Raw genomic sequence first — 57,671 nt, 5'->3', positions numbered from 1 at the left:
CCATGATTATTTATATTTCCTTTCTTGTCAAGGTTTGACCAATTTGAATGCAAATAGTTTAATCTGTCTCGTTCAAAAAATCCTCAATTTTTTTAGAAGCCCAATGATATGAGGCTTTTAGCGCTCCAACCGACGTTCCGGTGATCTCCGAGATCTCATCATAGGGCAAATCTTCAAAATATTTCAGGTTAAATACCAATCTTTGCTTTTCCGGTAATTTTAATATTGCCTTCTGTAATTTAAGCTGAATGGCATCACCGCTCACTTCCGGGTCGGCTTCAAGTTTTTCACTCAGTTCATTCTCTACGTCATAGATGGGAATGAAATATTTCCGTCGCTTCTTATTCAGGAAGTTAATGGCCTCGTTGCTGGCAACCCGATAAAGCCAGGTATAGAGCTTGGCATCGCCCCTGAAATTTTCCAGTGCTGTCCATGCCTTGATAAATACATCCTGGGTAATGTCGTTAGCATCGTCATGATCCACCACCATTTTCCGCACCAGCCAATATACTTTTTGCTGGTACTTTCGCACCAGCTGATTGAAAGCGTTCCTCCGCGTTTCGGGATTTTCAAAAAGGGATAATAATTCTTCGTCGGACATTTAATCAGTGTTAACCTGATCGCTATTTACAGGAATTCTGCGTGACCAATAATTGTACCTGAGCCCGAAGTCAACGCCGGTCAATAATAGTTTATTTTTTGGTACAGGGCAAATAAAAAGAGCCCAGCCCCAGCAAAAACCAGGTTTTGCAAAGGGCTGGGTCCGGTTCCGTCGACTTAAGCCGACGGGCAGGGGATAATATGATGATTATTTCCTTGCGATAGCGCGTTTTGCGGCTTCCACAATATGCTTAGCATCCAATCCGTATTTTTGAAGGAGCTGCGCTGGGGTTCCGCTTTCGCCAAAGCTGTCGTTTACCGCTACGTATTCCTGCGGAACGAGTTTGTTTTTAACCAAAACCTGCGCCACGCTGTCGCCCAAACCGCCAATGCGGTTGTGCTCCTCAGCGGTTACCACACAACCTGTTTTTTCAACAGATTTCAGGATCGCTTCTTCATCGAGCGGCTTAATGGTGTGGATATTGATGATTTCCGCATTGATACCCTCTGCTTCGAGGATTTCGCCAGCCTGAATCGCTTCCCATACCATGTGGCCGGTTGCGATGATGCTCACATCGGTTCCTTCGTTCACCATCCATGCTTTACCAATCTCAAATTTCTGATCCGCATCCGTGAAAATCGGAATTACAGGACGACCAAAACGAAGGTAAACTGGTCCGTCATACTCCGCGATAGCAATCGTAGCCGCTTTGGTCTGGTTGTAGTCGCACGGGTTGATAACGGTCATGCCCGGAAGCATTTTCATCATACCGATATCTTCCAGGATCTGGTGAGTAGCACCATCTTCTCCCAAAGTAAGACCTGCGTGTGATGCACAGATTTTTACATTCTTATTGGAATACGCAACGCTCTGACGGATCTGGTCATAAACACGGCCCGTTGCGAAGTTCGCAAAAGTAGTTGCGAAAGGAATTTTACCGCCGATCGTCAGACCAGCCGAAACACCGATCATATTCGCTTCGGAAATACCACATTGAACAAAACGCTCTGGGTTCTCCTTGATAAATGCTTCTAGTTTCAGCGATCCAACCAAGTCGGCGCAAAGCGCTACTACATTAGGATTCTGCTGGCCCAGCACTTGCATCCCGGCACCGAAGCCGGAACGTGTATCTTTCTTCTCAGTGAAAGTGTATTTTTTCATTGTCGTTTCAATTAATAATCTCCCAAAGTTTCTTCCAACTGAGCAAGCGCAGCAGCCAACTGTTCGTCGTTAGGCGCTACACCGTGCCATTTGTGGCTTCCCATCATGAAATCCACTCCGTAACCCATACCGGTATGGAGCAAAATCATGATCGGACGGCCATGTCCGAGACGGCCTTTTGCTTCGTACAATCCTTTTACGATCGCGGCCATGTCGTTACCTTCTTCGATAGAGATTACTTCCCAGCCAAATGCTTCATATTTCTTGCCCAGGTCGCGGTTGTTCATCACCTTCAATGTAGGGCCGTCGATTTGCTGGCCGTTCAGGTCTATGAATGCGATCAGGTTGTCGACCTCGTGGTGGGGTGCGAAAGTCGCTGCTTCCCAAACCTGGCCTTCCTGCTGCTCGCCGTCGCCCATCAGCACGTATACCGTTGATTTATCGTTGTTCAGTTTCTTTGCCAATGCAGCGCCGATAGCCACCGACATGCCCTGGCCCAGTGAACCGGAAGCTATCCGGATACCTTCGAGGTGCTCGTGCGTGGTAGGGTGTCCTTGCAGGCGGGAATCCAGTTTACGGAAAGTACCCAGTTCCGACACAGGGAAATAACCCTTGCGGGCCAGTACGCTGTACCAAACGGGGGAAATATGGCCGTTCGAGAGGAAGAAAAGGTCCTCGTCCTTACCGTCCATATCGAATACAACCTTGCCATCCTGCTCTTTCAGCTTCATACGCTCGAAATACAGTGCTACCAACAAATCGGTGCAACCAAGGGAACCTCCCGGGTGACCCGACTGACAAGCATGTACCATGCGTACAATGTCCCTGCGAACCTGGGAAGCAACTTTTTCTAATTGTTCAATTTCCATTTTTGTTTATTTTCTATTGGACTGTCCTTGATACCGTTACCCGAACGCTGGGACGATTTAGGCGGCGTAAATGTCCTGCTATTCGGAATGTTAAAATGACTGATTATTATTCAGTTTTTCCAAGAATTTGATCAGTGTGTTTTGATGATTCCACTTTGGAAATAATCTCTTCGATGATCCCTTTTTTGTTGATGACGAAAGTTGTGCGAAGTACACCCATGTAAGTGCGTCCGAACGTTGTTTTCTCTCCCCACACGCCGTACGCCTCTATCATTTTATGATCTGTATCGGCTAGCAAAGAGAAAGGAAGGTCATGCTTTTTAATAAACCGCTGGTGCGATTTCTCGCTGTCGGGGCTCACTCCGAACACCTTATAACCCTTTTTCAGGAGCGATCCGTAGTTATCGCGGATATTGCACGCCTGATTGGTGCACGTGGGTGTATTGTCTTTGGGATAAAAGTACAAAACGACTTTTTCTCCTTTTAAATCCGACAGTTTTACTTCTTTTCCATCTTGATCTTTTACTGAAAATTGGGGTGCGGGGTCACCGACTTGTAGTCCCATAAGCTATCTTTACGTTTTCTGGTTTTCTTATGGATAACAACCGGGTCCACCAATTCTGTTCGCAAGATAGTACTATTTCCCGCCCTATCTGTTACCTCTAATGCGAGTTCTCCATCAAAATCCTCGTTTTCACCAAGTTTCTCGGACCAGATATAGCCTTTTTTGAAATCATAATTCAGCAACACCCATTCGCCGTTCACCAATGCCTTGAAATTGGCGATGCCCGACATGCCATCGCCTATATAACCACGTATATTTCGCTTGCTATGCTCGATCAGGCGCACTCTCGGTGGCACAGTATCGGCCTGGATCACGAAAGTTCCCAGCTCGCGGGTGTCGAAACGGATCATGTCGCCGTCCCATTTCCCGCCCAAAAAGCGGTAATCGCCGTTCAGGTAACGGTACACATAAGTACGGGATTTGTCTTCTGGCACATTTTCAGGCGTAAATGTCACGTGGATATAGTCGTTCAATGCCGTCCCACGGTTGTTGATGGTTAATGCGTTAAAATTGCGCTGGCCCATCAGGAAAAGGGTGTCAAACAAGCTGGTATTATCAAAATCCACCGACCATTTGGCCTCTTTGAAGGAAGCGGCGATGCCCGGCAGAATTTGGCTTCTCAGAAAGGTTTTCACCGTGGTAGGGCCGATTTTGACGGAATCAGGCATCTGTTTTCTCAAATCAGTAAGAAAAACAGCGGACTCGCCCGCGTACAAATCTGGTTGTTTCTTTTCTTCCCTTCCCTGAATATAGAACGTTGCAAACGGCTCCTGGCTACGATAATATTTGGCCCGTACGATCAGTGTATTTTCCTGTACTTCGGTTTGCACATATTCCGGGTTCACTTCGGTATTGAAAATGGGCAGCGTTGGGCTCTGCGGCTCACCTTTGATCGTAAATGCCAGTTCAGAAAAATTCTCAAAAGAATCCGAAATCCTGACCGTCACTGCGTGGCTCAACGTATCGGTGATATTGAGCTTCCCGTTGATTGAATTTGTCTTAAACAAGTTGAAATTGTTCCCATCGGGAACGTAGCATTTCAGGAAGCGCTGACCCGTCGCCTGCTCAGTTTCGTAATCGATGAGGTTGTTATAGTCTCGGGTCGAAGCATTGGGGAAAACTTCTATATTATATGAAAACACTTCCTGCCCGTCCATTTTGATCTCAATGCATTGCAGACCGTAGCGGAAACCGGTACCGGTCATCTGGTCGTGCGCGACCAGATCCAGCCCGATAATGCCTGTGGCAGAAACGGGCGTGATTAGCTGCCAGGTACCATCTTTGAGTTTTACAGGTGTATAGACTTTCCGGTCGAACTGTCCATTTACTCTTCCGTTAATATCCAGCGGCCGAATCGCTAAATTGACAAACTTCGGCGGTGTAACATCTTTGATTTCATTAAAACCAAAATACAATGGGTTCAGATAGTTATCCTTCGAATCCCGCACCTCGAAATGCAAATGCGGCCCCGCAGAGCCTCCGGTGTTGCCCGATAGCGCGATCATGTCACCTTTTTTGAAGGTAAACTGCCCGGCTTCAGGGAACAAGTCTATCTCGAATGTCTGCTTTTTATATTGCTCCTGCCGCACCCAGGTGGCGAGAGGATCGTTAAATTTCAGCAAATGGCCATAAACCGTGGTCTGCCCGTTCGGGTGACGCAGATAAATGACGTTGCCATAGCCCGTCCGCTGAACGGCCACTTTATACACATAACCCTCAGCCGCCGCGTAAACGGGTAAACCTTCTCGCTGCTGCGTGCGGATATCGAGCCCGGCGTGGAAGTGGTTGCTCCGCAAATCGCCCAGGCCACCTGCCAGCGAATTGGGCAAACCCGGACGGATCGGAAATTGGTAATAGCCCTTGGGATAAGATTGTTTTTGGGCATAAGAAACCTGTACAACACCTGCCAATCCCAATATGAAAAGCCCTGAACGGGCAAATGCCCGAAAATAATGACGCATGAAAAAAGTGTATGAGTGGCCGGTACAGCAACCGGGTGATTTGAAGAGTACTGTCTTTACCTAACGAACAATTCGAGCATCTTCTTGCCCTCAATGGACGCCGTCAGCTTATCGCCGATCGCCACGGGGCCTACGCCTTTAGGTGTTCCGGTGAAGATCAGGTCACCCTTTTTCAGCATAAAAAACCTGGAGACGAATGCAATGAGGTAGTTGATGCGGTAGATCATCATCGAGGAATTCCCGTTTTGGCGGGTCTCATCGTTCACGTCCAATGTGAAATTGATATCCTGAATATCGGCAAAGTCCGCCACAGGCACAAATTCGGAGACAGGCGCCGAACCGTTGAATGCTTTCGCCAGCTCCCACGGCAGCCCCTTTGCTTTCAGCTCCGATTGCAGGTCACGCGCCGTGAAATCAATCCCGATGCCGATTTCATCATAATATTTATGGGCAAAACGCTCCTCGATATTCTTGCCAACACGGTTGATCTTTACAACCAACTCTACTTCGTAATGAACATCTTTTGAAAAATCAGGGTAGAAAAAAGGCTCCCCGAGGCGGATTTGTGCAGTTTCAGGTTTCAGAAATATAACCGGGGAATCGGGTGTCTGGTTGTTCAGTTCAGCGATATGCTCTGCGTAATTCCGGCCTACACAAATAATTTTCATCGGGGGTCAAATGCTTGTTAAAAGGAATGAACATCAGCAACAAAGCTACTTACAAAGCCGCGAGCCTCACAATATTTGTCACAATTTTTCGGTCGTAATGCAGTTAAACTACTATCGTACCATTGCTGCGACCGATTTGGCGAACGTCTCCTTCGCCGATAGGACAAAGCCGGCGTCCCGTCGGCATAAGCAGTTTGCAAAACATTTAATCGCTATTTTTGAAAAAGTAATCAGGCCAATTCGCTTACGCATGAAAAAGTACCTTTCCCAATCCCTTTCCCGTACCATTTTCACCCTCCTGATCACGACATTGCTATTTTCCTGCGACACGCTTCGAAAAACGCCCGAAAGAAACACTTCCTCACGCGGAGCGTCGCGCGGCAAATCGTCGCCCAGCCGCAGGCCCGTGTCCAAAGCACCGGCACGCAAGCCCGCACCCGCAAGAAACTCTACACCCAATTACACACGCCCCGGCTCGACCAATACCGCCAACACACCGCAGGTGGTCCAAATCGCCCGCACGTACACCGGCACTCCGTATCGCTCCGGCGGAAATGACAAGAGCGGCATCGATTGCTCGGGGCTCATATGCCAGGTCTATTCCGAAATGGGCGTAAAGGTCCCTCGCATTTCCTGGCAACAATCCGAATTCGGGCAGGAAGTCGGCAAGTTAGCCGACATCAAACCCGGCGACTGGCTGTTCTTTGTACCCGAAGCTGGCAAGGAAGGTTATGTCTCGCATGCAGGCATTGTTACTGATGTGCGCAGTCGTGAAGAGATTATATTCATCCACGCATCTACCTCCCGTGGCGTCCGCGAAGACAATCTGTTCTCGACCTATTTTAAGGGAAGGTTCGTCAAAGCCATGCGTCCATTCTGACCGTTCAAGAAGTGATCATTTAAAAACAGGAAAGTCGTAGGGGTAGCGCGGATTCTGATTGTCCTTTTCGAAATTTACAATCATAACTCAATTTCCTCTCCGCAACATGCAAGACCCCATTGCTCCCCCGCCGACATTCGGCGACCGGACTTTCATCATGCAGGGCAGTCCCGGCATACCCATTTACATTTACGCTACCGTTTTTTCATCGTTCTGCGTCATTACCGGGCTTATCTGGGACATTTGCTGGCATTTAAGCATCGGGCGTGACGGTCTGCTTTCACCTCCACACCTGGTCATTTATCTGGGGGCCGTGGTGTCCGGGTTGTTTTCGGGTTTTGAAATTTTGAGGAAAACATTCCGGGGAACCGATGCCGAAAAGATGGCTAGTGTCAAGATCTGGGGCTTTTTTTATAGCTCGCTCGGCTCACTGTTTTGTGTTTGGGGTGCGTTGATGATGCTTACCTCCGCCCCTTTCGATGACTGGTGGCATAATACCTATGGCTTGGACGTAACGATCCTCTCGCCCCCTCATACCGTACTGATCCTGGGCATTATCGGCATTCAGTTTGGTGCAATGATCAGCGTCATCGCGGTCAAAAACCAGATGAAATTGTCTGCCGACTTTGGCAACAGTAGCGCATTGGACAAAAGCCTTTTCTGGCTATTCGCATTGTCGGCAGGATTTTTGTTGACGATCTGGTTTACGTTGTTATCCGAAGAATTGGGCAGGATGCGCATGCACCGGTCCAGTTTCTATATTTTTTCCGGAGTTGCATTTCCCCTGTTACTCATGGCAGTCGGCAAAGCCGTTTCGCATAAATGGGCCATTACCGCCGCTACGGGCGTGTACACCGTATTGATGGCAGGGACGCTCTGGATTATTCCGCTCTTCCCCGCAGAACCAAAACTGGGCCCGATACTCAACCATATCACCCATTACCAGGGATTTCATTTTCCGTTGCTTCTCATTGTCCCGGCTTACGTAACCGACATCCTTCGTTACCGATATGCGCATTGGAATGACTGGAAGCTTACCCTATTGCTCGGCAGCGCATTTCTGGTAGCGTTTTTTATAGTTCAATGGTTTTTCGGAGGATTTCTGATGGAATCGCCTTATGCCCGAAACTGGTTCTTTGGCAGTCATTACTGGTATTTTGGGAATGACCCCAACTGGGAATACCGTTACAAATACGGCCCCTGGATGATCGAAGAAATGCCGGAACTGCTTAAAGGGCTTGGCATTGCATTGGTATCAACACTAATCTCAACCCGCATCGGATTGGCGTGGGGTAACTGGATGCACAAAATTCAACGATGAAAAAATATCTGTACCTCATACTTTTTTTGCTGCAAGGCAGCGTTTCGTATGCTCATGTAGGCAGCGCTGGCGTGCAAATGCAGGCGCAGGCCGGCGCGTACAAAGTGCTCGTAAGCGTTACACCACCCGATGTTATTCCGGGCACAGCACAAGTTTCTGTTTTTATTCAATACGGCGAGGCCCGGAAAGTATCGGTACGCCCAATCTATTTCTACTCCGGCAGTAAGGGGGCTCCTACTGCGGACGCGCTTTTACCCGTTGCAGGCCAGAAAGGCCAGTTTCAGGGAACGGTATGGCTGATGGAATGGGGTTCATCCAGTGCGCAGATCAGCATCGAAGGGATACAGGGCGACGCAGAGTTGATCATTCCGATCGTAGCCGTTTCAACCGCCGAGCGCGATATGCCGACAGGCCTTGGGATCGGCCTGAGCATTTTCGGATTACTGTTATTTTTGCTCATGATCACCACCATCGGTGCCAGTGTGAGTGATGGGTTGTTGAAGCCCGGCCAGGCGCTCTCAGCCGCTCAGAAATGGAAGCGATGGATCAATATGGGGATTGCCACCGTGGTTTGTTCCCTTATTTTATATGGTGGCAGCAGTTGGTGGGATAGCTGGGCAGCGGAGTATAAACAATGGTTATATAAGCCCCTTTCAGCCAAAACAGCGGTTGTCGAGACAGATTCTCAACGGGTATTTCAATTAAAGATAGACACTACCAATTGGGATGGTCGCGCAAAGGGGAGCATGCTAAGCACCCTGATCCCCGATCACGGGAAATTGATGCATACGTTTCTCGTACGTATTCCCGGGCTCGATGCATTCGCACATGTTCATCCCGATCGTAAAGACAGCCTTACTTTCCAAGCCGCGCTTCCCGATTTACCTGCCGGAAAATACCTCGTGTACTCAGATATCGTACAATATTCCGGTTTTGCTGAAACAATTGTGGATACATTGGTAATCAACCTGCCTAAGCAATCATCAAAAAGGGCGACAACATGGTCTGAGGAGGACAGCTTTATCATTACCGACCCGCTCGATACACCCGGCAAAGTTCCGATGGGCGAGAACGTGGTGATTTGCGGGAAGCCTGGCACCAAAACGGTCTTTAAGGACGGCTCCTATGCCATTTGGGAAGGCAAGCCCGACAAACCACTGGAAGCCGGCAAACCCTATGAACTCAATTTTGAGATCTACAATCCCGATAACAGCCCCTGTTTTCCAGAGCCGTATCTGGGTATGCTGGGACATGCCGTAGTGATGCGTTCCGACGGTTCAGTTTACATTCACCTGCACCCGAGCGGATCTTATTCCATGGCGGCAGAGCAGTCATTTGAGAGCCGTATCTCAGATACGGCGCATGTTGCCAAATGGCCGAAACCGGCTGTTTTCCGCGATAGCATTGACCGGCACCTGGCCAAACTCAAAGCGATGCCGACCGTCGACCGAGAAATATTCCTGATGAAGGAAATGGGGATGTTCAATGCGGCAGCAGGGGGCATGACGGGCATGGAACACGGTACGCGCATCACTTTCCCCTATTCTTTCCCCAAAGGCGGCCAATACAGGATATTCCTTCAAATCAAAAGAAACGATAAAGTACTGACCGGCGCGTTTGATATCAAGGTCACCGATCCTGTTACATTATAGCATTTTAAAAGAGCGCAGCGATCTTTTCGTAGGAAAGGTCGCTGTAATCTTCGATATAAAGGTTACACGGTGGCAATTCCTCACGCGTATGAGAACTTAGTACGCCCACCACACGCATTCCGGCATTTAATGCGGCCGATACGCCGGAAAAAGAATCTTCAAACACGACACATTGCCCGGGCTCAACGCCGAGATTCCACGCGGACGTGAGGTATACCTCGGGATCGGGCTTGTGTTTTTTCACATCCTCGCTCGCCAGCACGGAGCCGAGCATTTCACGGATCGGCACTTTACCTACGATGAGATCAAGGTTTGCACGAGGGGCAGATGTGGCTACGCCCAATACGGCATCATTTGCTTTCAAATCTTGCATAAACGCTACAATTCCCTTGATAGGCTCTACATGGGGTTCATACAGTCCCCGGAACAAACTTTCCTTTTCATCTTCCATCTGTAACAACTCGTCGCCTTCGATCACACGTTGCAAAAAATGGCTTAGAATGTAACTATTGCTTTTGCCATACATATGCTGGGCAAATTCCTCTTCGGTAGGTGACAAATTTCTTTTGGAAAAAAACTCCCGGAATGCTCGTGAATGGTAAGGATTGGTGTGGCAAATCACGCCATCCATGTCAAAAATGACTGCTATTTTTTCTTTCATAGCGCAAAGTTAGCCACGGGAAGACCTTCCTGGAAATGAAATATGGTTCATATTCCATTAAATTTACCAGCATTGCCTCGCATTATTTACTTAAAACTTCCTTAAATTCAACGTTATAATATACTTCCAACCACATACCCTAGTAATATCTGATTATTAATTGCAGTTTATGAATGAATTAGAACGAGCTGGTAACGGAGTCAACGGCCAGTCGCTTTCGAAGCCCAAGACACTCACTTCCCTGGAAGTGTATGATCAGTACGGGGCAATGGCTTATGGCATCATTCTACAAATTTTGCCCCAGATACATCTGGCACAGGAAGTTCTGGTAAGCGTGTTTTCCTCTGCTCAATTGCAGTCTTGTAACAGTTATCCCTTTACGTTTGCCGCTTGTGTGATCAAACTGGCAAGGGCTAAGGCGGTTGAAGCAAAACGCAAGCTGACCGCTCTTGCACCGATCGGGGCTGAATATCCAAATGGCGACATTTCTCCGCAAAGTATCTTTGATCTCGCTTTCCGTCAAGGCTTTACACCCGAAGAAGTCGCAGACAAGTTGAACATATCGAAATCCGAAGTTCTGCGTTCTTTTCATGAATTTTTCAAATCCTATCGCAACGCCTAAACGTAACACACATTGAGCAAGCAGGAATTTATTGAAAGTGGTATTCTCGAATCTCATTTAATGGGGCTTACCAACGAGGAAGAGCGGGAACAGGTCGCGGAAATGATGCTGTCGGACAGTGAATTGTCTGAGTATGTGAATGTACTGGAAGAAGATATCAAACGCTATTTTATAGAAGGTGCCGTACCGCCCCCGGAAGCTGTAAGGGAAATTATCTTGTTGAGAAGTATCCGGGAGAAAAAAGGGCGTAGCAGCTACGATTCCGGAGAGGTTGTTGATGAGAAACAATATCTGAATGTAGAAGTCAACGACACCCACATGAAAGTGCATAAGCTGTGGCGTCCTGCATTTATCGCCGTTTTCATTCTTTCCAAAATTTTCCTGATTGCCGGTCTGTATTTCTATTTTAAATCGGTAAGCCAGCAGGAAGAACTTGAAAAAATTAAGACAGAAATGCGACTAAAAGATAAATAGGACATTGACCTGTACACACAAAAGCCGGCGGACCTAGCGATCCGACCGGCTTTTTCATTGGATGGTGGCAGCTATTTCAGGAAAGCGCGGAGCATCCATGCCATTTTTTCGTGCTCTCTCAGCAAACCAGTCACATAGTCGCTGGACCCAAGATCTTTATAAGTATCGGCAAATTCAGGAACGAGGGTACGTAGAATCCGGATGATCGTTTCGTGGTCGTTCAGCAGATTTTGTAATTGGGCCTTTTCATCGGTGGTATATTCCGGTTCCAGCAGATCGGTGAGTTTGAGGATATCTACCAATCGTGCCTCCGAATAGTGGCCGATCGCGCGAATACGTTCTGCGATATCGTCCATAATCACCTGCAACTGTTCATACTGTCCCTCAAACAACTTGTGCAGTTCAAAGAAATTCATCCCACCGATATTCCAGTGATAGTTACGGGTTTTGGTGTAAAGCACAAACTCGTTTGCAAGCAGCTTATTCAATTGATAAGCTACGGCCTGGGTATGCTCATCCGATATTCCGATGTTTGTTTTCATGCGTTCAAAAGTGTTTGATATTGTTGATTCTGATTGCTTGCATAGGTAACCAAAGCTAATCGGTAAAAAGTTGCCCCGCAATGCCAAAAAATGGGATTCTAATGACATTTTTTACCGCAGGAAAATTGCTGCCCGATAGATGGTGACCAATGCTGCGTTCTTCCGTATAGGTACGAAAGAAATGTTATATTTGTTAACGTGCTTTTTACATGACCGATCGCGAACGAATCAGTAATCTTGAAGAGATGATAACTTAGAAAAATCTCCCGCGACATTCATGCCCTTGAAGGCCTGGTATACATACTCGGAATTGAAATCGACTCGATCAAAAACAAATTATTCAACCAATAACACGCCCGAATACACTTATTATGTCCCCTTTCCGCGTAGGCCAAGGCTACGATGTTCATCAGTTGGTAGAAGGCCGGCCTTTCTGGCTTGGCGGTATTTTAATCCCCCATACACATGGTGCCAAAGGGCATTCCGACGCCGACGTGGTCTGCCATGTCATGTGCGACGCGCTCCTGGGTGCGGCCAATCTTCGCAATATCGGCTACCATTTTTCCGACAAAGACCCGCAATGGAAGGGCGTCGACAGTAAGATCCTTCTTGCGAAAGTGTTGGAAATGATCCGTGAAAAAGGATATGAAGTCGGGAATGTCGATGTGACGGTGGTGTTACAGAACCCGAAATTGAACCCGCACATTCCGGCTATGAAAAGTTGCCTGGCGGAAGTTACTGCCATTTCAGAAGATGATATTTCCATTAAGGCTACCACCTCCGAGCACCTGGGATTTGTGGGAAGAGAGGAAGGGATAGCCGCGCATTGCGTGGCCTTAATATACAAACCCGGGGCGTTTCCGGGTAATGCTTAGTCAACGATCCTGTAAAATGAATTAGATCCGCATGAAAAAAGTATTACTGCTCCTCTCCCTTTCCGTTGGTGTAACATTCAACGCGTGTGCGCAGCAACAATCCGCTCCGCTAACAGAACAACCACTAGGCTTTGAAGAATATGACCCGATCTCCACATTGAAGGTGGATGAGCATCCTTTAAAAAAAGCCAAATTCCCTTTTATCGATGTCCATAACCACCAATATCAGATGCCTACCCAGGACCTGAAAGCGCTGGTCAGTCAAATGGACGCGTTGAATATGGGTATTATGGTCAATCTCAGCGGTAGGGGCTGGTCGCAGGAATGGTCGGAAGGAACGGCTACTTTAAAGGGTTCCCTTGAAAACGTCGCGAAAAACGAACCAAAACGGATAGCGGTATTTACCAACTTGCAATTCAAAGGATTTGGCGAAAAAGACTGGTCGGCAAAGGCCGTGAAGCAACTGGAAGACGATGTGAAAATGGGGGCCAAAGGTTTGAAAATCTATAAAAGCCTTGGTTTTAGCGGCATCAAAGATGATAAGGGCAACCGCGTACCGGTGAGTGACCCGCGATTACAGCCTGTTTGGCAGAAATGCGGCGAATTAGGCATTCCCGTACTGATCCACACCGCCGATGTACCCTCCTTCTGGGACCCGATGGACCGTTACAATGAACGCTGGCTGGAACTGAAAACACACCCGGGACGAAAACGCGGCCTCAACGATCCGATCCCATTCGATTCATTGATAGCCGAACAGCACCATATTTTCAAAATGAACCCGAAAACGACGTTTATCAATGCGCATATGGGTTGGTACCCCAACAATCTCAGAAAACTCGACAGCCTGATGACCGCTTTCCCGAATATGTACGTGGAAATAGGCGCGGTGATTGCCGAATTGGGCCGTCAGCCACGTACCGCGAAGCAGTTTTTTGACAAATACCAGGACCGTGTCCTATTTGGAAAAGACAGCTGGGTGCCGGCAGAATATGCCACCTATTTCAGGGTGCTGGAAACGGAAGACGAATATTTCCCTTACCACAAAAAATACCATGCATTCTGGCGCATGTACGGGATGGGCCTTTCAGACGACGTCCTGAAAAAACTGTATTACAAGAATGCACTGAAAATCATTCCAGGACTCGACAAAAGCCTATTCCCGAACTAATCACTTCATTTAAATGCCTTGGCTTCCCGAACTACCGACCGGTATTCGGCTTTGTCAAGGCATTTCTTATAATATTCCTTGGCTTTTGCTTTGTTGCCTGCGCGCATGGAAATCCGTGCAAGACCTGCATATGCAAACGCATGATATTCCTTCGTGTACTGGTCGTCGTGCGGTGTTTTCAAAGCCAGCAAATATTCCTTCTGAGCGGCGGCGTCATTTTTCCTGTATTTTTCCTCCAAAATACCCTGAAATGTCCGCCAGGCAGCGGGGTAAAAACCAGCATTCTGTTTACGAAGCAGTTGGACTCCCTCATGGGCCTGATCATATTTCGCCGATAACAGTTGCGCTTCCACGTGCTTCATCAGGTAGATAGGATTGCGCGGATACAATTCGACCAGCTTTTCCATATAAACCACCGCCTTTTCCGGCTTGGCCTCGTATTTAAGGTAAATATGGGATATATAGTAGCAAGACTCCGCTTTGGTAATGGTACCCACCTTCGTAGCCGTATCTATCTGTTTCAAACCCAACGCCTTGTCACCATTCTTAAAGAAAACCAGTAATGGCTTCACAATCGGATGCTCCTCTGGGTACACTTCCACATAATAATTATACATGCCCGATGTGAAGTAGAACTCCGGGTTCTTGTTCAGCAACTTGAAGCCTTCCACAAAGGCATTATACGCCTTCTTCCCCTCTCCCGCCGCATTCATCATCTCACCGCGATAATTATAAATCATGGCCATATATCCTCTTGCCACCATCGTGTAAAATACCGCTTCCGGATCCAGGCTGTTTTTGCCGTAGCGCTTGGTGATCGCTTCGAGGCATTGATCAAGCTTTTGAATGTATTCTTTCGATTTGGTGGGATTATCCTTGATTGGCAGGTACTTCCAGTAGAGAATGAATGAGTCCAGAATGTAAGAAACAGGATGATTGGGGTATTTCTTTTCGACCTGATCGATGATTTGTACAGCCTCGTCAAACTCGTAATTGTATATTTTGTCGAGACTGCTCTGGATGTTTTTTAAGGATGCAGGATCATTGAGTATTTGCGCATCGGCCTGGAATGAGCAGAGTTCGAACAGAACCCATAGGCACAGGGAACGAAGTGTAATTTGCATGGCTTTCGACTCAAATTGGTTTGGTGGTGTCCCAGCTGAACAGTAGCTTTGTTTATAACCCATAATTGAATCCGGTGGTTTCGGTCACCGGTTTTATTTTGGCTAAAAAGTACACATTCAACTTCCTTTTTTGATCATATGATTCGCTATAAGCAGTTTACATTGGGTAACGGCCTTCGGGTATTCGTCCACGAAGATTTCTCGACACCCATGGCTGCGGTAAATATCCTTTATAATGTAGGCTCGCGGGATGAGGATGAAGAACGTACCGGTTTCGCGCATTTGTTCGAGCACCTGATGTTTGGAGGTTCCAAAAATATCCCGAGCTACGACATACCGGTACAGAATGTGGGCGGTGAAAACAATGCTTTCACCTCCCCGGATATCACCAATTACTATATAACATTACCTGCTGAAAACGTAGAAACTGCATTCTGGCTGGAATCGGACCGGATGCTGAGCCTGTCTTTCGATCCCAATGTGCTTGAAGTGCAGCGTAAAGTGGTGATTGAAGAATTCAAACAAAGATATCTCAACCAACCTTACGGCGATTTGTGGCTGAAACTGCGACCGCTTGCTTATAAAACCCATCCCTACCGCTGGGCGACAATCGGAAAGGACATCGGCCACATCGAGCGCGCCACGATGGACGATGTGCAGGATTTCTTTTTCCGCTTTTACCGGCCCAATAATGCGGTAATGGTGGTGGCAGGCGCTGTAACATTTGAAAAAGTACAGGAATTGGCCGAGAAATGGTTTGGCAATATTCCCGCTGGTACGGCTTATATCCGCGATCTCCCCACAGAACCGTCACAAACAGAAGCAAGGTACCTGGAAACTTCCGCTGCTGTTCCGCTCAATTCGCTGATTAAGGCGTTCCACATGCCGGGCCGGTACGATGAAAGCTTTTATGCCGGAGACCTGCTCAGTGACATTCTCGGAAGAGGCAAATCATCCCGTTTGTATCAGAAACTGCTGAAAGAGCGTGCATTGTTCAACAGCATCAGTGCGAATATCATTTCGTCACTGGATCCGGGCTTGATCATGGTGAGAGGTAACCTCAACCCCGGCGTTACATTGGAAGAAGCCGATCAGGCCGTTAACGAAGTTTTACAGGAATTGGCCGAATCCGGCGCGACGGAAGAGGAAGTGACAAAAGTGAAAAATCAATCGGAAGCCTCCCTGGCATTTTCAGAGGTGGAACTCCTCAACAGGGCTATGAACCTCGCATTTGCGGCGAACGCAGGCAATGTGGAATGGGCCAATGCTGACGCAGACATCATTCGCTCGCTCACACCGAAAGATATTCATCATGCAGCTCGGACAATTCTCAGACCTGAGAATGCCTCGACGATCTATTACAGGACCGAAGGAAAATAAATCAGCCTTAAAGCAAAAATCGCCCTGCCGGACCATTACCGACAGAGCGATTCTTTATATCTGTTAAAAAAACTTACTCTTCCGGCAGGAATGTGAGGTAACTGAAATTCTGCTCGTTGAAGAGCTCTATCGCGATTCCCTGCAACTCTGCGGCGGTAATTTGCTCGATTTCGGCAAAGATTTCAGGCAGAGAATCGACCTTCCCGGTGTCGAGGATGCTTTTGGCCATCATGAGCATAAAACTCATATTGCTTTCTTCCGACATCGCGAGCTGGCCCATAAGCTGCACCTTGGTCTGGTGTAATTGCAATGTCGACAAAGGCACTTCCCGTATTCGCTTCAGTTCCTTGTGGATCAATGCAATGCTTTTGTTAAGCTGCTTTTTCTCGGTTCCAAAGAATATCCCCATAAAACCAGTGTCGAGGTAAGGCGTGTAATTAGCTTCGATTGAATACACAAATCCGTATTTCTCCCGCAACGAAAGATTGAATCTTGAATTCATTCCCGGCCCCCCGAGCAAGTTTACGAGCATGAAAAACGGTAAACGGCGCTCATCGACTAATGAATAAGCCGGCTGACCCATTGCGCATTGCGCCTGCTGGATCTGCCGCTCGCGCTCCTGGTGAACAGGTATATAAATGATCGGCGCATTCCGCTCCCGGCTGGTTTTCTTGTGTGGCACCGTTCCCAGGTATTTCTCGGCAATACGGATAACCTTCGAAAATGGCAACCGGCTTACCGACGACACCACAATGCGTTCGGTGTCTATATTGTGGTTAATAAACTCATACAATTGCTCCCTGCCAAATGAATTGACCGTTTCGGCTGTTCCCAGGATATTGTTACCAAGGGAATGATCAGGAAAAATAAGCTGGTCAAAATCATCCTGAATAGCATCCTCCGGAGAATCAACATACATTGACATTTCTTCCAGGATCACATTCCGCTCCCGCTCAATCTGTTTGTCGGGAAATACCGAATGAAAAGTAATATCTGCGAGCAGATCCATCGCTTTGTCGAAATGGTCGTCGAGTACCGAGGCGTGGAAGCAGATTTTCTCTTTGGTAGTATAGGCATTCAGCTCGCCCCCAACGTTTTCAAGCCGGTTGATAACATGGTAGGAACTTCTTTTCTCGGTCCCTTTAAATGCCATGTGCTCCCAAAAGTGCGCGAGGCCTTGCTGGTGCTGCAATTCATCGCGGCTGCCTATATCCAGCATAATGCCACAGTGCGCTATCTGCGTGTAAGGTACCTGCTTGTGAGCAATGCGGATCCCATTGGCCAGCGTATGTGTCTGATATTCTTCGGCGGTTGAAAGGGAGGTTGCTTTGGGGTTGCCCCGTTTGCGGACATTGTTTCTCTTCATTCCTTTTAAACACAAAATAGCCACCAATAATTTTCGGTGGTATGCGCAAAAATACGGACTTTTGCCCGTAAACCCTTGCAGTCCCACGTTATGCGCATCGGATTTGACGCCAAAAGAGCGTTTGCCAATAAAACAGGTCTAGGAAATTACAGCCGCTTCGTGCTGGATGCTTTAATAGAGCACGGGCCCGGCCACGAATATCTGGCTTTCACGCCTAAAAACAACCGAAACCTTTTCGATGGATTCCCTACCGGATCAATACATTACCCGCAAAATTTTGTTGATCAAAAGCTTTCCGCCTACTGGCGCTACGCCCGCATTACCAGACAACTCCGGGAAGAAAACGTCGATCTGTATCACGGCCTGAGCAATGAAATTCCGCAAGGATTGGAGCAAGCAGGAATCCGATCGGTCGTTACCATCCACGACCTTATTTTTGAACGCTTGCCCCATCTCTTCAAACCCATCGATCGCGCCATTTACCGGCACAAGTTCAAATCTGCCTGCAATCGGGCCGATTCCGTAGTGGCAGTCAGTGACCAGACGCGGCGTGATTTGATCGAGCTATATCGTGTGGATGACTCTAAGATCAAGGTCATTTATCAGGATTGCAATCCGGTATTTCAAAAGCTGGTTACAGCCGAGGAAAAGACACGAGTTTGTGCTAAAAACGGCATTACCGGGCCGTTTGTCCTTTGTGTGGGCACGTTAGAAGAGCGTAAAAATCAACACAGACTGGTAGAAGCATTCTCGCAGCTTGAAAACCATGATTTTACGTTAGTATTGGTGGGAAAACTAACCGCCTATGCGAAGAAAATCACGGAAACTGCCAGTCGTTTAAAGCTGGAAAATCGGGTGAAGTTGCTGCATAATGTATCGACAACCGATTTGCCCGCATTATACCAGTCGGCCGAGGTATTTGCTTACATATCTATTTACGAAGGTTTCGGTATCCCGATCGTGGAAGCATTGCATAGCGGTACCCCCGTGCTGGCAGCAAAGGGTTCATGCCTGGAAGAGGCCGGCGGGCCCGGCGGCCTTTATGCAGACCCCTATCAAACAGAAAACATCAGCGAACAGCTGCAAAAGCTGGTCACTGATGTTCCTCTTCGGAATGCGTTATCGGAAGCTGGCAGGTTACATGTTCAACAATTTTCAGGAAAACAGATTGCCGGTCAACTGGTTCAGCTTTATAAAAGCCTTATTTAATCACTTTTCACGGTATTGTTCGATAATGCGGTACAATGCTTTTTGTTTTTCAAGATCAGGGAAAAAGTCAAAAAGCTGTTCGTGACCGTCGTAGTCGAGCGTCAAGCCGATTTCAAGGTTTACTAATGCTTCCCGGTATTGCCCGGCATGGATTTGATATACAGCCATTCGATAATACAGATCCGCTTCTTCGGCCATTTCATCGATCGCTGCCTGCAAAAGGTCACAAGCACGAGCGTAATTTCCTTGCTCAAATAGCACATAAGACCATTTCAGCCAGATATCAGGGTTCGATGGCTCAATTTCAGCTGCTTTTTCAAACGCTTCAAATGCTGACACCACATTACCAACTTTAAATTCTGTTTCCGCTAATGCCAGCCAGTAATCGGGGTTTAATTCTGTGATCTGAATTGCCTTTCTCAGGAAACCAACTGCTTCATACCAGCGTCCTAGCTCACTGAAACAGATTCCGAGCCCATACCAGCCATCATCCCACTGACTATCCAACTTAACGGTCTGCCGGTAATATTTGATTGCCGTTTCAAACTCGCCGAGCTTCTCATAACAAGTACCCAGACAGCAACAGGTTTCCGGCTGGTCGCCTTCGAGCTCGATGGCCCGCAGATATTGCACTTTGGCATCTTCGTACTTTTCCAGGTTCATGTAAGAATTACCCAACTGGAAAAATGCCGAAGCGAAATCATCCTTGATCAGCGTCGCATATTCATAGGCATGCACAGCATCCTCGTGCCGTTCCAGCTTGCTAAATGCGATGCCGAGATTGTACCAGGCATGATGCGAAAACGGGTCACGGTCGACGAGTTCATTATAATATCCCAAATGGCTTTCCAGCTGACCTACCAGATCCAGGCAGTGGGCTAATTCGTAAAGCGCATTTTCATTGTTCAGATTGTTGCGAAGCGACCGTTTATAGTATTTGATCGCGTCTTCGTATTTACCCCAGTTCTGGTAGGTCTGGCCGATCTGGAAATAGATCTCATCCCGGTCTTCTACCCTGTTGAGCAAATTTTCTAGAATTTCGATCGCCTCTTCATATTCTCCCATCATATTAGCTACTGCCACTTGCATGAAAGAAATTTCAATATCGCCGGGGTGGAAGAGCGAGGCGCGTTCGAGTATTTCGAGGGCCAATTCGTGCTCGCCGCGATTGGCGTGCAGCTGCACCATGCTTAGCAGCAGGTCGAGCGAATAAGGGTAATCCGAAAGCCCCATCTCACAAGCTTTGAAAGCCTTCTCCCAATCGCCCCTTTCAATGTAATGTACTGTAACCTTTTCGTAAGTATCCAAATCAAAAAACACCGGCTCGCTGGTTTTCAGCATTCTCTCGAACCTGAGTAGTGTCTCCTTCATATAATCCTTCCTTTCACCGAAATTTTTCTCCATCATACGAACCGCTAGGTTAGAATCGAGGGCAAACGCACCACTATTAATGAAAGAAAGTTATAAAATAATTCCCCGGATTTCAAATCCTCCCGAGCAAACTTTCACTAATGCGCGACACCGTTTCCTCAACAGACTGAAATTGAAAATCTAATGCGTTTCTAATTTTTGCATTGTCGTAAGTGATCTTGCGCGCAGCCGATTGTGCCGTTTCCTTCGTTATCAACGGCTTTGTACCCAGTAACCAGGTCCGTACGGCCTCAATGCGCCAGATCACTCCCGCCAATCCCGGCCCAACCTTGAAAGAAGGTCTTTTCCGGCCCATCTTGTCCGCTATCATATTGAACAAATTATGATAGGAAATGCTCCCTGCATTCAACAAGAAACGCTCGCCGGCAATTTCGGAGCCGGCTAAACGGTATACGATTTCCGCCACATCCTTTACATCCACTACATTGGCGATACCACCGGTATAAAAAGGCTTTTCTCTATATACGTACTTAAAAATCTGCGTGCTGCTCTTCTCCCAGTCGCCCTCGCCGAGTACTAACGTAGGGTTCACGATAACAGCGTTGAGGCCCTCGGCAATGCCACGCCACACTTCCAGCTCTGCCAAATGTTTCGTTTTGGCATATTCTGAATTTTCGGGAGAATCTTCCCAACGCTGGTCCTCGTTCAGTACCACTGCTGCTTCTGCTGCCTGCTTGCGTGGGTCGGGACGACCGATGGCAGCAATACTGCTCACATGCACCAATTTTCGGCCCCGGTATTTAAGGCAGACGTTCACGACGTTCGCCGTACCTTCCGCATTTACCTTATACATCATTTTCCGGTCGCGTGGCACGAACGACACCACTGCTGCGGTGTGAACCACACAATCCACCTGCTCAATCGCTTTCTCGAGCGATAGAATATCCAGGATATCACCTTCCACCCAACTCAGCTTCGGATGTTCAGCGGCGAGCAGGCGCTTATCCGCGCCCGGTCGTACTAAGGCAAACACTTCATGATTTTCCGACAGGAATTTAAGGGCTACTGCACTGCCTACCAAACCCGTCGCACCTGTAATGAGAACTTTCATGTAAGTGGAACAAATTGTTTGGGTCAAAGTTCGTAGTAAAAAAGTAGTTTGTCACACCATTGCAAGCCTTTTTACTAATTTTACACTCCGGCCGTACCGGGGGGCCGTTACGCTCCAACGATTGAACCATATTCAAATCCCTGAATTCAAATGCCGATTTCAAATCCCAAAAGATATACCGTTACTGCCGCGCTGATCTACGCCAACGGACCGATCCACATCGGCCATTTAGCGGGTTGTTATGTCCCTGCGGATATATATGTTCGCTATTTGCGCTCCTCTGGCAAGGAGGTGGCATTTATCAGCGGCACCGACGAGCATGGTGTCCCTATCACTATCCGCGCCAAAAAGGAAGGCCTGACGCCGCAACAGGTGGTCGACAAATACTACGAGCAGATCGACACGTCATTCAAGTCCCTGGGTATTTCATTCGATATTTATTCAAGGACGAGTAAGCCGATACATCACGAAACATCCCGCGAGATTTTTAGGGATTTGTATGATAAAAAGGTGTTTATCGAAGAAATCACCGAGCAGTATTACGACGAAACCGCACAGCAGTTCTTAGCCGACCGTTACATCGTCGGCACCTGCCCGGTTTGCGCAAACCCGAATGCATACGGGGACCAATGCGAGCGTTGCGGGTCCACTTTGAGCCCTCTCGAATTGAAAGACCCGCGCTCGACATTATCAGGGGCAAAGCCTGTCCTGAAAGCGACCAAGAACTGGTATCTCCCGCTTGACAAAATGCAGCCGGATATCGAGGCGTACGTCAATGGCCACCCTGAATGGAAAACCAACGTTTTCGGACAATGTCAATCGTGGTTGAAAGATGGCCTCAAACCCCGCGCTATGACCCGCGACCTCGATTGGGGCATTAAGGTGCCTGTGGAAGACACCGACGGCAAGGTATTGTACGTCTGGTTCGAAGCGCCGATCGGTTATATTTCGGCGACTAAGGACTGGTTGATCCAGAAAAACGGCAATGAGGAAGGCTGGCAGAAATGGTGGCAACCCGCCAAAGACGCTTCTGAGGGTGAAACCAAGCTTGTCCATTTTATAGGAAAAGACAATATTGTTTTCCATTGTATCATCTTCCCCGCGATGCTGATGGCCGAAGGAAATTACATCCTCGCGGATAATGTGCCCGCTAACGAGTTCATGAACCTCGAAGGCGATAAAATATCGACATCCCGCAACTGGGCGGTGTGGTTGCATGAATACCTAGAAGAACTGCCCGACAAGCAGGATGTTTTGCGTTACGTGCTTACCGCGAACGCGCCCGAAACCAAGGACAGCGAATTCACGTGGAAAGATTTCCAGACCCGCAACAACAGCGAGCTTGTAGGCATTTACGGAAATTTCATCAACCGCGCCGTGGTGCTTACACAGAAGTTTTGCGAAGGTAAAGTACCTCTAAGAGGTGAATTGCAAGATATTGACCATGCGGCGCTCACTGAACTGGCTGCTTTCCCCGGAAGGATTGCCGAATCCATGGAAAATTATCGTTTCCGTGAAGCATTGTCCCTGATTATGGACCTCGCGAGAACCGGAAACAAATACCTGGCCGACACACAGCCATGGCACGCGATCAAAACCGACCCGGCGCGCGTTAACACGATCCTCAACGTCGCATTACAGATTTCCGCGACGCTTTCCATCGTTTCAGAACCAGTACTTCCATTTACCTCTGCCAAAATCCAGGAACAATTGGGTCTGACCGGTAAAAACTGGCAAGACGCCGGCAATGCTGATTTGCTCGTACCCGGACAGCTTGTTTCGGAAGGAAAACTGTTGTTTGAGAAAATAGAAGATCAGACTATCGAAAAACAGGTCCAAAAACTGCACGACGCGAAACGCCGCAATGAACTCGATGGAAAAACAGTTGCTCCTGTGAAATCCGAAATACAATATGATGATTTCGCCAAAATGGATATTAGGGTTGCTACTATCCTCGAAGCCGAAAATGTTCCCAAAAGCAAGAAACTGCTGAAATTGCTGATCGATATTGGCGCTGAGCAACGTACTGTTCTGAGCGGCATCTCGGAGCATTTTAAAGCAGAGGACGTGATCGGCAAAAAAGTATTGTACCTCGCCAACCTCGCGCCAAGAAAGATGATGGGAATGGAAAGCCACGGAATGATCCTGATGGCCGAAGACCGCGACGGCGGCCTTGCGTTTGTGCAGCCAGGCAAAGATGTCTGGAATGGAGGAACCGTCAATTAAACTCGCCCACCGGGCCCTGCATAGCGCAAGAGAGCCATTGCAGGGCCTTCCTTTATTGGAACTCTTTCCTTACTGAGTCATAGATCGACTGGACTTTTGAGACCAGCAATTGGCACTCATTGTCGCTAAGCTGGTCGATCGTGTTGCTTACAGCATTGGACACCACACGGCCTTCTTCGTTCACTCTGGCACCTTTCTGTTTGGCCAAAGCAAGAATGCCTTCCCATTCTCCGACCAATCCGTCCGAAAAATACCTGGGTTCAATAATGTTAAAGTAGGCCGACTGCGATTTTAGTTTTTGCCTTAACTTGGATTGGTCAACTTTGAGCTCGTCGACAAGCTTGCCTAGCTCGATATAAGCGAAAATATTTGACTTTTTCATAACGTTGAGAATGAGGACTTCTGTGGGATTTGAATGCAAGATACAGATATGTCATTCCTTTTTTGAGAAAGTGTGGAATCTTTACTCAATCTTAATGCATTCTGTTGGAAGCATACAAAGACTACGTGGATTTGTACTATTATTTAGGTGGTAGAACTTCAAATGGACGAGAAATCGGCCTCTGTGCGCTATCCAGGCACTAAAAAAAGTCCGGCGAATGCCAGACTTTCAGTATTTCAATTAAATAATTTTTACCAGCGTTCGATATCTACCTTACGATGATAATCCCCCTGCTCGTCTCCAAAAGGAAGGAACAGTACTAATTGACGATGGCTGTCGTCATATCTTGCCGAGATATTGTCTATATCTACTCCGTCAGGGATGACGAAGGTATTAATGAAACGGATGGTCTTCCACTGCTCTTCATCGGACAAATTTTCCTGTGAAAAAATAGGTAGTAAATGGAAAAGCTTCAAATTGTTCGAGTTTTTCTTCCCTTTTACAACCTCCAATTGCAGATCCTCAACTTCGATGCCTGGAATTTTCACAACTACTTCAAAACCGTCCGATCCTTTGTCAAGCTTGATAGAGGGCTCACTCATTCCACCGTTCACTGTGTTGATAAAATCTATGTTCATCAACATCTCCCGTGGTATTTTCAGTTTGCTTTCCATAGCTATCGCGTTTTAGGTTCACAAGTTTTCCTAACTAACGAAAAACTGTGTGCCAAAGATCGATTTCTGGCAAAAAACTACAATCCAGGCCAATACCAGGTAAAGCGGTTGTGTGTTGATAATCCTCGACTGGCCCTAATCGGCGCATTATTACGCACAAGCGGCTAGAAACGACCCGGAAACTGTAAGTGCCAAAATTACAGTATGCCGCTTTTCGCTGCGCCATAATGACATAGCAAACGACTCTTTTACCGGTCATTGTGACCCAGACTTCGCGCAGGGTCTATCACATCCCTTACCCTCTGTTTAATCTCCTTGGGTTCGGGAAAATGCCCTTCACGCTTCCTGTCCCACAAAAGCTCTTCATTGATTTTGATGGTATACCGGCCGGCAACTTCGGAAGGTCTCAATTGCACCGCATGCAGATCGCCCGTAAAAGTGGTAAGCAGTTCCTGAGCCATCCAGGCTGCTCGCAAAAGCCATCCGCACTTAGGGCAATATTCGATTTCTATGGTTGGTTTCATGTCGGTTTCGGCTAGAAAAGCCAAAAATCGGCATTTGGTACATAGAATCAAAAAAGCCGCCAGGGACACCCCCCGCGGCTTTCGACTATAACCTAACCCTTTAATCTTGATGAGAAAGCTTTTACAAGTCTTCCCTAACGCTTTACAAATGTAGAGCACTATAAACAAGGATTTTAGCGCAAAAATCCCTGATTTTACACATGAGTAAGCTTACAAGTGGATATCGTAATATTGCGCAGAGACTACACGTAAAATTACGCGATTTCAAAGGCGAGTAAGCAATTTTAACTGATTTACAAATAGTTGCAGATTTACCGTTAACTCAATTGCAAATAGTTGTCTTGCCCTTCCATGATAGGCTATTTACATTTACAATGCTTAATTGTTATATTTTCATCGAAAACCATGGAAACAAAGAGATTTACAGGCCAGGAAGGGCGACTCATTTCAGCAGCGGAAGCTCAGGAACTTACCCATCCACACCAAAAAAGGGAACGCGATTTCACAGCTCGCGGCGAGAATTACGTGAAGGCCGAATTTTTCGGAATACACACATTCAACGATTTGATCAAACTGCACGGTGATAATTGTGTCGGATTCAGAGTTTATTATGGCCTGAGAGACGAAGAGGAGGAGGACGATACTAAAACATTGAGATCCAAGAGACCTACGCCCCGGTTGGTACTGGTTCCTGTAGACGAGGATGGCAGGGACATTCTGAGAACTGCACAAACCGGCGGATTGAAGGATATGCCTGCTCAAGGCGGCGCCATGACAGGCGGGCCGCTTTGCCCACGCCATTGTTAGGACTGTTTTGTTAATCGACCTATGTATGTTCGATACACTTTCTGGATATATCATTAACAATCCAACTTTTAGTATCGCAGTATTCATTACAATTTTACCAATAGCACTCACTATTATCAGAAAGGCCTTTTTGGACCAGTCACTCCGGTTGCTTTTCTGTTATTTAGTCATCAAATTGATCATTGACTTTGTGATGCTCTATTACGCATCAGCTAGAATGAACAATCTGATGTTCTATAATTTGAGCATCCCGCTCTTTTACGCATTGCTTGGCGGGATGTTCTATTTTAAGTTTAACGGTCAACGGCAAAGGCGACTCCTGGTAGTATCCATTTTGGGATTTTGTGTATTTAGCACATGGGATATCGTCAATTCGAATGAGAATCTTGAAGACCTCAAAGAACATAGAATTGTTCTTTACGCAAAGACAGTCGAAGGTATTCTGGTAATCTCACTCATTCTCGCGTATTTTTATGAGATAATCAAATCGCTTAAGATACCTAACTTACTCACATTCCCATTTTTTTGGGTATGTTCGGGATTGCTACTATACTATTCAAGTTTGATATTCGTAGCCCCAGTTCTGCATTACGCATACACTTGGAAAGATCCGATGGAACTCGGAATGGCCGAGTCTATACCAAGCATTTTTGAAACTGTTTGTGCCTTGCTTTTCAGCGTAGGCATTTATCATTACTCACCAAAGGATTATGCAAAATAGTGAAGAACTGAAATGGGCATTGCTGATAGCCTCCCTGGCTATGCTGGCCATGGCGTTTTGCATGATCTCTTTTGTGATGTATTACCAAAAACGACGATTCGAAGAAGAGAAAAGAATCAACGATATCGAAAAGAATTACAATCGCCTGCTTCTGGACACAGCCCTCAACTCGGAGGAAACGGAGCGACGCCGGATTGCGCAGGATTTGCACGACGACATTGGCACAATGTTGTCACTCACCAAGTTGAGTCTCAATCAACTGAGTAAGTTGGTAGGCAATTCGGGAGATGAGAAAGAAGAAAGCATTATGAAAAAATCGCAGTCGCTCGTAGAGGAAACCATCCTTCACGTGCGGCGCATTACGCGGGACCTGGTACCCACTACGCTCGAACGGTTCGGGTTGATGGAGGCGATTGAAGAATTCATACACAAGCTGGAAGAAGACAGCAATCTTGTAATTTCCTTCCAATCCAATACAGAAGAATTCCCGCGCCAGGGCCAGAAACTGGAACTGACACTTTACCGCATTATGCAGGAACTGGTCAACAATGCGATCAAGCATGCCAGTTGCACAAAAATCGATATTGCGCTGGAAATTGACGAAGAAATGATAGGTTTGCGGGTTACCGACAATGGTGTCGGTTTCGACCCCGAAAAAATAAAGGAAAGCAATCTTGCGGGACTCGGCCTGCTCGGTATCGAAAGCAGGTTGGCGATTGTTAACGGAACAGTCCAGTATGAACAGCCTGCCAAGGGCGGTTCCAGTGCCATTGCGAGGATCCCGGTGAATCCGGCGTCCGGTAACAAACCTGAACCATTACATCCATTCCGCCGGGAGCGTGTGAATATTTAACGCTATGAGCACACTTAAACTAGGGATTGCCGACGACCACGAACTGTTCAGAAAGGGTTTTATCTCCATGCTGAGCGGCATTCCCGATTTCGAATTTATACTGGAAGCCGCTAACGGCCAGGAGCTCCTGGACCGCCTGCCTGCCAATACACCCGATATCGTCTTTATGGATCTCCAGATGCCGGTCATGGATGGCATTCAGGCGACAGAAGCGGCTTTTGAACGCTTCCCGAATATCAAGATCATCGTCGTTTCCATGTACAATGAAGACCGTTTCGTTATTCACATGCTCGAAAAGGGCGTACAAGGTTACTTGCTGAAAGACACAAGCCCCGACGAAGTGGAAAAAGCCATCCGGCGGGTCCACGAGGAAGGTTTCTATTATAACGACTTCGTGTCCAAGGCCATGCACCGGAAAATGGTGAACAGACAAGTCAACAAACATCCTTTTTTCCCCAACGCATGCAATGTTGCATTATCGTCACGGGAGAAAGAAGTCCTTCAACTTATTTGCGACGGCCTTTCTACAACCGAGATCGGCGACAAGTTATTCATCAGTGTGCGTACCGTGGAAGGGCACCGGTTGAGAGTTTTGGAAAAAACCGGCACCAAGAGCACCGCCGCGGCAGTAGCATTCGCTTACAAAAACCAACTGCTGAACTAAGCGTAACGCTTTCCTAATTTCCGATGGAAACTTCCGGGGTTTGTGCTATATTTCCCGGAGCCATTCCATGGCCGCCATGGAATGGAGACCATTTCCACGAACCGTTATGAAAGTCCTGATCGTCTGCACAAACCACGATACCTACCCCGTCAAAAGCTCTAAAACGGGTGTATGGCTCAACGAACTGACACATTTCTATGATGTAATGGCCAAAAGGCGCATTATCATGGACATCGTGAGCCCGCTTGGCGGGAATGTGCCTGTGGACGAAAGAAGCCTCGATCTGAAAGACGAATGCAATGCGCGATATTGGGAGGACCCTGCATTCCGCCAAAAACTACAAAACTCTCTCAAACCTTCTGCAATCGACCCGACCGATTACCGGCTGATTTACTTCGCCGGCGGCCACGGCGCAATGTGGGATTTCCCTGAAAACAACGAATTACAGCGCCTTGCAAAGACCGTTTACGAAAGGAATGGCATGGTAACAGCCATTGCACACGGCGTTTGCGGGTTACTTAATGTCCGGCTTTCAGACGGCACATTGCTAATCCAGGATAAGTATGTTACAGGTTATTCCAAGGTTGAAGAAACCCTGGTCAGTTTTGTAAGTGAAGTGCCCTTTTATCTGGAAGACAAGTTGAAGGAAAACGGCGCGCATTACACCAAAGCCATGATTCCCTTTGTGGAGTTCATTGAAATGGATGAACGGCTCATCACCGGGCAGAATTCGCATTCCGCCCGGAAAATTGCGTCGAAAGCTTTGGAAGAGCTTTTTGAGAAGTAAATCTGAAACTAGTTGATCAATTCTCCGAAAAGGGAACGGAAAGTGGGCAGGATCAAATCCTTTTTCGATACGATCGGATCGGAAATACCCCAGTCGATATTCAAGTCGGGATCATTCCAGAGAATACCGGATTCGGATTCCTTACTATAAAGGTTTGTACATTTATAGCTAAAAATCGAGTCCTCGAGAGCTACGAAACCGTGTGCAAAGCCTTCGGGAATGTAGGCCATATTGTTTCGCTCACCGCTCAATTCAAAAACTTCATGCTTCCCGAAAGTTGGGGAATCGGGACGGATATCTACTGCGACATCCAGCACCTTTCCACTAATAACACGCACCAGCTTGCCTTGTCCGAATGGCGCGTTCTGGAAATGTAGGCCCCTCACCACGCCTTTTTTTGAAAACGACTGATTGTCCTGCACAAAATTCACGGGCAGACCGAGTTTTATGAATGCCTCCACATTATACGATTCAAAGAACATTCCACGATCATCTTCGAAGACCCTTGGCAAAATTTCAACTAGACCGGCAATGGAGGTTTCTTTAATCTGCATATATCGTTATGTGTTGGTTGGAGCAAAGTTTAATGTTAGGGCAAATTTATGAATCTATTGCCAGAGGTTGTAATTTCGTCGCAATATTTACAAAATCATGAATTATCAAGAGCTCTTCCGGCAAATTTCGACTAAAAGGTCCTATTTGTGTGTGGGTTTGGACACCGATATCCAGAAAATCCCGGCGCATTTATTAAAAACCGCCGATCCCATCTTTGAATTCAATAAACAGATCATCGACGCGACCGCCGATTATTGTGTTTCCTATAAACCCAACATCGCGTTCTACGAAGCACTGGGCCCCAAAGGTTGGGAGAGCCTCCAGAGAACAATCGAATACGTCCCGAAAAGCCATTTTACCATCGCCGATGCAAAACGCGGCGATATTGGCAATACTTCCGGCCTCTATGCACGTGCATTTTTCGACAAATCGTCGTCCGGCCTTGAATTTGACTCTATTACCGTCGCTCCTTACATGGGAAGCGATTCGGTAACGCCGTTTCTCGCTTTCGAAGGCAAATGGGTGATCCTGCTTGCGTTAACTTCAAATCCTGGTAGCGCCGATTTTCAGCGGCTTGATGCGGAAGGCGCCGCGTTGTATGAAAATGTATTGCGGACATCGCAGGCCTGGGCAGGTTCCGACCGTATGATGTACGTCGTAGGCGCTACACAAGCTTCTGACTTTCAAAAAATCCGGAACATTATCCCCGATCACTTCCTGCTCGTTCCGGGTGTAGGTGTGCAAGGCGGTAATCTCGAAGAGGTGTCGAAGTTTGGCATGAACAAAAGTTGTGGGTTGCTCGTGAATGCATCGCGCAGCATTATCTACGCCAGCAACAGCACCGACTTCGCCGAAAAGGCGAAGCAGGAAGCCGCGGCGCTCCAACAGGAAATGGCGATTTACCTCGATAAATATTGTAATTAATCATTCTGGCACTGTCGTGTCAACCATACATTCGAAATGCTACTCTCTGACCACTACCCATATTCGATCCAGGGTATCGATCCCGCCCAGTTAATCAACCAGTACGGAAGCCCGCTCTATGTTTACGACGGCGCGACAATCCGTAGGAAGGCCACCGAGCTTCAACATGCATTTGCAGGCGTGAATATGAAGATCAAATATGCGTGCAAGGCCAATACCAACCTCGCTATTCTGGGCCTGATGCGCGAAATCGGTGTAGAACTGGATGTGGTGTCTCCGGGCGAGCTGGAAATGGGCAAAATTGCTGGTTATGAGGGCAACCAGATCACATTTACGCCCAGCGGTGTGCATTTCGAAGAAGTGAGCGCGGCCGTGGAAGCTGGAGCCATCGTGAATGTTGATAGCATTCCTTTGCTAGATTGGTTCGGGCAGACCTATGGCAACTCCAAGCCTTGTATGATCCGCATCAAGCCTAATGTAGCGGCTGGCGGCCATGCGAAGATCATGACTGCACATGCGGATTCCAAATTCGGAATTTCGGTGCTGCTACTGGATGAGATCCTCGCAGTGATCAAAAAATACGACATCAAAGTGATCGGCCTGCATCAGCATACCGGTTCGGACATCAAGGACGCCGAGCCATTTTTGAAAGTTGCCGACATTCTTTTAGAAACCGCCAAGCATTTCCCCGACCTGCAAATCATCGACCTAGGCGGCGGGTTCAAAGTTTCCTATCTGCCGGGCGATGCCATTACAGACATGGATTTACTGGGCAAAAAAATATCAAAGCGTTTTCAGACCTTCTGCCAGGAGTATGGCCGCGAGCTGCAACTCTGGTTTGAGCCTGGCAAGTTCCTGGTAAGCGAATCCGGCTTTCTGTTTGTACAAACAACCGTGGTAAAAGAAGATCCTGCCCGCAATTTCGTGCATGTGGACTCAGGTCTTAACCACCTGATCCGCCCGATGATGTATGGTTCCTACCACCACATCCTCAACATTTCAAACCCCAAAGGTGAGTTAAAACATTATAATGTGGTAGGATATATTTGTGAAACGGACACCTTTGCGGCCGATCGCGAACTGCCTGAAGTTCGCAAAGGCGATGTTCTTGCGTTCCTGAACGCGGGTGCATACGGTTTGACCATGAGCTCCAACTACAACGCACGCTTCCGCCCGGCCGAAGTTTTAATCGACAACGGTGAAGCAAAACTGGTGAGACGCCGCGAAACGATGGAAGATCTGCTCAGAACGCAAGCCGGTCTTTGAAAGACAATCGGATAATACTCCTAAGAAGCTGCATCGGGTTACTGGTGCAGCTTCTTGTTTTTAGTAGCATAGCGCATTCATTTTCAGTCAAATTTCAATACATTTATTGACCTACACTTAAATCGACGACTTATGAAAATGCTGTACTTCGCACTGCTGCTGTCCTGCCTGCTCCCCGTCTCAAACGCCAGCAACGCCCAATCCAATAACACTGCTTACGATTCGACCCTGGCTAAAAAGCTGAATGCAGATGAATATGGTATGAAAAAATATGTGATGGTATTCCTCAAAAGCGGGACTGCCACGAACGTCCCAAAAAGCACATCGGACAGTGCTTTCGCCGGACATATGCAGAATATCGCCCGCCTCGCGGACGCTGGAAAGCTGGTGGTCGCCGGCCCGTTCTTCAAAAACGACAAATACCGCGGCATATTTATCCTGAACGCGGATTCTATCGAGGAAGCCAAGAAGCTCGTTGAGACTGATCCCGCTGTACAAGCCAAGCTTCTGGATATGGAATTGCTGATGTGGTACGGCTCAGCGGCACTGGCGGAAACGCTCGAAATTCACAAGAAGATTGAGAAGAAGAGCCATTAATTCCTTGTCATTTTGTCCGAAACGCCCCCTCTACTCTATTTTTTCGAGACAAAATTTCCGATTCAATCATTCGGCACAACCTTTTTCGTGTAGCGTTGTATCATTAACGAAGCGATCAACGCCATGAACTTTAACCAATATACCATTAAGGCCCAGGAGGTGATCCAGCATGCGGCCCAGATGGTCCAGGGCAATCAGCAACAGGCTATCGAGACGGGGCATGTGTTAAAATCCATTCTGGAAGAGGATCCCAATACATCATTGTTCTTATTGAATAAACTCAATATCAGTGCCGACTTGTTTAACAACCGGTTGCAAAAGATATTGGACGGCTATCCGCGTGTAAGCGGAGGCCAACCCTATTTGGGTAACGATATGGCCGCTGCCAGTGGCAAAGCACAGCATTACCTGAAAGAATTTGGAGACGAATTCATCAGTATCGAGCTGCTGATACTGGGAATACTCAGCGGGAAGGACTCCACAGCCAACCTCATGAAGGAGCTGGGGTTTAAGGAAAAGGAACTGATCAATGCTATCAAAGAACTTAGAGGAAAAAATAACCCTGTGAAAGATCAAAATGCAGAAGCCACGTACCGCTCTCTGGAACGGTACAGCAAGAATTTAAATGAATTGGCCAAAGCCGGAAAAATCGACCCGGTAATCGGCCGCGATGAAGAAATCAGGCGGGTTTTGCAAATTCTAAGCCGCCGCACCAAAAATAACCCGATCCTTCTTGGCGAGCCGGGTGTGGGCAAAACTGCGATTGTAGAGGGACTTGCTCAGCGTATCGTGCAAGGTGACGTTCCCGAAAACCTGAAATCGAAGACCATCGTGTCGCTGGACTTGGGCTTACTGATCGCCGGTGCGAAGTACAAAGGTGAGTTTGAAGAAAGGTTGAAAGCGGTGATCAAAGAGGTGACCGACTCTGAAGGTGAAATTGTCCTCTTTATTGACGAGATCCATACGCTGATCGGTGCCGGTAGTGGTGGTGAAGGCGCCATGGACGCAGCCAACCTCCTCAAACCTGCCCTGGCACGCGGTGAGTTGCACGCAATCGGTGCGACGACTCTGAAAGAATATCAAAAGTATGTCGAAAAGGATAAGGCGCTGGAACGTCGCTTCCAGTCTGTAATGGTCGACGAACCTAACATTCCCGATGCCATCAGTATTTTGAGGGGTATTAAAGAAAAATATGAATTGCATCACGGTGTCCGCATTCAGGATGACGCGGTAATTGCTGCGGTAGAGCTTTCAAACCGCTACATCAGCGACCGTTTCCTGCCCGACAAGGCTATCGACCTCATGGACGAAGCCGCTTCCAAACTGCGCCTCGAAATGGACAGCGTACCGGAAGAGCTCGACGAACTGAACCGCCGCATTATGCAGCTCGAAATCGAGCGAGAAGCCATCCGCCGGGAAAATAACAAGGATAAAGAAACGGTCCTGAACAAGGAAATTGCCGACCTGAGCGAGCAACGCAACGCTTTAAAAGCTCAATGGGAAAATGAAAAAGGTAAGGTAAATGAGGTCCGTGCATTAAAAGAACAAAGCGAGCAACTCCGCCTGGAAGCTGAACAAGCTGAACGCGCCGGGGATTTTGGAAAAGTGGCGGAGATCCGTTACGGACGTATTCCGGAGGTGAATGCCAAACTGGAAGAGCTTCAAAAGTCGGAAAATGCGGAAAGCCTGATGCAGGAAGAGATCACGCCGGAAGACATTGCCGAGGTGGTTGCCAAATGGACCGGCATTCCGGTGAGCAAAATGCTACAAAGCGATCGCGAGAAACTGCTGCAACTGGAAGAGCATTTACACCACCGCGTGGCAGGTCAGGATGAGGCGATTGAAGTCGTGTCGGATGCTGTTCGCCGGAGCCGTGCAGGCTTGCAGGATTCCAAAAGACCGATTGGTAGCTTCCTGTTTCTTGGGCCAACCGGTGTAGGTAAAACGGAACTGGCCAAAACATTGGCAGAATACCTGTTTAACGACGAAAATGCCATGGTGCGGATCGATATGAGCGAGTACCAGGAACGTCATGCGGTAAGCCGTCTGGTGGGAGCGCCTCCCGGATATGTGGGTTACGATGAAGGCGGCCAGCTCACCGAGGCCGTAAGACGTAAACCTTACAGCGTGATTCTGCTCGACGAAATTGAAAAGGCTCATCCCGACGTTTGGAATATCCTGCTGCAAGTGCTGGACGAAGGCCGTTTGACGGATAACAAAGGTCGTGTCGCAAACTTTAAGAACACGATCATTATTATGACCTCCAACATCGGCAGCCACATTATCCAGGAAAAATTCGCGGAAGATGAGGGATGGAACCGGACGCTCATCGTCGAGGAAGCAAAACAAGCTGTGCTCGATTTGCTGAAAGCCTCGGTAAGGCCCGAGTTCCTGAACCGGATCGATGAGATCGTGCTCTTTGAACCGCTGACTTTGAGAAATATTCGAAAAATCGTAGATATCCAGTTCAAAGGCATCCAAAATATGTTGAAAGAGCAAGGTATCACGCTCGATGCGACAGACGAGGCGCTTACCAAACTCGGTGAAGAAGGTTTCGATCCGGCATTCGGTGCGCGTCCATTGAAACGGGTGCTCCAAAGAAAAATCCTGAATGAATTGTCGAAGGGCATTCTAAGCGGTCAGGTTGCGAAAGATGCGGTCATTATGATGGAGCTGAATTCCAAAGGTGACCTGATTTTTGAAAACGTTGGTGGAGTAGAGATTTAATCACGGAATAATACTAACAAAAAGAGCGGCAGCAATGTCGCTCTTTTTGTTTTGCCCAAATCAGGACACTTACCTTTCTTATTTCCCCAACTGTGGAAGCCTTACGCTAGCAGTAATCTGCGTGCTCGACGCAATTGTAAACACATTTTCAGGCATGATTTTTGTGCAATTATTTATTATAATAATCTAACCCTTTAATCCCACACCCGAATCCATGGAACTATCAATGAATTTCATCAAAGTCGCTATACTAGTAGCGGATGGATTCGAGCAGGTAGAGATGACCTGCCCCAGAAAAGTCCTAAACCAGCACGGAGCGACAACCCACGTTATCTCACCCAACAAAGACTTTGTTAAGGGGTGGAGCCATCTTGACTGGGGTGAGAACCACCGTGTAGATGTCCCTCTCGACATGGCGCGTGCGGAGTATTACGATGCACTTTTACTCCCGGGCGGGGTGATGGGGCTCGATGCACTTCGTGTCAATCAAAGGGCTATTGACTTTGTACGCGCATTCTTTGTCGCGGGTAAACCGGTAGCTGCTATTTGCCATGGCCCTCAGATCCTGATCGACGCGGACGTGGTGATCGGTCGCACACTGACATCCTATTCCGCCATTCGCCACGACCTCGAAAATGCGGGGGCAATTTGGGTAGATCAGGAAGTGGTAACCAACAATGGGCTCATAACCAGCCGCACTACCGACGATCTTTCGGCATTTGTCGACATGATGATCAAGGAATTCAATATGGAATTACATCACTGATTACACAATTCTGATTCAAACGCTTGGCCACGGCATCCGGAAACGGATGCTTTTTTGTTTCCATTTAAAGCCAAAATTTTAGTATTTGCCCATTCATTAGTTTGGCTTACCGCATGACACTCATTTCGCTTCAAAACGTTTCCGTCCGGAAATACGATTCAACTGTCCTTTCTGAAATAAGCTGGAATATAGAACAAGGGGAAAATTGGGCGATAGTAGGTCCGAATGGCTCCGGAAAATCGGTACTACTCGAAATAATCGCAGGTAAATGGCCTGTTCTATCCGGCAAAATCGCATGGAGTACGCCGCTCCGCGAAACCATCGAACTCGCTTCCAATGACTATTCGTTCAATCGTATCGTCAGCGCCGGTGCCGAATATTACCAGCAGCGTTTTCACGCCTATGAATCGGAGCGTGCCCCTACATTACGGGCAATATTAACCGACCAATTGAAACCGGTCGGAACCGTAGATGACAAATCGGTGAAGCTGGATCCGTCGAAAGTAAGTGAAGAGGAGCTAACACGCGTGACCTCCCTCCTGTCTCTCACTCATTTGCTCGACCACCCTTTCGTAACCCTTTCAAATGGTGAGACCCGACGAATGCTTCTGGCTAAATCACTATTGAAAAAACCACAAGTGTTAGTGCTCGACAACGCATTCAGCGGCCTCGACGTGCACTCACGTGAGGTGCTACGGAATGCATTGACAAAGTTGACTAAACTGGGCGTTACGATTATTATGGCCACTACCGCCACCGAGATACCACCTTGCATTACGCATGTGCTGGAACTGCAAGCAGGAAAGATCGATGCGGTGAAACCGGCGGAGCAATTTCGTGCGAGCGTAGCGCATACAACGCATTTCCCACAACCCGACCCGCAGAAACTCGCTCATTTCGGTCATCCCGAATTTACTGACTTTAATTATGCGCTCGATCTGCGGAATATCAACGTAAAATATGGTCACGACCAAATTCTCGACAACGTTAACTGGAAGATAGCCAAAGGTGAGAAATGGGCATTGTCCGGCCCTAATGGATCCGGTAAATCTACTTTGCTCAGCATCATCACCGCCGACAACCCGCAGCGTTTTGCGAATGATTACGATTTGTTTGACAAAAAACGTGGTGGGGCAGGAGCGTCGATCTGGGATATCAAGCAAAAGATCGGGCACGTCTCACCAGAGCTGCATTTATATTTCCCCAGAAATACGACTGTTTTCAAGACCATCGCTTCCGGTTTTTTTGATGCTACCGGAGTTTTCTTCAAAAAATTGACTGAAACGCAAATCGAGCGCGTGCACGAGGTGGCGGAGCTGCTACATGTGCATGGGTTGATTGAAAAAGATTTTTCACAACTTTCAAAAGGTCAGCAAAGAATGGTGTTGCTGGCCCGCGCATTGGTTAAAAACCCGCCGCTCTTGATCCTTGACGAGCCTTGCCAGGGACTAGATTCCGATGCAATCGATTATTTCAAATCGGTGGTGAATGCTATTTGCGACACCGATCAGCGGACTTTGATTTACGTTTCGCATTATCCGAACGAAATCCCGAGCTGCGTAACACATTACCTCAAACTTGAAAAAGGCAAAGTACTCGACTCCTGAGTTCCAACGATTGTCGGAAAATTGGCGTCCCATTTCCTACAATCTCCAATAAGGATCCATATGGCCAGAAAAGTAATACTATACATTGCCGCCAGCCTCGACGGTTACATTGCTTCGCGCGACGAAGACCTCTCATTTCTCTCGATCGTTGAAAAACCGGGAGAAGATTACGGTTATGCCGATTTTATTCAAACCGTCGATGCGGTCATTCTCGGCCGTAGAACTTACGATAAAGTGCTCTCGTTCGGTATCGGTTTCCCGCATGCTGAAAAGGAATGCTATATCGTCACCCGCACACCGCGAGCGCAGGAAGGTAATATTCGTTTCTACACCAGTGATCTGCAAACGTTGATTATTGACCTTAAACAAAGAAAGGGAAAAAACATATTTGTCGACGGCGGAGCGGAGGTTGTGCATAGAATGATGAAAGACGACCTGATCGATGAACTCATTATTTCTATCATCCCGATATTTCTTGGCGATGGCATCCGCCTTTTCCAGGACGGTCGCCCGGAGCAAAATCTTGAATTAGTGAGTTCTAAATCTTTTGAGAAAGGGTTGGTGCAACTGCATTACCGACGCAGCGAATGAGTGAATGGGTGATACGTGATTTACCTACTCTCATTTCTGTGTTTCTTTAACAAACCCATTTTTCAGGTTCATTAGCACGGAAAGCGAACTGCTGCCGAAGCCGGGCACATATTGTGCTCTTCCGTATCCTATTTCAAACCGCTCAATGCGCAGCCATGCGCCGAATGAGAATCCGGCCAATGCGCCGCGGTTTGTAAGCCGTAGCTCCTGTCTTTTCAAATGGTCGTAACCGAGCAGGATGCGGAAGTTGGAAAGTGCCAAAATCTCCGCACCGAGCGACAGGTGTCTGCCTAGCTTTTCGGCTATGCCTGCCTTTTTAGGAAGTTTATTCCCATTAATGTCGTAGGTGTAAAAGAGGTTTGGATCATTGTAAACCATGTCAAAGCGGTTCAAATGATGGGCTGTAAGCGAAACGCGAATAGGCATATACTTTGGCTTAAAAGTAACACCTACCCTAATGTCCAGCGGTAACACCGGCGTAGTTGCTCCATCGTAATTTTGTTTTAAAAAACCGAAATTTTTGGCTGCAAAACCGATGGTCAGATCTTCCCGTGGATGCCTGAACGTTGCTCCCCAGTCGAATGCCATTCCCCACGTCTGGTAGCTTTCAATAGAAGCTCCTACGAATTTGGCGGTTCCGCCGATTGTAAATGCACCTAATGTATGCCCGTAACCGGCCGAGAGGCCATAATCAGCAGCTCTGAACTCCCCGATCACATTACCGATATCATCTGTTTCCTGCATAGTACCATAGTTCAGGTATTGCAGTCCTACCGCCCAGATGCCACCTGTTTTGCGTATCCGGTTGGCATAACCCATATTGACAAATTTAGTATCGGCCAGATATGGCATCAGGTTCAGCGACACATTGTTAATTTGGGCGGAATCCAGCAATGCAGGATTTTGTAGAAACATTCCAGGATCATTGCCCTGCGCGGTAATATGGTTGGAACCCAGTGCAGTACTACGTGCCTGGGCGGGCAATTGGAGGAAATCGAGACGCGTGCGGCCTCCCGTGGTTTGCGCATGCAGTACATTCCAAGGTGAACAAAGCCATGTTAGCAGGAAAAACATACCGCAGCCTATCGACCTCATAAACATCCAATAATTTCCGGAATCATTAAAAATGACACTATATTTATAACCCGTTCAACAACAAATGTAACCATATCGCCTGTATTACATGGAATACCAATCGGCCGCCGCTTCAAAAAAAGAACTTTTAGATCAAAAAAATGCGGAGGCTGAACTCGGCGGTGGAGAAAACAGGATTCAGGCGCAACATGCAAAGGGCAAACTCACCGCACGCGAACGCGTTTCCATACTGCTCGACAAGGGTTCCTTCGAAGAAATCGGCCGCTTTGTAATGCACCGGAGCAAGGATTTTGGCCTTGATAGGGAGCATTACCTAGGCGATGGCGTCGTGACGGGTTATGGCAAGGTCAACGGCCGGCTAGTGTACGTTTTTGCGCAGGATTTCACGGTTTTTGGCGGCTCGTTGTCGGAGACGCACGCGGAGAAAATCTGTAAGATTATGGATTTGGCAATGAAAAACGGCGCACCGTTGATCGGTTTGAACGACTCTGGTGGCGCACGGATTCAGGAAGGCGTGCTCTCACTCGCGGGGTATGCCGATATTTTCTACAAAAATACATTAGCCTCGGGCGTGATCCCGCAGATTTCAGCCGTAATGGGGCCTTGCGCGGGCGGTGCCGTATATTCCCCTGCGATCACTGATTTCATTTTGATGGTTGAGAACACGAGCTATATGTTCGTGACCGGGCCCAATGTAGTTAAAACCGTAACTCATGAAGAGGTAACTTCCGAAGAGCTCGGAGGCGCGATGACCCATGCAACTAAATCGGGGGTTACGCATTTCGTTTCGGCCAATGAGGTCGAATGCCTGCTTTCTATCAAGAAGTTACTGAGTTATATGCCGCAGAATTGCGAGGACGACGCTCCCCGCTATCCTTACACGCCAGGCGACGAGCTCCGGCCTGCACTGAACAGCCTCATTCCGGAAAGTGCCAATCAGCCGTACGACATGCGGGAGGTCATTACCGAGCTCTCCGATCCGGATAGTTTTTTTGAAGTACACGAAAATTTCGCCGAAAATATCGTCGTAGGTTTCTCGCGGATAGCAGGACGCAGTATCGGCATTGTGGCCAATCAGCCTGCCGTTCTCGCAGGTGTACTCGACATTCATGCAAGCCAGAAAGCGGCCCGCTTTGTCCGATTCTGCGACAGTTTCAATATTCCATTGCTCGTTCTCGAAGACGTCCCCGGCTTCCTGCCCGGTACCGACCAGGAGTGGAATGCCATCATTACCAACGGCGCGAAACTTCTCTATGCATTCTGCGAGGCCACGGTCCCGCGCATTACGGTCATCACGCGTAAGGCGTACGGGGGCGCGTATGATGTGATGAATTCCAAACACATCGGCGCGGATATGAACTTTGCATGGCCTTCCGCTGAAATAGCAGTTATGGGCGCGAGCGGCGCTGCCGAGATCATTTTCAAACGCGAGATCGCACAAGCAGAAAACCCGGCGGAGAAATTGCAGGAGAAAATCGACGAGTATACCCACAAATTTACCAACCCTTACCGCGCCGCGCACCGGGGTTACATCGATGAGGTAATCCATCCCGACCAGACCCGCGCCAAGCTCATCCGGGCATTCGAAATGCTACAAAACAAGGTAGCTGTATTGCCCCGAAAAAAACACGGGAACATACCATTGTAACGAGCACGCAGCGCGTATTGTAACTTTTTTCAGATTTTCGGGTCTATTCCGTAGCCTCGCCTCATTAATGTGGGGTAATGCTGGGAATGCTTTGGCGCATTCCTGATATTGTGATAATTTCACAAGCACTTAGCAATCAATTTTATTTCCTAAAGAACCTTAACCTAATGAAAGAAGAGAAAGGAACTTCCGGCTCCCGGAGGAGCGCCTCCCGGAGGAACTTTATCAAAGGCTCGCTGGCTACGCTGGCTACGTTTTCGATCGTTCCCCGCCATGTGCTGGGAAAAGGTTACCTCGCCCCTAGCGACACGCTCACAAAAGCCATCGTCGGCACCGGCTCCATGGGCCGAGGCCACATCCCCTACGCAGGTACCAAAGTAGTCGCATTGTGTGATGTCGACAAAAAGCACCTTGACATTGCGGTGAATATGGTGGATAAGGGCATTAAGACCTTTTCCGATTACCGCGAGCTGATCCAGCTTCCGGAAGTGGACATTGTACACGTGGCTACGCCGCCACACTGGCATGGCATTATCGCCGCCGACGCCGCCCGTGCAGGAAAGGACGTTTGGTGTGAAAAACCGATGACACGTACAATCGGCGAAGGCAAACGTCTCGTCGAAGCCGTGCAGCAGCATGGAAGAGTTTTCCGTCTCAATACCTGGTTCCGCTTTGAAAGCAATTTCTATGGAATGAATACAACCGTAAAACCCATTAAAAAACTGGTTCAGAGTGGATTGCTTGGATGGCCTTTGAAAGTGACTGTCAGCAAGCATACCGGTTTCGACTGGAAATTTTATTGGGTAGGTAAAACAAATAATGCACCTCAGCCGGTACCATCCGAGCTCGACTATGATATGTGGCTCGGACCGGCACCTTACAAACCATACAGTGAACACCGCGTTCATCAGACATTCCGCGGCTACTGGGATTATGATGGCGGCGGCCTCGGTGATATGGGCCAGCATTACATCGACCCCATTCAATATTTCCTCGGCAAAGACGATACCAGTCCGGTAAGCGTGGAAGTGGACGCGCCCCAGCAGCATACCGAAGCTGTCGGCACCTGGCGCCGTATTACTTACACTTATGCCGATGGCTGCCAGATCGTGCTCGATGGAGAGGCAAAAGACGAAAAAGTAGCTTACATTGAAGGCCCAAAAGGTAAATTGTACCCAAATTTCAAATCAGATATTCCTGATCTGGAAAAGAAACTCGCCGCATTCCCCGATCCGGAGCCACAGGTTACCGACTTCGTGGACGCCGTTAAGAACAGGAAGAAATTTGCACTCAACGAAGAAAACGGTCACCGTTCCTGCACAATTGTGAACATGGGGCTCATCGCCTTGCGTCTCGGCAGGTCATTGAAATATGATCCCGACAAGCAGGAATTTATCGACGACGAAGGTGCAAACCGGCTGATCAACCAACCCATGCGCGCTCCCTGGACCATTTAAGAACTCAAAAGCTAGCTATTGCAGGCCCCAGGCTTGTAGCACCGGCATTTCCGATGAAAAAACAATTACACCATATTCTGGCCTTCTGCCTGGCTTCCTCGCAGCTCATGGCCCAAACTGACAATTCGCTTGATGCAAAAGTCAAGGCGGTATTGTCAAAATTCCCGTCGCAAAACGAGGCGGCATTGAAGAAAAACATGGAGGAACTCGCCCAGCTGGGTAAGCCCGGCCTGGTTCAGATCGCTTCGATGCTTACGCCGCTTGGCAAAGGGGACAATACCAAAATACAGTATGCCCTGGGCGGCTTCACCTATTATGCTTCGCAGGCCGGCAAAGATGCATTGCGCAAAGATGCCGCAGAAGCTTATGGAGAAGCGTTATCCAAAATCACCGATCCGGACAGCAAAAACTTCCTCATTTATCAGCTCCAAACAGTCGGTAAGGATGAATCGGTGGAGGTCTTAAAAGGTTATTTGAAGGATGAAAGACTCTCCCAACCCGCGGCACGTACATTATCACGCATAGGCTCGCCGGCTGCCGGCGCTGCATTGCTGCAAGCATTGGACAATGCCGGCGGCAGCGCTCAATTGGCGATTACAGAGGCATTAGGCGGCAGCCATTATCAAGAGGCTGCGCCTGCCATTGAAAAAACCGCAACCAGCGATGATCTGAAACTGCGTAAAGTCAGTCTGTATGCACTTTCTGAAATCGGTGTCCCCTCTTCGGAAACCATTCTGGCAGGAGCAGCGCAGAAAGCGGCTTATGGTTATGACGTAACAGATGCTACCGCCGTTTATCTAAAATATCTGGCACAGCTTGCAGCCAATGGCAATGCAGCCGCTGCTGAAAAGTCGGCACTGGCGTTGATCAAAAATACGCCTGAGGCTAAGCAATCGGCTACACGTTCTTCCGCATTGAAGATTTATTCGGATATCAAGAAAAGAGAATCCGTACCGGTACTGGTTAGTGCATTGCAAAGCACCGATGCCCAATACCGTGCGGCCGCATTGAAATTGGGACAAAAGTACCTGATGGCCGACGGCACTACGCCTTGGCTAAATGCATTCAAAAAGGCGAATCCGACCGTACAAGCCGAGATTATCACGATGCTGGGCCATGCGGGATCGAAGGATGCATTGCCAGTTGTAATAAAATCCCTGTCTTCCAAGGATAGCAAGGTAAAAACGGCTGCAATCTGGGCAGCGGGAAAAATCGGGCAGGACGGCAGTGTTGCTAAATTAATCTCTGTTTTAAAAACAGCCAATGCGGAGGAAATCGCGGCTGTCAAAAGCAGTTTGCTGACGATCAAAGGAGCTTCACTGGTAGATCAGGTTGCTACGGCTATTCCAACCGTTCCAGCACCTGCACAATCTGCATTGATCGACGTGCTTGCTGCACGTGAAGCGAGCTCCAAACTACCAGTTGTTTCGGCCCAGTTGAAAAGTACCAATCCGGAAGTTCGTAAATCGGCATTCAATGCATTGAAATCGCTGGCCACCGGTAATGACTTGCCGCAGCTGTATGCACTGCTAAACGCTACAACAGCTCCCGAGGAAGTTGCCGCGACGCAACAGGCCATTAGCACAGCCATCAAAGAAAGCGGTGACGCGAACAGCCAGACTGAGGCCATTTTGAAACAAACAGCCGCATCTCCGTCCGACAAACAAGGCAATTACCTCTCAATACTGGCCAGCATCGGTGGCAAAAAAGCATTGGCTTCGGTGGTTTCTGCTTACGGAAGCGGTGATGCAGCTAAGAAAAAAGCCGCTATCTCGGCACTTTCCACCTGGGCAGACGCAAGCGCGGCGAAAGAATTGCTCATCATCGCCCGCAGCACTTCGGATGCGGATGATTTCAATACCGCATTGATCGGCTATGTGGCTGCAACCGCCAAATCCGGCAAAACTGCCACCAATAAGGTAATTTTGCTACGCGAAGCGTTGGCGATCGCAAAAACTGATGTTCAAAAAGAGGCTATCCTGAAAGAATTAGGTAGAAACCGGACATTGAATTCGTTGTTACTGGCTGGTAAATACCTGGATAATGCTGGTACACAGCAAGCCGCAGCACAGGCCGTCATGAGCATTGCATTGGCTAACAAAAACTTGTACAGCGCTGAAATCCGGGAGCTTCTGACCAAAGCTGCGCCTCTTTTGAAAGGACAAGACGCCGATTACCAGCGGGAATCCATCCGCAAGCATTTAGCTGAATTACCTGCGGGAGAAGGCTTTGTGCCGCTGTTCAATGGTAAAGACCTGACAGGCTGGAAAGGTCTGGTACAAAACCCAATTGCCCGCGCCAAAATGAGCGCCGATTCGCTGGCTTTCAAACAAAAGAAGGCCGATGAAGCAGCATTTAAAGATTGGTTTGCCAAAGACGGCGAACTGGTTTTCTCCGGCCACGGCGACAACCTTTGCACCGTAAAACAATATGGTGACTTCGAAATGTACGTCGACTGGCAAATTCAGAAAGACGGCGATGCAGGCATTTATCTGCGTGGTACTCCACAGGTACAGGTCTGGGACACTGCACGTGTTAAAGTGGGCGCGCAAGTAGGTTCCGGTGGGTTGTATAATAATCAGAAAAACCCTAGCAAACCGTCCAAAGTGGCCGATAATGCTATTGGTGAATGGAATACCTTCCACATTACCATGATCGGAGACCGTGTTTCCGTGGATCTGAACGGCGAGAATGTGGTGGATAACGTAGTGCTGGAAAATTACTGGGATCGTAACCTGCCCATTTTTGCGAAAGAACAGCTGGAATTGCAGGCACACGGAAACGAAATCCATTATCGCGACATTTTCGTACGCGAAATACCCCGTCCCGAATTTGCATTACCGGAACCCGAACAAAAGGATGGCTTTAAAGTGCTCTTCGACGGTACCAATATGTTTGAATGGGTGGGCAACAAAACCGACTATTTCATTCAAGGTGGTGAACTGGTGGTAGATCCTAAAAAAGGCGGCACGGGTAACCTCTATACCAAAGACGAATACAGCGACTTCGACTTCCGTTTCGAGTTCCAGCTTACGCCCGGTGCTAATAACGGATTGGGCATTCGTACACCTATGGAAGGCGACGCAGCATACGTAGGAACAGAAATCCAGATCTTGGATAATGACGCCGATATTTACAAAGACCTGCACGAATACCAATACCACGGCTCGGCCTACGGCATTATTCCTGCTAAAAGAGGCTTCTTGAAACCGCTTGGCGAATGGAACTATGAAGAAGTGCGTGTTCAAGGCTCGAAGATCAAGGTAACACTGAATGGTACCGTGATCCTAGACGGCGACCTGGCCGAAGCCAGCAAAAACGGCACCGTCGATCATAAGGAGCATCCCGGCCTCAAACGGACCAGCGGACATCTCGGCTTCCTGGGCCACGGTTCGGAGCTCAAATTCAGGAACATCCGCATCAAGGACCTGACCAAAGCCAATCCGGAACCCGTTGACACCGATAAGAAAAAAACAAAGAAGAAAAAATGATATTAAGAAATGCCCTGCAAATTTGTGGGGCATTTTTACTATTGTAAATAAGTATAAACTTATACTCACATTAGTAATTTTTTGAACTATGAAAAACACACACTAAAAAACTACCCTGAATTGGAAGAAACCCCCGACACGGCCTTCAACGAGCCTTATGCGGCCCATACCCCTGCACAATCCCGGCATTATATTTAAATCTCCACTGCAACGTCCTGAAAGCCAAATGACCTGCTTTCAAGATCGATATGATCCGGAAAGGGATCAGTAAGAATGACTTTGAACGTTTTAAAGGCAAAACGGGGCTGGATTATGATCAGCTGGCCAATGCATTGTCGGTGGCGCGTGCAACCCTGATCAACAAAAAAGGGGATGAAAAATTCAATCAGGCACTGAGCGAAAGAATCATCAGTCTGGCTGATATCTATTCTTACGGATATGAGGTTTTTGAGGACATTGAGCGCTTCAACCATTGGATTTTCAGGCCCAACCAGGCGCTGGGCAACGAACGCCCTTTTGATTTTCTGGATAATCAGTTTGGCCGGGAAGAGGTCAAGAACCTGATCGGCCGGATCGACTATGGTGTTTATTCTTAAATGCCCTAATACATGATGGTATACAGAATCATAAACTCACCCCATGCATTTACGCTTCGGAAAGCCGGGCGCTGGCTTTACTCAAGTATACCGCCAATGTTAATATCGACAATATTCCCCGGGCACTGAGCATCACTACCTTTGAAATTGACCCTGCATACATCTTCGACTTGCCCATAAATGCATTGCCCGGAGACTGGAAAATCGCCCCTGCACCCGCTTCGGCAAAGGATTTTGGCACTGTATTGCTTCGAAAGGCCGATTACGGGATCTTTAAAATTCCCTCTGCGATTATGGAAGATGAATTCAACTATCTGCTAAACCCACTCTTCCGCAAAGCAACCACCTACGCTATCCAATCGATCAGGGATTTCATTTATGACGAGAGGCTTAAATTATAGAAAAAAATTAAAAAATGCCCTCTTGGATCAGATTGGGCAATTTTATTTAGCTTTGATATAATAAACAGAAAATCAAGGTCAAGAAAAGTAAATAAGCCAGGTTTGGCTCTTGCTATGAAAATAGATGCTGGCCGGTGCGGTTCATTATATAAAATCGGACGGAACTACCGAAAAGTTACACGACGCTAGCGCAGACAACCCGAATTCTGCCAATATTGGTTACGACGCTGCCATGAAGATTGTCTACGTCCCAGCCTTCATGGAAAAACAATGTCGTGGCTTATCAACTAAAGTAAATATATTTATAACATCTAAATCAATCAAAAACAAGGCGTTTCATGGACATTTTTGTTGGGAGTCTTTCTTTTAAGTTAAGAGAAAGCGAGCTGCGTGAAGCTTTCGAAAAGTATGGCAAAGTGAACTCGGCGAAAATCATCATTGACAAGATCACGCGTCAAAGCAAAGGTTTCGGGTTTGTAGAAATGCCCGATGAAGTGGAGGCCAGGGCCGCCATTAATGCATTAAATGGGGCGGACATGTACGGCCGACCACTGGTTGTGAATGAATCCCAAAAGAGAGAACCCAGAGGCGACAATAGCGCTCCCCGGCCGGATACTCGTAACGGGGGGGGCTTTAACCGGCCAAGACCGACCGGTAACGACACGACAGGCAACCGAGGTGGATATCAGACAGAAGACAGAAATACCGGGCGGGATTACACCAAGCCCGCATCACTGGACGACGACGAACCGGATGATGACGATGCATCAGCTAAAACTGCCGCTAACCCGGCTGCACGCAACCCGGCTACCCGTAGCCCCGCTGGTCGCGTGCCGGGCGACCGGAGCAGTCTACCTGATCGCGGATTCGCGGGTGGTGTTGGTGGAAGTAACTTCCGAAGTGCGGACAAACAACGCGATAAGGGACACCACGACCGCGACCATAACCGTAACCAGGGGGGCAGACCCAAAGTCGAAGACCGCTACAACAAAAAAGGCGGAGGCGGATCGAAAGATTACGGTCGCCGCATTAACGACGACGACGATTGGTGATAAATCAATAAGCAAATGGCCTGCAAGTTTCGCTTGCAGGCCATTTGCTTATTTTTTGAATATAAAGTAAACTGCGAGTATCAGAAAGAGAAACCCGACGAAGTGGTTCCAACGAAAGGTTTCCGTTTTGAAGAAGACCAGTGTAAAAATCGTAAAAATAACCAGCGTTATTACTTCCTGGATCACTTTCAGTTCAACGAGCGAAAATGGCCCTCCATTTTCCTTAAAACCGATCCTGTTGGCAGGAACCTGGAAACAATATTCAAACAGGGCTATTCCCCAGCTTATGAGAATAATGGAAAACAGTCCCAGTTTGCTAAACCAATTCAGCTCCTTGAATTTCAAATGCCCGTACCACGCCATTGTCATGAAGGCATTGGACAATATTAGAAGGCCGATGGTTATGAACGATTTCATGATGTGGCTTTGACCTTGTTATCACGGAAGAATAACACAAAAAGCACCAATACGACAGCAGCAATGCCCGCGGGTACCATCCATATGCTGGTCCAGTTTTTCACGCTGTCCACCGTGTATATATCGGCCACAACGCCTGACATCCATGAGCCGATCCCCATTCCGATACCATAAGTGGCAATGGAGATCAAACCTTGTGCAGAAGAACGGTATTTTTCACCTGCCTTGGTGTCGGTGTAGATCTGACCTGTAACAAAGAAGAAGTCATAGCAAACCCCATGCAAAACAATTGCTAGGTAAAGCAGCCATTCGCTGGAAGCATCACCATACCCAAAGCCGACGAAACGGATGATCCATGCGATCAGACCTACAACCAGCATCCATTTCACACCGAAACGCGCAAATGCAAATGGGATCAAAAGCATGAATATTACTTCGGAAGCCTGGCCTAGCGACATTTTATTTTCCACATTGGTCATTCCGGAATCCGTCAGCGATGGGTTTGCCATCGCGTAATAGAACGATAATGGGATACAGATCAGAAGCGAGGAAATAAAGAATATAGCGAAAGAGCGGTCTTTGAACAATTTAAATGCGTCCAGACCAAGGATATCGGAGAATGATGTCTGCGTGCTTGGCTTTGGAGGGGTATCAGGCAAAAAAAATGAATAAACGCCCAGAAATGCTGCCGAGAACATCGAGATCTTGAAAATGAGGGCCGTGCTGCCAATGTCGTAGTAACCGATAATGTTCGTAACGACGATCCAGGCCACAGTTCCCATTACACGGATGCCGGGAAAGTCCTTCTCTGAATCAGTCACTTGCTGCATGGCAATGGACGTGGTCAGCGACATAGTAGGCGCGAACGTGATACAGTACACCAATATCACCCAGAAAAACGTGTCAGGGTCTTTAATCCCTGACAATACGTAAAGAATGCCCGCCCCCACGAGGCTTAATATGCCCAAAACTTTCTGCGCAGCAAAATAACGGTCGGCGATCATTCCGACAAAAAACGGCGCGATGATCATCGCAATGGAAAAGGCCGCGTAAGCATTTCCGACCTGGCCGCCCGTTGCGCCCAACTCTGTAAACATATACTTGCTCATTTGCCCATACCATGAGCCCCATACGAAATAGAGCAGGAACATCATGGCCATCAACTGAAAACGGGTCGAGTTCTTCATAAACTAGGTTATCGGTTATAGGAGATTTTGATTGGTATTAAATTGAAAATTGTATCATTTCTTGATCAGCTTCTGAAATTCGTTCAATTTCAAAAGTGCCTCTATGGGCGATAATGTGTTGACGTCGACCAACGACAGTTTCTCCTTTAACTCTTCCAGACGCGGGTCCGCCGGCTCGAAAATGCTCAGTTGAAAATTGTTCTTCGGTATATCCTTCACACGCTTTTTATGCTCATGTGCGACGTGGTCTTTTTCGAGGTGCTGCATGATCTCGCTTGCCCGCAGCACGATTGGTTGTGGCATACCAGCTATCTGTGCCACATGGATACCAAAGCTGTGTGCACTACCGCCCGGTTTCAATTTTCGTAGGAAAACCACTTTATTGTCTACCTCCTTTACGGTCACATTGAAGTTTTTGATGCGCGGAAAATCCTCGGCAAGCTGGTTAAGTTCGTGGTAATGCGTTGCGAATAGCGTTTTCGCACGGCAATCAGACTGATTGTGAAGATATTCAGTAATGGCCCAGGCGATGGAAACGCCGTCGTAAGTACTCGTTCCGCGACCAATTTCGTCCATTAATACCAGACTTTTACTGCTTAAATTGTTCAGAATGCTGGCTGTCTCGGTCATTTCGACCATAAATGTACTTTCTCCACGGCTAAGATTATCGCTCGCGCCAACCCTCGTGAAAACCTTATCCACTAATCCTATTTTTGCCGATTTGGCAGGTACGAATGAGCCCATTTGCGCCATGAGCACGATCAATGCCGTTTGCCTTAGCAAGGCAGACTTACCGGCCATGTTGGGACCCGTAATAATGATGATTTGCTGGGTAGCATCATCGAGGTAGACATCATTGGGCACGTAACTTTCGCCCACCGGCAACTGTTGCTCGATGACCGGATGGCGGCCTTCCTTGATATCCAGCTCATTTCCATCGCTGATGACCGGCTTGGCATATTTGCTTTTCCGGGCGGCCAATGCAAACGAACTCAGCACATCAAGCGCCGAAATCACCTGTGCGTTTTGCTGAATGCATGCAACAAACTCCGCAGCTTTCTGCACAAGCTCACTAAAAATCCTGAACTCGATTGCTGCTATGCGATCTTCGGCATTCAAGATCTTCTCCTCATACTCTTTAAGCTCAGGCGTGATATAGCGTTCAGCATTCACAAGCGTCTGCTTCCGGATCCAGTCGGAAGGCACTTTGTTCTGGTGAACATGGGTGACTTCGAGATAATAGCCAAAAACCTTATTATAGGCAATTTTAAGCGAACCAATGCCCGTACGCTCAATTTCACGGTTTTGAAGTTTAATCAGATAATCTTTGCCTTCGTAGGAAATCGCATGGAGCTCGTCGAGATCGCTGTCGACGCCGCTTTTGATCATGCGACCCTGATTTGAAAGCACCGGTGCATCATCCCGAACTTCATGCTCGATTTTCTCGATCAATACTTTGCAGACATCGAGTTGGCCGGCAAATTTGCCAAGAATGTTACCCGTCAGGAGTTCCTTTACAGGGGCGATCTGTTTAAGTGATTTTTTGAGCTGTACCAATTCTCGTGGATTGATACGCCGCACGGCCACTTTTGAAATCAGCCGTTCCAGGTCACCGATCTGTTTGAAATACTGGACCAGCGATTCGTGTAAGTCTTCCTGCTGCAAAAAATGCTCAACGGTGTCGAGGCGCTCCTGGATCGGGGCCTTATCTTTCAACGGCAGCACCATCCATTTACGCAACAGCCTCGCACCCATTGGTGTAACTGTATGATCGAGAATATCGATCAGCGGCACACCACCTTCCTGTTGAGGATATACGAGTTCGAGATTGCGGACCGTAAAACGGTCGAGCCAAACATATTTCTCTTCTTCCAGACGCGTAATGCGGCTGATATGTGCGACTTCTTTGTGCTCGGTTTCCCGCAGATAATGCAGGATCACCCCCGCCGCGACAATCCCCATCGGCAGCGATTCAATGCCGTATCCTTTTAAGGTGGTTGTTTGGAAATGCCCGGTCAGCTGCTCGTAGCCATAGTCGTAGCCAAAGCACCAGTCTTCCAGATGAAATGTATGGTATTTTCCTCCGAAGAGTTCGTTGAATTCCTGCTTGTGTTTTTTGCAGTAAAGCACTTCTGCCGGGCCAAAACCCTGCAACATTTTATCGATATAGGCGGCATTACCCTGTGAAGCCATGAACTCGCCTGTGGAAATATCCAGAAACGCTATCCCATACAGACCGTCGTTTCCGATATGCACCGCAGCGAGGTAGTTGTTCTTGCGAATATCCAGGACATTGTCGTTGAACGACACACCCGGCGTTACCAGCTCGGTTACTCCACGCTTTACAATGCCCTTAGCGGTTGCAGGATCTTCCAGTTGATCACAAATAGCCACGCGTTCGCCCGCACGGACAAGCTTCGGCAGATAATTGTCCAGCGAATGGTGTGGAAATCCGGCCAGCTCCTCATGTGACCCACCATTGTTGCGGCGGGTCAGTACGATACCAAGAATTTTAGAAGCCCTTACCGCATCCTCTCCGAAAGTTTCATAAAAATCACCAACCCTGAAAAGCAACAATGCCCCCGGGTATTTGGCTTTGATCTGATTGTATTGTTTATTAAGCGGAGTTTCTTTGTGTGCCTTTGCCAATTATCAGCCTAATTTAAAGAACAGGATTTGTACAAAATTAAGCCTTCTAGCCGGTTTGGCAAGTCAGGGCAAATGATTTATCGGCTCGTCAAAAGCTTCTCTCATAAAAAAGTTTAGCCTCTTTCGGTGTAACTTCCCATACGTCCCCGGGGTTAGGAAAATTATTTTCCCTATCCGCTAATGAAATTTTTCCAATAGACCATCGCACCAGCCGTAACGTCGGGAAACCGGCTGCAGCCGTCATCCGCCGCACCTGCCTGTTCTTACCCTCATGCAATGTAACCGAGAGCCAAGAAGTAGGAATATTCTTTCGAAACCGGATGGGCGGATTGCGCTCCGGCAATTTCGGTTCTTCGATTATCGAAATCTCCGCCGGTAGCGTTTTATATTGTTTGCCGTTAATGGAAATAATCACTCCGCTGGCGAGGTGCCTGCAGGCTTCGTCCGTTGCCTCGCCTTCCACCTGCACATAGTATGTACGCGTATGTCTGTTACGCGGTTCGAGAAATTTTGTTTTGAGGAAATTGTCATTTGTAAGCAACAAAAGCCCTTCGCTATCTGCATCGAGGCGTCCGACAGGGTAAATGTCTTTTGCAAATGGGAAACCGAGATCAGCCAGTGTTGGATGATCGCCTTCGCGGGAGAACTGCGAAAGCATGCCGAAAGGTTTGTAAATGAGGAAGTATTGAAACAAAATTGAGTGATGTTAAAAGGTTAAGCGACTAGTTGACCCACTCGCTTAAATCCAGCGAAAAGCCCGGAAGCACATTTTCACCAGAAAGCATTGCGTTAATTTCTACGGTTTCAACTGCCCCATCAGAACGGAATATGCAAACTTTCTTGTCGAACCGATCAATCAGCCAACCAAGTTGGGTACCATTGCTTATGTATTCTTCCATTTTTTTAATTAGGTCTTTCAATCCGTCTGATTCCGAACGAACTTCCACCACAAAATCAGGACATATAGAAACGAAACGATCTCTCCTTTTATCTAAGGATGCGTTCGCCCATCGGCCCTTCTCGATCCAGGAAATGTCGGGAGCTCTAACCGCACTATTTGGCAAAGTAAAACCTGCCGAAGAATCGAAAACTTCGCCCAAACCGGATTCCCTATTCCAGTTATATACGGCAGCCAGAATGTGGGGATGAAAATTACCTGTAAAACTTCCAGTTGGTGACATCAGCATGATATTTCCATAGGAGTCCCTTTCGAACTCTAGTGTGTCGTTTATTTGGCAGAACTGAAAGAATTCTTCATCACTCATCGGCCTAACCATTCTTAAAGTCACCTGCATTTCGGTATCCATGGGTCATTGAGTTTTCGCTTCTACCAAAAATAAACAAATATCGCCGCTATCGGAATACGGATTTATGCCAGTGGGCTATTGAATTTCCAACCATACCGGACAATGGTCCGAATGAACGGCATCGTTGAATTGGCGGGCGGCGAGGATGCGGGATTTGAGCGGGTCGGCGACAGAAATGTAATCGATACGCCAGCCTTTGTTATTGCCGCGGGCACCGGCTCGGTAGGTCCACCAGGAGTACTCACGCAGGGTTGGGTTCATAAAACGGAAAGCGTCGGTGTAGCCGCTGGCAAACCATTCGGTCATCCAGGCGCGCTCCTCAGGCAGGAAACCCGACGATTTTTTGTTCCTCACAGGATCGTGAATGTCGATTTCGGCATGTGCTATATTATAGTCGCCGCAAATGATCAGGTTTGGGCGTTCTTTTCTCAATTCATTTACCCAGATAAAAAAATCGGCCAGAAAACGCATTTTTACGCCTTGGCGCACATCTCCGCTGGTGCCCGACGGAAAATAGCAGTTCAATACGGTAATATCGCCAAAATCGGCCCGCAGCACTCTGCCTTCGGCGTCATAGGCGGGAATGTCGCAACCGGAAACCACGAGGTCAGGGTTGATCTTGGAAAATATGGCAACTCCGCTGTAACCCTTTTTCTCGGCAGCATGCCAGCCCACCAGCTCATAACCTAGTGCCCGGAAGCCGGACAGGTCGACTACGTCGGGCGTGGCTTTTACTTCCTGGAAACAAAGGATGTCTGCCGGGGTGGTTTGTAGCCAATCTAACAGGCCGTTTTTCAATGCGGCGCGGATGCCGTTCAGATTATAAGTGAGTATTTGCATAAATCGAGGGCAGACTTTACAAAAGCCTAGAAAAATAGTACTTGCTTACCAGTATAAACGGATTCCCATTTGCCGGAATCACCGCGGGACATAATCCAGGCGCGGTATTTTCCTTCGGGAAGCTTAGGTTTATAAAGCGCGTACTGATAATTGTTACTGTAATAGGATGCTTTTTGTATAAAATCGCGGAACGTATTAGGCACCGGCACTGCGGGAAGCACGATGTTGTGCCGGGCGGATTCCAGTACAAAATAAAATGTTTCTTTCTGTTCCTTTTCTGGCGCAGCAGAAAACTTAAAATACTTCATATAGCGATTATAGTCGCCATTTCTATACTGGAATTGTGCATCAAACTGCCCCGCGAACGTCTCAGCTTTCTGGCTGGTTTGCCGGATCAGTTGTTGCTGAGCTGGCATATCGTAATATTGATAGAAGTCCGTAACACCGTCCGATTCAAGACTTAAGATCAAATTGCTCATGCGCGTCGGATGGTTCCAGAAAGGGACGTCGGTGAAGAGCTCGCCTACGGTGAGGAATGTCCTGTAATTTTTCCAAAAATAGCCATCGATCACCAGTTCGTCGTGCAGTTTGCGTATCGACGCGATCGACAGAAAATAACTGACAAAATTCAGCGTGCCGAAACCGAGAACAGCGGCAATGGCAAGGGCATTCCTCCATTTACCCCAATCCTTCAAAATAACGATCAGGCAAACGTAGCATGTTGCAAGCAGCACCACGCCGAAAACCATATAACGTCTCGAAAAAACGGTACCGCCATACATGACGTAGTCTGAGATCGGCCGGCTGATCATGAACATTGCCCCAGTGCCCATTACGAAGAGCAATGCGCCCCAAAGGAACCAATTCGCCCAGCCGGGTTTTCGCGAAACCAAAATCCGGACCACCCAGATGACAAATACTAGTGCAATCGCAGCCCCAAGCAAAACGCAGGCAATAAGATCCTCGTGAAAAACCTGGACGAGCGGATGGCGCACATCCAGAAAAAGCGCATTTCCCCAAAAAGCAAATATATAAAGCAAATTAAAAACCGGATGGTCCCACACCTTCGCACCGGGCGACGGAATGAATGTATAATCGAAAAAGAAGTAGAAGACCAATACCACAATGCTTCCCAAAACCCACCACAACAAGCTCCGAAACCGCTTTTGAAAACATAGAATGAGGATCCCGACGATCCAAGTCAGCATGCCGCTTCCACTTGTGAAGGTAGTAAGCAATGCGGCGATGATCGCGATCCAAAGGCCTTTCTTATCCTGACGCGCAAGCCCATGCGCTGTCAGGAATGCAAAAAAGATCAACGGCGTGTTCTGTAATGCCGCGATACCCCAATAGGCATTCTCGAAGAAAACGAGGTTAAAAAGTATATAAGGAACTGGTATGAACAGATACCAGGAAATATTTTCTTTTTTGAAATTGATATACAACAAATAGCTAATCCCCAGCAAAAACAGATCTCCAATGATGATTTGCGTCTTGATATTGATTGCTCCGGTCAGCACGAACATAATCAGCATCACAATGCGTTCGAATGCAAACCTGTGCTGGTTGACCTGCTCGAAGAGCACTTCGAGCATTTCTACGAAACCTCGCGAGTGTCGAAGCTTTTGCACGGTTTCCAGCAGATTGAAATCGTCGGTGTAGGGAATGTTGACGACGTGTGCATCAAGCAGAATGAAGAAGTACAGAACAGGTGCTACGATCAGGCCGATTCCCAGCCATTGCCGCCAAGGCTGTATTTTTTTTATAAAAAATGTAACTCCAAAAAGCAAAAGCATAGCGACGACAACGCTATAATACTCAAACAAATGAGGATTTTCTAAAAATGGCTTCAAAACAGTGTGGTTGGATGCTTAAATCTGAATCAAAAGTTATCGGGCCCCGGTGATCATCTGGCTGGTTATTTCCTTTTCAAAAGTTATATACCCTGGATAATTTACCTGCTTGCCAGCAATATCCAACGTGGGTCGCACTTTAACAACGAATTTCGTCGGCTTTGCGTCGGACTTGCCCGTCAGCGCCAGTATCATATTTATGAACTGATCGCGGGTCTGATCATTTGAAATCAACTGGTAGGCATTCGTCTGCAGGCTCACCGGCACACGCGTAGGTGTCGTGCCAGGCAGTACTTCGATAAGCTGACTCAGATATCCATTAAAAATCTCACTCTCTGAAAGCAAAACCCTGTATTCCAACTGATTGATCGCCGCACGTTTACGGGTAGGATTGGTGATATCCACGTTTACACGAAGGTTTAACGGAACATTTTTCCTAAGCAATCCCATAGCTAGTCCGGGATATCTTACCAGGTCAAAATCGCTGAAACTTTTGATATTTCTGAACTCTCTGATATCGATTCCGGCCAGGTAGACGCTGTCTACAGATGCAATATTGTACTTACAATCGCCAAAAACCTTCGCTTCCGAAACCTGTCGGCTTACGCCGCAACCCGTCATTATAGCAGTAATCAGCACGATTACAGCCATCCAAATTTGCTTTTTCATTACAATGTATTTTGCGCAAGTTAAACAGTAGGTATCAGAACGCACACCGGTAGCGGGGATTATTAGTTTATGGAGTTATTTTTTGCGTGCTTTCAACCCAGCCTCTACATTTGCAAACTCTAAATTTTCACCCAATCGACACAAACATGGCCAGCTGGTATTTAGGAAAAATTCGGTATCAAAAAGAAGATGAGGCAGGAAGGCTAAAAACGATCAACGAAACGTACCTGGTGGACGCCGTTTCATACACGGAGTCCGAAGCGAGGCTCTACAAACAGATCGTCACCGATGCCAGCGATTTCAGCGTAACCGCCATTTCAAGAATGCGCCTGGCAGATCTTTTTGCCTATGAGGACGGCGAACAGTGGTTCAAGGCCAAGGTCATTTATTTTTCCGTCGATGAAAAAAGCGGAAAAGAGAAGAAGATCGTGAATTATATGCTCGTGAACTCCGAAGGCATCCAGCAAGCCCTCGACCGTATTAACGAAAGTATGCGCAACTTCCTGATCCCTTACGAGGTGACGGACATTAATCTTACGCCTATCCTGGATGTGTTCCCATACTCGGCAGATGAAGACAAGGAACAGGAAATCCCTGCAAATATGCGTCCGTTGAGCGAAGTAATGGCCGAACGCACGCAGGCTGAGAATGTACTGACCGAGAATGTGCTAACCGAGAATGCGTAACGTCACGTTAGTCTAACTATAACGAATGTCAGTCTGGCTATAACAGATGTCAGTCTGGCTATAACAAA

55 protein-coding genes (1 of these 55 running past the window's edge) are annotated in these 57,671 nt (G+C 47.7%); 29 read left to right on the top strand and 26 right to left on the bottom strand.

All coding sequences use genetic code 11. The annotated features are described in order from the left end of the window. From LZD49_RS30265 to LZD49_RS30235, 7 genes are all read right to left on the bottom strand, one after another. Window positions 1–4: the 5' end (the start) of a hypothetical protein gene (locus tag LZD49_RS30265; RefSeq protein ID WP_234671787.1), read on the bottom strand. Its footprint begins 437 nt before the window's first position; only the first 4 of its 441 coding nucleotides appear in the window; the start codon lies at window positions 2–4; its stop codon lies off the left edge, out of view. A 54-nt stretch (window positions 5–58) separates the two neighbouring features. After that, window positions 59–601 carry an RNA polymerase sigma factor gene (locus LZD49_RS30260; RefSeq protein ID WP_234671786.1) on the bottom strand — a complete coding sequence of 181 codons (543 nt, stop codon included), beginning with the start codon at window positions 599–601 and terminating at the stop codon, window positions 59–61. A gap of 207 nt (window positions 602–808) precedes the next feature. Beyond that, window positions 809–1,762 (bottom strand): transketolase family protein, encoded by a 954-nt coding sequence (locus LZD49_RS30255; RefSeq protein WP_234671785.1) that lies wholly within the window; start codon window positions 1,760–1,762, stop codon window positions 809–811. 11 nt (window positions 1,763–1,773) lie between these two features. After that, window positions 1,774–2,631, bottom strand: a complete 858-nt coding sequence (locus tag LZD49_RS30250) for a transketolase (RefSeq protein WP_234671784.1) — start codon at window positions 2,629–2,631, stop codon at window positions 1,774–1,776. 106 nt (window positions 2,632–2,737) lie between these two features. Then, entirely contained in the window at window positions 2,738–3,196 is a 459-nt protein-coding gene (bcp, locus tag LZD49_RS30245) for a thioredoxin-dependent thiol peroxidase (protein WP_234671783.1), read from the bottom strand. Further along, window positions 3,154–5,157, bottom strand: coding sequence for a M23 family metallopeptidase (locus tag LZD49_RS30240; RefSeq protein ID WP_234671782.1), 2,004 nt, complete (start codon window positions 5,155–5,157; stop codon window positions 3,154–3,156). Before LZD49_RS30240 ends, bcp begins: the two co-directional genes overlap by 43 nt. Window positions 5,158–5,213: 56 nt before the next feature. Then, on the bottom strand, window positions 5,214–5,825 hold the full coding sequence (locus tag LZD49_RS30235; RefSeq protein ID WP_234671781.1) for a fumarylacetoacetate hydrolase family protein: 612 nt from the start codon (window positions 5,823–5,825) through the stop codon (window positions 5,214–5,216). Between the two features lie 250 nt (window positions 5,826–6,075). Between LZD49_RS30235 and LZD49_RS30230 the strand changes: the two genes are divergently transcribed. From LZD49_RS30230 to LZD49_RS30220, 3 genes are all read left to right on the top strand, one after another. Then, complete coding sequence (locus LZD49_RS30230; RefSeq protein ID WP_234671780.1) at window positions 6,076–6,705, top strand: C40 family peptidase; 630 nt, start codon at window positions 6,076–6,078, stop codon at window positions 6,703–6,705. 106 nt (window positions 6,706–6,811) lie between these two features. Continuing rightward, on the top strand, window positions 6,812–8,026 hold the full coding sequence (locus LZD49_RS30225; RefSeq protein ID WP_234671779.1) for a hypothetical protein: 1,215 nt from the start codon (window positions 6,812–6,814) through the stop codon (window positions 8,024–8,026). Then, window positions 8,023–9,678, top strand: coding sequence for a hypothetical protein (locus LZD49_RS30220; protein WP_234671778.1), 1,656 nt, complete (start codon window positions 8,023–8,025; stop codon window positions 9,676–9,678). Before LZD49_RS30225 ends, LZD49_RS30220 begins: the two co-directional genes overlap by 4 nt. Window positions 9,679–9,682: 4 nt before the next feature. On the opposite strand, the gene LZD49_RS30215 is transcribed toward LZD49_RS30220, so the two are convergent. Next, window positions 9,683–10,339: an HAD family phosphatase gene (locus tag LZD49_RS30215; protein WP_234671776.1), complete on the bottom strand. Its 657-nt coding sequence runs from the start codon at window positions 10,337–10,339 to the stop codon at window positions 9,683–9,685. 169 nt (window positions 10,340–10,508) lie between these two features. Here LZD49_RS30215 and LZD49_RS30210 point away from each other — a divergent pair, with 169 nt between their 5' ends. Further along, window positions 10,509–10,961, top strand: a complete 453-nt coding sequence (locus tag LZD49_RS30210) for an RNA polymerase sigma factor (protein ID WP_234671775.1) — start codon at window positions 10,509–10,511, stop codon at window positions 10,959–10,961. A 12-nt stretch (window positions 10,962–10,973) separates the two neighbouring features. Then, window positions 10,974–11,435, top strand: coding sequence for a hypothetical protein (locus LZD49_RS30205; protein WP_234671772.1), 462 nt, complete (start codon window positions 10,974–10,976; stop codon window positions 11,433–11,435). Between the two features lie 71 nt (window positions 11,436–11,506). On the opposite strand, the gene LZD49_RS30200 is transcribed toward LZD49_RS30205, so the two are convergent. After that, a complete protein-coding gene (locus LZD49_RS30200) occupies window positions 11,507–11,977 on the bottom strand; it encodes a Dps family protein (RefSeq protein ID WP_234671770.1) in 471 nt (156 codons plus the stop codon). A 371-nt stretch (window positions 11,978–12,348) separates the two neighbouring features. On the opposite strand from LZD49_RS30200, the gene ispF reads away from it, so the two are divergent. Then, window positions 12,349–12,852: a 2-C-methyl-D-erythritol 2,4-cyclodiphosphate synthase gene (ispF, locus tag LZD49_RS30195; RefSeq protein WP_234671768.1), complete on the top strand. Its 504-nt coding sequence runs from the start codon at window positions 12,349–12,351 to the stop codon at window positions 12,850–12,852. Between the two features lie 31 nt (window positions 12,853–12,883). Beyond that, the gene (locus tag LZD49_RS30190; RefSeq protein WP_234671766.1) at window positions 12,884–14,023 is read left to right on the top strand and encodes an amidohydrolase family protein; all 1,140 of its coding nucleotides are present in this window, start codon (window positions 12,884–12,886) and stop codon (window positions 14,021–14,023) included. Window positions 14,024–14,028: 5 nt separating this feature from the next. On the opposite strand, the gene LZD49_RS30185 is transcribed toward LZD49_RS30190, so the two are convergent. Next, a complete protein-coding gene (locus LZD49_RS30185; RefSeq protein ID WP_234671764.1) occupies window positions 14,029–15,147 on the bottom strand; it encodes an ABC transporter substrate-binding protein in 1,119 nt (372 codons plus the stop codon). 138 nt (window positions 15,148–15,285) lie between these two features. Here LZD49_RS30185 and LZD49_RS30180 point away from each other — a divergent pair, with 138 nt between their 5' ends. Beyond that, window positions 15,286–16,527 carry a pitrilysin family protein gene (locus LZD49_RS30180; RefSeq protein ID WP_234671762.1) on the top strand — a complete coding sequence of 414 codons (1,242 nt, stop codon included), beginning with the start codon at window positions 15,286–15,288 and terminating at the stop codon, window positions 16,525–16,527. Window positions 16,528–16,600: 73 nt separating this feature from the next. Here the strand turns inward: LZD49_RS30180 and LZD49_RS30175 are convergent, their stop codons facing one another. Then, complete coding sequence (locus LZD49_RS30175; protein WP_234671761.1) at window positions 16,601–17,893, bottom strand: pitrilysin family protein; 1,293 nt, start codon at window positions 17,891–17,893, stop codon at window positions 16,601–16,603. Window positions 17,894–17,983: 90 nt separating this feature from the next. Here LZD49_RS30175 and LZD49_RS30170 point away from each other — a divergent pair, with 90 nt between their 5' ends. Then, on the top strand, window positions 17,984–19,102 hold the full coding sequence (locus tag LZD49_RS30170; RefSeq protein WP_234671760.1) for a glycosyltransferase family 1 protein: 1,119 nt from the start codon (window positions 17,984–17,986) through the stop codon (window positions 19,100–19,102). Here LZD49_RS30170 and LZD49_RS30165 read toward each other — a convergent pair whose 3' ends face one another. Both LZD49_RS30165 and LZD49_RS30160 read right to left on the bottom strand, forming a co-directional pair. Next, window positions 19,103–20,509, bottom strand: coding sequence for a lipopolysaccharide assembly protein LapB (locus tag LZD49_RS30165; RefSeq protein WP_234671759.1), 1,407 nt, complete (start codon window positions 20,507–20,509; stop codon window positions 19,103–19,105). Window positions 20,510–20,585: 76 nt separating this feature from the next. Further along, on the bottom strand, window positions 20,586–21,584 hold the full coding sequence (locus LZD49_RS30160; protein WP_234671758.1) for an NAD-dependent epimerase/dehydratase family protein: 999 nt from the start codon (window positions 21,582–21,584) through the stop codon (window positions 20,586–20,588). 150 nt (window positions 21,585–21,734) lie between these two features. Between LZD49_RS30160 and metG the strand changes: the two genes are divergently transcribed. Next, window positions 21,735–23,810 (top strand): methionine--tRNA ligase, encoded by a 2,076-nt coding sequence (gene metG, locus LZD49_RS30155; RefSeq protein ID WP_234671757.1) that lies wholly within the window; start codon window positions 21,735–21,737, stop codon window positions 23,808–23,810. A 52-nt stretch (window positions 23,811–23,862) separates the two neighbouring features. On the opposite strand, the gene LZD49_RS30150 is transcribed toward metG, so the two are convergent. The 3 genes from LZD49_RS30150 to LZD49_RS30140 all read right to left on the bottom strand — a co-directional run bounded on the left by LZD49_RS30150 (window position 23,863) and on the right by LZD49_RS30140 (window position 25,390). Then, on the bottom strand, window positions 23,863–24,192 hold the full coding sequence (locus LZD49_RS30150) for a hypothetical protein (RefSeq protein WP_234671756.1): 330 nt from the start codon (window positions 24,190–24,192) through the stop codon (window positions 23,863–23,865). A gap of 251 nt (window positions 24,193–24,443) precedes the next feature. Continuing rightward, window positions 24,444–24,866 carry an Hsp20/alpha crystallin family protein gene (locus tag LZD49_RS30145; RefSeq protein WP_234671755.1) on the bottom strand — a complete coding sequence of 141 codons (423 nt, stop codon included), beginning with the start codon at window positions 24,864–24,866 and terminating at the stop codon, window positions 24,444–24,446. Between the two features lie 248 nt (window positions 24,867–25,114). Then, window positions 25,115–25,390, bottom strand: a complete 276-nt coding sequence (locus LZD49_RS30140; protein WP_234671754.1) for a SelT/SelW/SelH family protein — start codon at window positions 25,388–25,390, stop codon at window positions 25,115–25,117. A 405-nt stretch (window positions 25,391–25,795) separates the two neighbouring features. Between LZD49_RS30140 and LZD49_RS30135 the strand changes: the two genes are divergently transcribed. From LZD49_RS30135 to LZD49_RS30115, 5 genes are all read left to right on the top strand, one after another. Continuing rightward, window positions 25,796–26,197 (top strand): hypothetical protein, encoded by a 402-nt coding sequence (locus LZD49_RS30135; protein ID WP_234671752.1) that lies wholly within the window; start codon window positions 25,796–25,798, stop codon window positions 26,195–26,197. 217 nt (window positions 26,198–26,414) lie between these two features. Continuing rightward, window positions 26,415–26,918: a hypothetical protein gene (locus LZD49_RS30130; RefSeq protein ID WP_234671750.1), complete on the top strand. Its 504-nt coding sequence runs from the start codon at window positions 26,415–26,417 to the stop codon at window positions 26,916–26,918. Then, window positions 26,908–27,771 (top strand): sensor histidine kinase, encoded by an 864-nt coding sequence (locus tag LZD49_RS30125; protein WP_234671748.1) that lies wholly within the window; start codon window positions 26,908–26,910, stop codon window positions 27,769–27,771. The genes LZD49_RS30130 and LZD49_RS30125 overlap by 11 nt, the downstream gene beginning before the upstream one ends. Window positions 27,772–27,775: 4 nt before the next feature. Beyond that, entirely contained in the window at window positions 27,776–28,435 is a 660-nt protein-coding gene (locus LZD49_RS30120) for a response regulator transcription factor (RefSeq protein WP_234671746.1), read from the top strand. A gap of 106 nt (window positions 28,436–28,541) precedes the next feature. Next, complete coding sequence (locus LZD49_RS30115) at window positions 28,542–29,222, top strand: type 1 glutamine amidotransferase domain-containing protein (protein WP_234671745.1); 681 nt, start codon at window positions 28,542–28,544, stop codon at window positions 29,220–29,222. 8 nt (window positions 29,223–29,230) lie between these two features. Here LZD49_RS30115 and rfbC read toward each other — a convergent pair whose 3' ends face one another. Then, window positions 29,231–29,776 carry a dTDP-4-dehydrorhamnose 3,5-epimerase gene (gene rfbC, locus LZD49_RS30110; protein WP_234671743.1) on the bottom strand — a complete coding sequence of 182 codons (546 nt, stop codon included), beginning with the start codon at window positions 29,774–29,776 and terminating at the stop codon, window positions 29,231–29,233. Window positions 29,777–29,873: 97 nt separating this feature from the next. On the opposite strand from rfbC, the gene pyrF reads away from it, so the two are divergent. The 7 genes from pyrF to LZD49_RS30075 all read left to right on the top strand — a co-directional run bounded on the left by pyrF (window position 29,874) and on the right by LZD49_RS30075 (window position 38,255). Beyond that, window positions 29,874–30,701, top strand: a complete 828-nt coding sequence (pyrF, locus tag LZD49_RS30105) for an orotidine-5'-phosphate decarboxylase (protein ID WP_234671741.1) — start codon at window positions 29,874–29,876, stop codon at window positions 30,699–30,701. Window positions 30,702–30,737: 36 nt separating this feature from the next. Continuing rightward, a complete protein-coding gene (lysA, locus tag LZD49_RS30100; protein WP_234671739.1) occupies window positions 30,738–31,967 on the top strand; it encodes a diaminopimelate decarboxylase in 1,230 nt (409 codons plus the stop codon). Window positions 31,968–32,099: 132 nt separating this feature from the next. Beyond that, complete coding sequence (locus LZD49_RS30095) at window positions 32,100–32,564, top strand: YciI family protein (RefSeq protein WP_234671737.1); 465 nt, start codon at window positions 32,100–32,102, stop codon at window positions 32,562–32,564. Between the two features lie 123 nt (window positions 32,565–32,687). Next, window positions 32,688–35,291: an ATP-dependent chaperone ClpB gene (gene clpB / locus LZD49_RS30090; protein WP_234671735.1), complete on the top strand. Its 2,604-nt coding sequence runs from the start codon at window positions 32,688–32,690 to the stop codon at window positions 35,289–35,291. A gap of 214 nt (window positions 35,292–35,505) precedes the next feature. Beyond that, entirely contained in the window at window positions 35,506–36,057 is a 552-nt protein-coding gene (locus LZD49_RS30085) for a type 1 glutamine amidotransferase domain-containing protein (RefSeq protein WP_234671733.1), read from the top strand. A gap of 113 nt (window positions 36,058–36,170) precedes the next feature. Continuing rightward, window positions 36,171–37,664, top strand: a complete 1,494-nt coding sequence (locus LZD49_RS30080; protein ID WP_234671731.1) for an ATP-binding cassette domain-containing protein — start codon at window positions 36,171–36,173, stop codon at window positions 37,662–37,664. A gap of 60 nt (window positions 37,665–37,724) precedes the next feature. Then, window positions 37,725–38,255, top strand: a complete 531-nt coding sequence (locus LZD49_RS30075) for a dihydrofolate reductase family protein (protein ID WP_234671730.1) — start codon at window positions 37,725–37,727, stop codon at window positions 38,253–38,255. Between the two features lie 30 nt (window positions 38,256–38,285). Here LZD49_RS30075 and porQ read toward each other — a convergent pair whose 3' ends face one another. Beyond that, window positions 38,286–39,329 carry a type IX secretion system protein PorQ gene (gene porQ, locus LZD49_RS30070; RefSeq protein ID WP_234671729.1) on the bottom strand — a complete coding sequence of 348 codons (1,044 nt, stop codon included), beginning with the start codon at window positions 39,327–39,329 and terminating at the stop codon, window positions 38,286–38,288. A 109-nt stretch (window positions 39,330–39,438) separates the two neighbouring features. On the opposite strand from porQ, the gene LZD49_RS30065 reads away from it, so the two are divergent. The 6 genes from LZD49_RS30065 (at window position 39,439) to LZD49_RS30040 (ending at window position 47,995) form a co-directional block, all read left to right on the top strand. Further along, window positions 39,439–40,998: an acyl-CoA carboxylase subunit beta gene (locus tag LZD49_RS30065; protein WP_234671728.1), complete on the top strand. Its 1,560-nt coding sequence runs from the start codon at window positions 39,439–39,441 to the stop codon at window positions 40,996–40,998. 167 nt (window positions 40,999–41,165) lie between these two features. Further along, the gene (locus LZD49_RS30060; RefSeq protein ID WP_234671727.1) at window positions 41,166–42,455 is read left to right on the top strand and encodes a Gfo/Idh/MocA family oxidoreductase; all 1,290 of its coding nucleotides are present in this window, start codon (window positions 41,166–41,168) and stop codon (window positions 42,453–42,455) included. 53 nt (window positions 42,456–42,508) lie between these two features. After that, the gene (locus LZD49_RS30055; RefSeq protein ID WP_234671726.1) at window positions 42,509–45,946 is read left to right on the top strand and encodes a family 16 glycoside hydrolase; all 3,438 of its coding nucleotides are present in this window, start codon (window positions 42,509–42,511) and stop codon (window positions 45,944–45,946) included. A gap of 248 nt (window positions 45,947–46,194) precedes the next feature. Next, window positions 46,195–46,542, top strand: a complete 348-nt coding sequence (locus LZD49_RS30050; RefSeq protein WP_234671725.1) for an antitoxin Xre/MbcA/ParS toxin-binding domain-containing protein — start codon at window positions 46,195–46,197, stop codon at window positions 46,540–46,542. 8 nt (window positions 46,543–46,550) lie between these two features. Then, window positions 46,551–46,943 carry an RES family NAD+ phosphorylase gene (locus tag LZD49_RS36165; RefSeq protein WP_409021363.1) on the top strand — a complete coding sequence of 131 codons (393 nt, stop codon included), beginning with the start codon at window positions 46,551–46,553 and terminating at the stop codon, window positions 46,941–46,943. A gap of 338 nt (window positions 46,944–47,281) precedes the next feature. Beyond that, window positions 47,282–47,995, top strand: a complete 714-nt coding sequence (locus tag LZD49_RS30040) for an RNA-binding protein (RefSeq protein ID WP_234671723.1) — start codon at window positions 47,282–47,284, stop codon at window positions 47,993–47,995. A 48-nt stretch (window positions 47,996–48,043) separates the two neighbouring features. On the opposite strand, the gene LZD49_RS30035 is transcribed toward LZD49_RS30040, so the two are convergent. From LZD49_RS30035 to LZD49_RS30000, 8 genes are all read right to left on the bottom strand, one after another. Then, entirely contained in the window at window positions 48,044–48,412 is a 369-nt protein-coding gene (locus tag LZD49_RS30035) for a DMT family protein (RefSeq protein ID WP_234671722.1), read from the bottom strand. After that, the gene (locus LZD49_RS30030; protein WP_234671721.1) at window positions 48,409–49,599 is read right to left on the bottom strand and encodes a nucleoside permease; all 1,191 of its coding nucleotides are present in this window, start codon (window positions 49,597–49,599) and stop codon (window positions 48,409–48,411) included. Before LZD49_RS30030 ends, LZD49_RS30035 begins: the two co-directional genes overlap by 4 nt. 54 nt (window positions 49,600–49,653) lie before the next feature. Then, window positions 49,654–52,248, bottom strand: a complete 2,595-nt coding sequence (gene mutS, locus LZD49_RS30025) for a DNA mismatch repair protein MutS (RefSeq protein WP_234671719.1) — start codon at window positions 52,246–52,248, stop codon at window positions 49,654–49,656. 88 nt (window positions 52,249–52,336) lie between these two features. Continuing rightward, window positions 52,337–52,942, bottom strand: a complete 606-nt coding sequence (locus LZD49_RS30020; RefSeq protein ID WP_234671717.1) for a pseudouridine synthase — start codon at window positions 52,940–52,942, stop codon at window positions 52,337–52,339. A 28-nt stretch (window positions 52,943–52,970) separates the two neighbouring features. Further along, window positions 52,971–53,555: a Uma2 family endonuclease gene (locus LZD49_RS30015; protein WP_234671715.1), complete on the bottom strand. Its 585-nt coding sequence runs from the start codon at window positions 53,553–53,555 to the stop codon at window positions 52,971–52,973. Between the two features lie 75 nt (window positions 53,556–53,630). Further along, window positions 53,631–54,395 (bottom strand): exodeoxyribonuclease III, encoded by a 765-nt coding sequence (locus tag LZD49_RS30010; protein ID WP_234671714.1) that lies wholly within the window; start codon window positions 54,393–54,395, stop codon window positions 53,631–53,633. Window positions 54,396–54,421: 26 nt separating this feature from the next. Then, window positions 54,422–56,248 carry a hypothetical protein gene (locus LZD49_RS30005; RefSeq protein ID WP_234671712.1) on the bottom strand — a complete coding sequence of 609 codons (1,827 nt, stop codon included), beginning with the start codon at window positions 56,246–56,248 and terminating at the stop codon, window positions 54,422–54,424. A gap of 36 nt (window positions 56,249–56,284) precedes the next feature. Next, window positions 56,285–56,917: a hypothetical protein gene (locus LZD49_RS30000; protein ID WP_234671710.1), complete on the bottom strand. Its 633-nt coding sequence runs from the start codon at window positions 56,915–56,917 to the stop codon at window positions 56,285–56,287. A 146-nt stretch (window positions 56,918–57,063) separates the two neighbouring features. On the opposite strand from LZD49_RS30000, the gene LZD49_RS29995 reads away from it, so the two are divergent. Continuing rightward, the gene (locus LZD49_RS29995) at window positions 57,064–57,603 is read left to right on the top strand and encodes a DUF4494 domain-containing protein (RefSeq protein WP_234671708.1); all 540 of its coding nucleotides are present in this window, start codon (window positions 57,064–57,066) and stop codon (window positions 57,601–57,603) included. The last annotated feature ends 68 nt before the right edge of the window (window positions 57,604–57,671 follow it).

Origin of the sequence: Dyadobacter sp. CY261, from assembly GCF_021440085.1 — a bacterium.
Classification (GTDB): domain Bacteria; phylum Bacteroidota; class Bacteroidia; order Cytophagales; family Spirosomataceae; genus Dyadobacter.
Note: the sequence above shows the minus strand (reverse complement) of the source record. Positions and strands in the feature narration are given on the sequence as shown.

Coding starts and splice junctions, on each gene's coding strand:
- LZD49_RS30170 (WP_234671760.1), top strand. CDS start 17,984: ATGCGCATCGGATTTGACGCCAAAAGAGCGTTTGCCAATAAAACAGGT.
- LZD49_RS30115 (WP_234671745.1), top strand. CDS start 28,542: ATGAAAGTCCTGATCGTCTGCACAAACCACGATACCTACCCCGTCAAA.
- LZD49_RS30200 (WP_234671770.1), bottom strand. CDS start 11,977: ATGAAAACAAACATCGGAATATCGGATGAGCATACCCAGGCCGTAGCT.
- LZD49_RS30140 (WP_234671754.1), bottom strand. CDS start 25,390: ATGAAACCAACCATAGAAATCGAATATTGCCCTAAGTGCGGATGGCTT.
- lysA (WP_234671739.1), top strand. CDS start 30,738: ATGCTACTCTCTGACCACTACCCATATTCGATCCAGGGTATCGATCCC.
- LZD49_RS30035 (WP_234671722.1), bottom strand. CDS start 48,412: ATGAAATCGTTCATAACCATCGGCCTTCTAATATTGTCCAATGCCTTC.
- LZD49_RS30050 (WP_234671725.1), top strand. CDS start 46,195: ATGATCCGGAAAGGGATCAGTAAGAATGACTTTGAACGTTTTAAAGGC.
- metG (WP_234671757.1), top strand. CDS start 21,735: ATGCCGATTTCAAATCCCAAAAGATATACCGTTACTGCCGCGCTGATC.
- LZD49_RS30095 (WP_234671737.1), top strand. CDS start 32,100: ATGAAAATGCTGTACTTCGCACTGCTGCTGTCCTGCCTGCTCCCCGTC.
- LZD49_RS30125 (WP_234671748.1), top strand. CDS start 26,908: ATGCAAAATAGTGAAGAACTGAAATGGGCATTGCTGATAGCCTCCCTG.
- LZD49_RS30260 (WP_234671786.1), bottom strand. CDS start 601: ATGTCCGACGAAGAATTATTATCCCTTTTTGAAAATCCCGAAACGCGG.
- LZD49_RS30145 (WP_234671755.1), bottom strand. CDS start 24,866: ATGGAAAGCAAACTGAAAATACCACGGGAGATGTTGATGAACATAGAT.
- LZD49_RS30080 (WP_234671731.1), top strand. CDS start 36,171: ATGACACTCATTTCGCTTCAAAACGTTTCCGTCCGGAAATACGATTCA.
- LZD49_RS30190 (WP_234671766.1), top strand. CDS start 12,884: ATGAAAAAAGTATTACTGCTCCTCTCCCTTTCCGTTGGTGTAACATTC.
- LZD49_RS30215 (WP_234671776.1), bottom strand. CDS start 10,339: ATGAAAGAAAAAATAGCAGTCATTTTTGACATGGATGGCGTGATTTGC.
- LZD49_RS30135 (WP_234671752.1), top strand. CDS start 25,796: ATGGAAACAAAGAGATTTACAGGCCAGGAAGGGCGACTCATTTCAGCA.
- LZD49_RS30075 (WP_234671730.1), top strand. CDS start 37,725: ATGGCCAGAAAAGTAATACTATACATTGCCGCCAGCCTCGACGGTTAC.
- LZD49_RS30000 (WP_234671710.1), bottom strand. CDS start 56,917: ATGAAAAAGCAAATTTGGATGGCTGTAATCGTGCTGATTACTGCTATA.
- LZD49_RS30040 (WP_234671723.1), top strand. CDS start 47,282: ATGGACATTTTTGTTGGGAGTCTTTCTTTTAAGTTAAGAGAAAGCGAG.
- LZD49_RS30055 (WP_234671726.1), top strand. CDS start 42,509: ATGAAAAAACAATTACACCATATTCTGGCCTTCTGCCTGGCTTCCTCG.
- LZD49_RS30175 (WP_234671761.1), bottom strand. CDS start 17,893: ATGAAGAGAAACAATGTCCGCAAACGGGGCAACCCCAAAGCAACCTCC.
- LZD49_RS30015 (WP_234671715.1), bottom strand. CDS start 53,555: ATGGATACCGAAATGCAGGTGACTTTAAGAATGGTTAGGCCGATGAGT.
- LZD49_RS30235 (WP_234671781.1), bottom strand. CDS start 5,825: ATGAAAATTATTTGTGTAGGCCGGAATTACGCAGAGCATATCGCTGAA.
- LZD49_RS30085 (WP_234671733.1), top strand. CDS start 35,506: ATGGAACTATCAATGAATTTCATCAAAGTCGCTATACTAGTAGCGGAT.
- pyrF (WP_234671741.1), top strand. CDS start 29,874: ATGAATTATCAAGAGCTCTTCCGGCAAATTTCGACTAAAAGGTCCTAT.
- LZD49_RS30185 (WP_234671764.1), bottom strand. CDS start 15,147: ATGCAAATTACACTTCGTTCCCTGTGCCTATGGGTTCTGTTCGAACTC.
- LZD49_RS29995 (WP_234671708.1), top strand. CDS start 57,064: ATGGCCAGCTGGTATTTAGGAAAAATTCGGTATCAAAAAGAAGATGAG.
- clpB (WP_234671735.1), top strand. CDS start 32,688: ATGAACTTTAACCAATATACCATTAAGGCCCAGGAGGTGATCCAGCAT.
- LZD49_RS30220 (WP_234671778.1), top strand. CDS start 8,023: ATGAAAAAATATCTGTACCTCATACTTTTTTTGCTGCAAGGCAGCGTT.
- LZD49_RS30180 (WP_234671762.1), top strand. CDS start 15,286: ATGATTCGCTATAAGCAGTTTACATTGGGTAACGGCCTTCGGGTATTC.
- LZD49_RS30225 (WP_234671779.1), top strand. CDS start 6,812: ATGCAAGACCCCATTGCTCCCCCGCCGACATTCGGCGACCGGACTTTC.
- LZD49_RS30030 (WP_234671721.1), bottom strand. CDS start 49,599: ATGAAGAACTCGACCCGTTTTCAGTTGATGGCCATGATGTTCCTGCTC.
- LZD49_RS30240 (WP_234671782.1), bottom strand. CDS start 5,157: ATGCGTCATTATTTTCGGGCATTTGCCCGTTCAGGGCTTTTCATATTG.
- porQ (WP_234671729.1), bottom strand. CDS start 39,329: ATGTTTTTCCTGCTAACATGGCTTTGTTCACCTTGGAATGTACTGCAT.
- LZD49_RS30120 (WP_234671746.1), top strand. CDS start 27,776: ATGAGCACACTTAAACTAGGGATTGCCGACGACCACGAACTGTTCAGA.
- bcp (WP_234671783.1), bottom strand. CDS start 3,196: ATGGGACTACAAGTCGGTGACCCCGCACCCCAATTTTCAGTAAAAGAT.
- LZD49_RS30010 (WP_234671714.1), bottom strand. CDS start 54,395: ATGCAAATACTCACTTATAATCTGAACGGCATCCGCGCCGCATTGAAA.
- LZD49_RS30150 (WP_234671756.1), bottom strand. CDS start 24,192: ATGAAAAAGTCAAATATTTTCGCTTATATCGAGCTAGGCAAGCTTGTC.
- LZD49_RS30165 (WP_234671759.1), bottom strand. CDS start 20,509: ATGATGGAGAAAAATTTCGGTGAAAGGAAGGATTATATGAAGGAGACA.
- LZD49_RS30255 (WP_234671785.1), bottom strand. CDS start 1,762: ATGAAAAAATACACTTTCACTGAGAAGAAAGATACACGTTCCGGCTTC.
- LZD49_RS30130 (WP_234671750.1), top strand. CDS start 26,415: ATGAACAATCTGATGTTCTATAATTTGAGCATCCCGCTCTTTTACGCA.
- rfbC (WP_234671743.1), bottom strand. CDS start 29,776: ATGCAGATTAAAGAAACCTCCATTGCCGGTCTAGTTGAAATTTTGCCA.
- LZD49_RS30250 (WP_234671784.1), bottom strand. CDS start 2,631: ATGGAAATTGAACAATTAGAAAAAGTTGCTTCCCAGGTTCGCAGGGAC.
- LZD49_RS30065 (WP_234671728.1), top strand. CDS start 39,439: ATGGAATACCAATCGGCCGCCGCTTCAAAAAAAGAACTTTTAGATCAA.
- LZD49_RS30060 (WP_234671727.1), top strand. CDS start 41,166: ATGAAAGAAGAGAAAGGAACTTCCGGCTCCCGGAGGAGCGCCTCCCGG.
- ispF (WP_234671768.1), top strand. CDS start 12,349: ATGTCCCCTTTCCGCGTAGGCCAAGGCTACGATGTTCATCAGTTGGTA.
- LZD49_RS30210 (WP_234671775.1), top strand. CDS start 10,509: ATGAATGAATTAGAACGAGCTGGTAACGGAGTCAACGGCCAGTCGCTT.
- LZD49_RS30230 (WP_234671780.1), top strand. CDS start 6,076: ATGAAAAAGTACCTTTCCCAATCCCTTTCCCGTACCATTTTCACCCTC.
- LZD49_RS30160 (WP_234671758.1), bottom strand. CDS start 21,584: ATGAAAGTTCTCATTACAGGTGCGACGGGTTTGGTAGGCAGTGCAGTA.